38 protein-coding genes, 2 pseudogenes and 1 riboswitch are annotated in these 48930 nt (G+C 70.9%); of the genes and pseudogenes, 20 read left to right on the top strand and 20 right to left on the bottom strand.

Annotated elements, in window-relative coordinates:
* The 4 genes from cydD to hisC all read right to left on the bottom strand — a co-directional run.
* Positions 1–2310: thiol reductant ABC exporter subunit CydD (cydD, locus tag BGM09_RS07955; protein WP_188280736.1), on the bottom strand; the 2310-nt coding region annotated here is incomplete at its 3' end.
* 42 nt (positions 2311–2352) lie between these two features.
* The gene (gene cydB, locus BGM09_RS07950) at positions 2353–3375 is read right to left on the bottom strand and encodes a cytochrome d ubiquinol oxidase subunit II (protein ID WP_188280735.1); all 1023 of its coding nucleotides are present in this window, start codon (positions 3373–3375) and stop codon (positions 2353–2355) included.
* A gap of 32 nt (positions 3376–3407) precedes the next feature.
* Positions 3408–4910, bottom strand: a complete 1503-nt coding sequence (locus BGM09_RS07945; protein ID WP_223186491.1) for a cytochrome ubiquinol oxidase subunit I — start codon at positions 4908–4910, stop codon at positions 3408–3410.
* Between the two features lie 180 nt (positions 4911–5090).
* Entirely contained in the window at positions 5091–6176 is a 1086-nt protein-coding gene (gene hisC, locus BGM09_RS07940) for a histidinol-phosphate transaminase (RefSeq protein WP_188280733.1), read from the bottom strand.
* 392 nt (positions 6177–6568) lie between these two features.
* On the opposite strand from hisC, the gene BGM09_RS07935 reads away from it, so the two are divergent.
* From BGM09_RS07935 to BGM09_RS07925, 3 genes are all read left to right on the top strand, one after another.
* Entirely contained in the window at positions 6569–7669 is a 1101-nt protein-coding gene (locus BGM09_RS07935) for a LacI family DNA-binding transcriptional regulator (protein ID WP_188280732.1), read from the top strand.
* 606 nt (positions 7670–8275) lie between these two features.
* Positions 8276–9331 carry a metallophosphoesterase gene (locus BGM09_RS07930; protein WP_411158274.1) on the top strand — a complete coding sequence of 352 codons (1056 nt, stop codon included), beginning with the start codon at positions 8276–8278 and terminating at the stop codon, positions 9329–9331.
* Between the two features lie 345 nt (positions 9332–9676).
* A complete protein-coding gene (locus BGM09_RS07925) occupies positions 9677–10669 on the top strand; it encodes a DUF3054 domain-containing protein (protein WP_188280730.1) in 993 nt (330 codons plus the stop codon).
* Here BGM09_RS07925 and BGM09_RS07920 read toward each other — a convergent pair.
* On the bottom strand, positions 10609–11628 hold the full coding sequence (locus tag BGM09_RS07920) for a helix-turn-helix domain-containing protein (protein ID WP_188280729.1): 1020 nt from the start codon (positions 11626–11628) through the stop codon (positions 10609–10611). The two genes, BGM09_RS07925 and BGM09_RS07920, sit on opposite strands and share 61 nt — an antisense overlap.
* Positions 11629–11938: 310 nt before the next feature.
* Positions 11939–13006: a helix-turn-helix transcriptional regulator gene (locus tag BGM09_RS07915; RefSeq protein WP_188280728.1), complete on the bottom strand. Its 1068-nt coding sequence runs from the start codon at positions 13004–13006 to the stop codon at positions 11939–11941.
* Positions 13007–13155: 149 nt separating this feature from the next.
* Between BGM09_RS07915 and BGM09_RS07910 the strand changes: the two genes are divergently transcribed.
* Both BGM09_RS07910 and BGM09_RS07905 read left to right on the top strand, forming a co-directional pair.
* Positions 13156–13626: an NUDIX domain-containing protein gene (locus BGM09_RS07910; RefSeq protein ID WP_188280727.1), complete on the top strand. Its 471-nt coding sequence runs from the start codon at positions 13156–13158 to the stop codon at positions 13624–13626.
* A gap of 571 nt (positions 13627–14197) precedes the next feature.
* Complete coding sequence (locus tag BGM09_RS07905) at positions 14198–15451, top strand: helix-turn-helix domain-containing protein (RefSeq protein ID WP_188280726.1); 1254 nt, start codon at positions 14198–14200, stop codon at positions 15449–15451.
* Between the two features lie 63 nt (positions 15452–15514).
* Here BGM09_RS07905 and thiC read toward each other — a convergent pair whose 3' ends face one another.
* On the bottom strand, positions 15515–17443 hold the full coding sequence (gene thiC / locus BGM09_RS07900; RefSeq protein ID WP_223186482.1) for a phosphomethylpyrimidine synthase ThiC: 1929 nt from the start codon (positions 17441–17443) through the stop codon (positions 15515–15517).
* A riboswitch (TPP riboswitch) is annotated at positions 17436–17581 on the bottom strand. (Overlaps the previous gene by 8 nt.)
* 60 nt (positions 17582–17641) lie before the next feature.
* Between thiC and BGM09_RS07895 the strand changes: the two genes are divergently transcribed.
* A complete protein-coding gene (locus tag BGM09_RS07895; protein WP_317452587.1) occupies positions 17642–18982 on the top strand; it encodes a YibE/F family protein in 1341 nt (446 codons plus the stop codon).
* Here the strand turns inward: BGM09_RS07895 and BGM09_RS07890 are convergent.
* Together BGM09_RS07890 and BGM09_RS07885 are read right to left on the bottom strand one after the other, a co-directional pair.
* Positions 18939–19160: a DUF5326 family protein gene (locus tag BGM09_RS07890; protein WP_188280724.1), complete on the bottom strand. Its 222-nt coding sequence runs from the start codon at positions 19158–19160 to the stop codon at positions 18939–18941. The two genes, BGM09_RS07895 and BGM09_RS07890, sit on opposite strands and share 44 nt — an antisense overlap.
* A 121-nt stretch (positions 19161–19281) precedes the next feature.
* Positions 19282–19599, bottom strand: coding sequence for a cupin domain-containing protein (locus BGM09_RS07885; RefSeq protein WP_188280723.1), 318 nt, complete (start codon positions 19597–19599; stop codon positions 19282–19284).
* Positions 19600–19701: 102 nt separating this feature from the next.
* Here BGM09_RS07885 and BGM09_RS07880 point away from each other — a divergent pair, with 102 nt between their 5' ends.
* From BGM09_RS07880 to BGM09_RS07870, 3 genes and pseudogenes are all read left to right on the top strand, one after another.
* Complete coding sequence (locus BGM09_RS07880; RefSeq protein ID WP_188280722.1) at positions 19702–20079, top strand: phage holin family protein; 378 nt, start codon at positions 19702–19704, stop codon at positions 20077–20079.
* A gap of 137 nt (positions 20080–20216) precedes the next feature.
* A pseudogene (locus tag BGM09_RS07875) lies at positions 20217–21335 on the top strand (cystathionine gamma-lyase); the annotation flags it as partial.
* A 190-nt stretch (positions 21336–21525) separates the two neighbouring features.
* The gene (locus tag BGM09_RS07870; RefSeq protein WP_188280741.1) at positions 21526–22029 is read left to right on the top strand and encodes an NUDIX domain-containing protein; all 504 of its coding nucleotides are present in this window, start codon (positions 21526–21528) and stop codon (positions 22027–22029) included.
* Between the two features lie 27 nt (positions 22030–22056).
* Here the strand turns inward: BGM09_RS07870 and BGM09_RS07865 are convergent, their stop codons facing one another.
* Positions 22057–23502, bottom strand: coding sequence for a globin domain-containing protein (locus BGM09_RS07865; RefSeq protein WP_188280740.1), 1446 nt, complete (start codon positions 23500–23502; stop codon positions 22057–22059).
* Between the two features lie 254 nt (positions 23503–23756).
* Between BGM09_RS07865 and BGM09_RS07860 the strand changes: the two genes are divergently transcribed.
* Complete coding sequence (locus BGM09_RS07860) at positions 23757–24296, top strand: MarR family winged helix-turn-helix transcriptional regulator (protein ID WP_188280720.1); 540 nt, start codon at positions 23757–23759, stop codon at positions 24294–24296.
* Between the two features lie 163 nt (positions 24297–24459).
* A pseudogene (locus BGM09_RS07855) lies at positions 24460–25932 on the top strand (MFS transporter); the annotation flags it as partial.
* Positions 25933–26005: 73 nt separating this feature from the next.
* Here BGM09_RS07855 and BGM09_RS37505 read toward each other — a convergent pair.
* Positions 26006–27442: a serine hydrolase domain-containing protein gene (locus tag BGM09_RS37505; protein WP_223186489.1), complete on the bottom strand. Its 1437-nt coding sequence runs from the start codon at positions 27440–27442 to the stop codon at positions 26006–26008.
* Between the two features lie 208 nt (positions 27443–27650).
* Complete coding sequence (locus BGM09_RS07850; RefSeq protein ID WP_188280719.1) at positions 27651–28685, bottom strand: class I SAM-dependent methyltransferase; 1035 nt, start codon at positions 28683–28685, stop codon at positions 27651–27653.
* 678 nt (positions 28686–29363) lie between these two features.
* On the opposite strand from BGM09_RS07850, the gene BGM09_RS07845 reads away from it, so the two are divergent.
* From BGM09_RS07845 to BGM09_RS07835, 3 genes are read left to right on the top strand one after another with little or no spacing between them, the layout of a single operon-like run.
* Positions 29364–32582: a discoidin domain-containing protein gene (locus BGM09_RS07845; protein WP_223186488.1), complete on the top strand. Its 3219-nt coding sequence runs from the start codon at positions 29364–29366 to the stop codon at positions 32580–32582.
* Positions 32583–32634: 52 nt separating this feature from the next.
* Positions 32635–32919, top strand: a complete 285-nt coding sequence (locus tag BGM09_RS07840) for a hypothetical protein (protein ID WP_188280717.1) — start codon at positions 32635–32637, stop codon at positions 32917–32919.
* A gap of 55 nt (positions 32920–32974) precedes the next feature.
* A complete protein-coding gene (locus BGM09_RS07835; protein WP_188280716.1) occupies positions 32975–34159 on the top strand; it encodes an MFS transporter in 1185 nt (394 codons plus the stop codon).
* 77 nt (positions 34160–34236) lie between these two features.
* On the opposite strand, the gene BGM09_RS07830 is transcribed toward BGM09_RS07835, so the two are convergent.
* Positions 34237–34917, bottom strand: coding sequence for a TetR/AcrR family transcriptional regulator (locus BGM09_RS07830; RefSeq protein WP_188280715.1), 681 nt, complete (start codon positions 34915–34917; stop codon positions 34237–34239).
* Between the two features lie 87 nt (positions 34918–35004).
* Here BGM09_RS07830 and BGM09_RS07825 point away from each other — a divergent pair, with 87 nt between their 5' ends.
* Together BGM09_RS07825 and BGM09_RS39125 are read left to right on the top strand one after the other, a co-directional pair.
* Entirely contained in the window at positions 35005–36132 is a 1128-nt protein-coding gene (locus tag BGM09_RS07825; protein WP_188280714.1) for an FAD-dependent oxidoreductase, read from the top strand.
* Between the two features lie 91 nt (positions 36133–36223).
* A complete protein-coding gene (locus BGM09_RS39125; protein WP_411158273.1) occupies positions 36224–36391 on the top strand; it encodes a DUF6188 family protein in 168 nt (55 codons plus the stop codon).
* Between the two features lie 62 nt (positions 36392–36453).
* On the opposite strand, the gene dnaB is transcribed toward BGM09_RS39125, so the two are convergent.
* Positions 36454–37920, bottom strand: a complete 1467-nt coding sequence (dnaB, locus tag BGM09_RS07820; protein ID WP_188280713.1) for a replicative DNA helicase — start codon at positions 37918–37920, stop codon at positions 36454–36456.
* Between the two features lie 488 nt (positions 37921–38408).
* Here dnaB and BGM09_RS07815 point away from each other — a divergent pair, with 488 nt between their 5' ends.
* Positions 38409–39797, top strand: coding sequence for an MATE family efflux transporter (locus tag BGM09_RS07815; protein ID WP_188280738.1), 1389 nt, complete (start codon positions 38409–38411; stop codon positions 39795–39797).
* A gap of 156 nt (positions 39798–39953) precedes the next feature.
* Here BGM09_RS07815 and rplI read toward each other — a convergent pair whose 3' ends face one another.
* The 4 genes from rplI to rpsF all read right to left on the bottom strand — a co-directional run bounded on the left by rplI (position 39954) and on the right by rpsF (position 41716).
* Positions 39954–40403, bottom strand: a complete 450-nt coding sequence (rplI, locus tag BGM09_RS07810; RefSeq protein ID WP_188280712.1) for a 50S ribosomal protein L9 — start codon at positions 40401–40403, stop codon at positions 39954–39956.
* A gap of 19 nt (positions 40404–40422) precedes the next feature.
* Positions 40423–40659, bottom strand: coding sequence for a 30S ribosomal protein S18 (rpsR, locus tag BGM09_RS07805; protein WP_031512678.1), 237 nt, complete (start codon positions 40657–40659; stop codon positions 40423–40425).
* A 49-nt stretch (positions 40660–40708) separates the two neighbouring features.
* Entirely contained in the window at positions 40709–41326 is a 618-nt protein-coding gene (locus tag BGM09_RS07800; protein WP_188280711.1) for a single-stranded DNA-binding protein, read from the bottom strand.
* A gap of 99 nt (positions 41327–41425) precedes the next feature.
* Positions 41426–41716: a 30S ribosomal protein S6 gene (gene rpsF / locus BGM09_RS07795; RefSeq protein ID WP_093711983.1), complete on the bottom strand. Its 291-nt coding sequence runs from the start codon at positions 41714–41716 to the stop codon at positions 41426–41428.
* A 279-nt stretch (positions 41717–41995) separates the two neighbouring features.
* Between rpsF and BGM09_RS07790 the strand changes: the two genes are divergently transcribed.
* The 3 genes from BGM09_RS07790 (at position 41996) to BGM09_RS07780 (ending at position 44712) form a co-directional block, all read left to right on the top strand.
* Entirely contained in the window at positions 41996–42304 is a 309-nt protein-coding gene (locus BGM09_RS07790; protein ID WP_188280710.1) for a hypothetical protein, read from the top strand.
* Between the two features lie 164 nt (positions 42305–42468).
* Positions 42469–43590, top strand: coding sequence for a lipid II:glycine glycyltransferase FemX (locus BGM09_RS07785; protein ID WP_188280709.1), 1122 nt, complete (start codon positions 42469–42471; stop codon positions 43588–43590).
* Between the two features lie 81 nt (positions 43591–43671).
* Positions 43672–44712, top strand: a complete 1041-nt coding sequence (locus BGM09_RS07780; RefSeq protein ID WP_188280708.1) for an alanine racemase — start codon at positions 43672–43674, stop codon at positions 44710–44712.
* Between the two features lie 72 nt (positions 44713–44784).
* Here the strand turns inward: BGM09_RS07780 and BGM09_RS07775 are convergent, their stop codons facing one another.
* Together BGM09_RS07775 and BGM09_RS07770 are read right to left on the bottom strand one after the other, a co-directional pair.
* The gene (locus tag BGM09_RS07775) at positions 44785–46317 is read right to left on the bottom strand and encodes a glycosyltransferase family 87 protein (protein WP_188280707.1); all 1533 of its coding nucleotides are present in this window, start codon (positions 46315–46317) and stop codon (positions 44785–44787) included.
* A gap of 120 nt (positions 46318–46437) precedes the next feature.
* Positions 46438–48930 (bottom strand): transglycosylase domain-containing protein (locus BGM09_RS07770; protein ID WP_411158272.1); only part of this gene is annotated, 2493 nt, incomplete at its 5' end.

Genomic DNA, 48930 nt, shown 5'->3' with positions numbered 1-48930 from the left:
CCTGGCGGGCGCGAGGCGTGCCTCGGTACGGCGGGCGACGGCGGCCGACAGCGCGGGGACGGCCACGCCCGCGGCGAGCAGCCCGCAGGCCAGGATCAGCCCGGCGGCGGGCAGCAGCCAGCCGGTGAAGGCCGCGGTCGCCACGGACACGAGGCCGCCGGTCAGCGCGGGCAGCAGCCACCGCAGGTAGTGGTCCTGGACGGCGTCCACGTCCGCGACCAGCCGCGACAGCAGGTCACCGCGCCGCGTCCCGCCGAGTCCCGCGGGCGCCAGCCGCTCCAGCCGCCGGAACACCGCCACCCGTACCCCGGCCAGCGCCCGGAACACCGCGTCGTGCGCGACCAGCCGCTCGCCGTAACGGAACACGGCCCGCCCGATCCCGAACGCCCGCGTCGCCGTCACGGCCACCATCAGATACAGCACCGGCGGCTGCTGCGACGCCCGGCTGATCAGCCACCCCGACGTCGCCATGAGCCCCACAGCCGACAGCAACGCCGCCGCCCCCAGCGCGACGGCCCCCACGAACCGCCCCCGCGCCCCGCCGCCACGGACCCGAAGCACGTCCGGCCCCGACCGCGGCCCGGAGAGGGCGTTGCCGTCAGCCTCCGCCCGCTCCCGGACATCCGTCCGGTCGGCCGCGCGGGCCGCCGCCGCGACGGGTGTCGGCGCCGCGTCCGGCGGGGCGACGGGACCGGGTCGGAGGGGGAGGACTTTGGTGGCGAGGGGGAGGAGGGCGGGGCGGTGGGCGATGAGGAGGACGGTGCGGGCGGCGGTGAGACGGTGGAGGGTCGTGACGATCCCGGCCTCGGTGGCGCCGTCGAGGTTGGCGGTGGGCTCGTCGAGGAGGAGCAGGGGGCGGTCGGCGAGAAAGGCGCGGGCCAGGGCGATGCGCTGGCGCTGACCCGCGGAGAGGTTCGTGCCGTCCTCGGTGAGGACGGTGCCGGGGGAGACGAAGGAGAGCGCGTCGGCGTCGGCGAGCGCGGTACGTACGGCGGCGTCGTCGGCGTCGGGCCGGGCGAGCCGTACGTTCTCGGCGACGGTTCCGGCGAACAGGTGCGGGTGCTGGGGGACCCAGGCGATCTGGCGGTGCCAGTCGGCCGGGTCGATCGCGGCGAGGTCGGTGTCGCCGACCAGAATCCGCCCCTCGGCGGCGGGGACGAAGCCGAGCAGCGCGTTGAGCAGGGTCGTCTTGCCGACCCCGCTGGGCCCGGTGACGGCCACCGTCTCTCCGGGCGCGAGGGTGAAGGTCGTCGCGGCCAGCGACCCGCCGTCGCGTACGACGAGCCCCTCGACCGTGATCGTGGCGGACCGCGGATCGGGCGCGGGCGCGCCGCCGGGCGCGGGCGGCGCCGTCTCCAGCACCTCGAAGACCTGCTCCGCCGCCGCCAGCCCCTCGGCCGCCGCGTGGTACTGCGCGCCCACCTGCCGCAGCGGCAGATACGCCTCGGGCGCGAGGATCAGCACCAGCAGGCCCGTCCGCAGGGACAGTTCGCCGTGGACGAGCCGCATGCCGATCCCGACCGCGACCAGCGCGACGGAGATGGTGGCGAGCAGTTCGAGGACGAAGGAGGACAGGAACGCGATCCGCAGCGTCCTGAGCGTGGCCCGCCGGTACTCGCCGGTGATGGCGCGGATGTTGTCGGCCTGTGCCTTGGCCCGGCCGAAGACCTTGAGCGTGGGGAGCCCCGCGACGACGTCGAGGAAGTGCCCGGACAGCCGGGCCAGCAGCTTCCACTGCCGGTCCATCCGCTCGCGGGTCGCCCAGCCGACCAGCACCATGAACAGCGGGATGAGCGGCAGCGTCACCGCGATGGTCGCGGCCGAGATCCAGTCGGCGGTGACGATCCGGGCCAGCACGACCGCGGGCACGACCACCGCGAGGCCGAGCTGCGGCAGATACCGCGAGAAGTAGTCGTCCAGCGCGTCGATCCCGCGGGTGGCGAGCGTGGTCAGCTCGCCGCCGCGCCGCCCGGTCAGCCAGCCGGGGCCCAGCGCGGTGGCCCGCTCCAGCAGCCGCCCGCGCAACTGCGACTTCACCGCGGCCCCCGCCCGGTGCGCGCACAATTCGGTGAGCCAGCCGACCAGCGCCCGCCCGACGGCGACCGCCACCAGCCACGCGAGCGTCCCGCGCAGCTCCCCGACGCCCTCCCCGTCCCGGAATCCGCCGACCACCACATCGGCGATCAGCACCGCCTGGGCGATGATCAGCCCCGCCCCGGCCAGCCCGAGCAGCACCGCCCCGGCGAGGAAGACCCGGGTCGTACGCGCGTACCGCAGCAGTCGCGGATCGACAGGTTTCACGTGGAACATTCCTCTCCGGGTCGAATGCGGGCGTCAGTGCCCGGCGGGGCGTCAGTGCCCGGCGGGGGCGCCGGCGGGGGCGCCCGCGATGTGCTGGGTACCGATGCGCTTGCGGAAGACCCAGTACGTCCAGCCCTGGTAGAGCAGGACGAGCGGTGTGGCGATGCCCGCGCACCACGTCATGATCCGCAGCGTGTACGGCGTGGAGGAGGCGTTGGTGACGGTCAGGCTCCAGGCGTTGTTCAGCGAGGACGGCATGACGTCGGGGAAGAGCGTCAGGAAGAACATGGCGATGGTCGCCGCGACCGTGACGCCGGACAGGGCGAACGACCAGCCCTCGCGTCCCGCGAGATTGGCGCCGAGGGCCCCGACGAGGGCGACGACGGCGACGATCAGCGCGGGCAGGCTGCGGCCGTGGCCGTGGGCGGCCTGGGTCCAGATCAGGAAGGCCGCCGCGAGGAGCGCGGTGAGCACGCCGACGCGGGTGGCCAGCGCGCGGGCGCGGTCGCGGATGTCGCCGAGGGTCTTGAGCGAGGCGAAGACGGCGCCGTGGAAGGTGAAGAGGCTCAGGGTGACGAGTCCGCCGAGGATCGAGTACCCGTTGAGCAGGTCCCAGAAGTCGCCGACGTACTCCTTGTTCGCGTCGATCTTCACCCCCCGCACGATGTTCGCGAAGGCGACGCCCCAGAGCAGCGCCGGGACCAGGGACGTCCAGAAGATGGCGTTCTCCCAGTTGCGCTGCCAGCGCTCGTCGTCGCGCTTGGCGCGGTACTCGAAGGCGACGCCGCGCACGATCAGGCAGACCAGAATGATCAGCAGCGGCAGATAGAAGCCAGAGAAGAGGGTGGCGTACCAGTCGGGGAAGGCCGCGAAGGTCGCGCCGCCCGCGGTGAGCAGCCACACCTCGTTGCCGTCCCAGACCGGGCCGATGGTGTTGATCAGGACCCGCTTCTCGGTACGGTCGCGGGCCAGCAGCTTGGTCAGGACGCCGATCCCGAAGTCGAAGCCCTCCAGGAAGAAGTAGCCGGTCCACAGGACCGCGATGAGGACGAACCAGACGTCGTGCAGATGCATGTCGCACTCCTCTCAGTACGAGGGATGAGTTCTCAGTACGAGAAGGCCATCGGGCGGTCGGCGTCCGCGCCGTCGTCGTCGCCGCCGATCCGGGTGGGGGAGCGGCGGTCGTCGTCGGTGAGTTCCGGCGGTCCCGCCTTGGCGTACTTCAGGAGCAGCCGCACCTCGACGACGGCGAGGGCCGCGTAGAGGAGGGTGAAGACGATCAGGGAGGTGAAGACCTCGCCGGTGGAGACCGTGGGGGAGACCGCGTCGCGGGTGCGCAGGACGCCGTAGACCACCCAGGGCTGGCGGCCGGTCTCGGTGAAGATCCAGCCCCAGGAGTTGGCGATCAGCGGGAAGACCATGGTCCACAGGGCGATCCGCCAGTACCAGCGGCTGAGCCGGGGGCAGATCCCGCCGTTCTTGGTGAGCATCAGCTTCGGGACCTCGTCCTCGCCCGTGCGGTGCGCGGGCGCGAGCCAGAACTTGCGGCGGGTGAGCCACAGGCCCGCCGCGCCGACGCCGATCGAGACGACGCCGAAGCCGATCATCCAGCGGAAGCCCCAGTAGGCGACGGGGATGTTGGGCCGGTAGTCGCCTGGGCCGTACTTCGCCTGCTCTTCCTTGTTGACGTCGTTGATGCCGCCCACGTAGGCGTTGAAGTCGTCGGTGGCCAGGAAGGACAGCAGGTTCGGAATGTCTATGGCCACCTTGTTGTGACCCTTGCTGACGTCGCCGACCGCGAAGATCGAGAAGGGCGCGCCCTTCTGGCCGTCCCACAGTGCCTCGGCGGCGGCCATCTTCATCGGCTGCTGCTTGAACATGACCTTGCCGAGGGTGTCGCCGCTGATCGCGGTGAGCGCGCCCGCGACGACGGCGACGACCAGGGCCAGTCGCAGCGAGGAGCGCATCACGGAGATGTGCCGCTTACGAGCCAGGTGGTAGGCGGCGATCCCGATCATGAACGCGGCGCCGGTGAGGAAGGCGGCGGACATGGTGTGGAAGAACTGCGCCAGCGCGGTGTCCTGGGTGAGCACCGCCCAGAAGTCGGTGAGTTCGGCGCGCTTGGTCGTCGGGTTGTAGCGGTAGCCGACCGGGTGCTGCATCCAGGAGTTGGCGGCCAGGATGAAGTACGCGGACAGGATCGTCCCGATCGAGACCATCCAGATACAGGCGAGGTGGATCTTCCTCGGCAGCTTGTCCCAGCCGAAGATCCACAGGCCGATGAAGGTGGACTCGAAGAAGAAGGCGATCAGCGCCTCGAAGGCGAGCGGGGCGCCGAAGATGTCGCCGACGAAGCGCGAGTAGTCCGACCAGTTCATGCCGAACTGGAACTCCTGGACGATGCCCGTCACCACGCCCATGGCGATGTTGATCAGGAAGAGCTTGCCCCAGAACTTGGTGGCCTTCAGGTACTTCTCGTCGCCGCTGCGCACCCACGCGGTCTGGAGTCCGGCCGTGAGCGCGGACAGCGAGATCGTCAGCGGCACGAAGAGGAAGTGGTAGACGGTCGTGATGCCGAACTGCCATCGGGCGACGTCCAGTGGACCCATTGCGAGTTGCACGATCCGTCTCCTTTTCTCCTACAACCCGATCAGCTTGTGAACGTGAATACATTCACAAGCTCAGTATCACGCACAGCAGTTCGCCCCCTGCGACCGGGGGGTCGCAAGGGGCGAAAGTGCAGGTGGGAGTAGGTTTCGAGGGGTCGCGCCGACAGCCGCTCCGCCGCCTCACAGCTCCTTGCGGAAGCTCTCGGCCGTCCGCAACAGCAGATCGTTGGCCTCGGTCTCGCCGACGGTGATCCGTACGCCCTCGCCCGCGAAGGGGCGGACCGTGGTGCCGGCCCGCTCGGCCGCCGCCGCGAAGTCCGTCGTACGCTCCCCCAGCCGCAGCCATACGAAATTGGCCTGCGTCTCGGGCACCGTCCAGCCCTGCGCGGTCAGCGCCTCGACCACCCGGGTCCGCTCGGTGACCAGGCCCGCGACCCGCTCCAGCAGCGCGGGCTCCGCGCGCAGGCTGGCGACCGCCGCGTCCTGCGCGAGCTGGCTGACGCCGAAGGGCACCGCCGTCTTGCGCAGCGCCGCCGCCACCGGCTCGTGCGCCACCGCGAAGCCGATCCGCAGCCCCGCCAGGCCGTACGCCTTGGAGAAGGTCCGCAGCACCGCCACATTCGGACGGTCCCGGTACAGATCGATTCCATCGGGAACATCGGGGTCGGTGATGAACTCGCGGTACGCCTCGTCCAGCACCACCAGGATGTCGGACGGCACCCGGTCGAGGAATCGTTCCAGCTCGGCCCGGCGCACCACCGTGCCGGTCGGATTGTTGGGGTTGCAGACGAAGATCAGCCGCGTGCGGTCGGTGACCGCCGCCGCCATCGCGTCCAGGTCGTGCACCTCGTCCGCGTCAAGCGGCACCTGCACCGGCAGCGCGCCGCTGATCCGGGTGATGATCGGATACGCCTCGAAGGACCGCCAGGCGTAGATCACCTCGTCACCGGGGCCCGAGGTCGACTGGAGCAACTGCTGGGCCACGCCGACCGAGCCGGTGCCGGTCGCGACGTGCGCCTCGGGCACGCCGAAACGTCCCGCCAGCTCGGCGGTCAGCGCCGAGCAGGCCAGGTCGGGATAGCGGTTGAACGTGGCCGCGGCGGCGGTGGCCGCCTCCAGCACACCGGGCAGCGGAGGGTACGGGTTCTCGTTGGAGGACAGCTTGAAGGCGGGCCCGGCCTGGGCACCGCTCTCGTCCACGGCCGGGGGTCGTCCGGGCTTGTACGTGGGGATGCCGTCCAGTTCCGCGCGCAGCTTGGGGGTCATGGCCACACCCTACGAGTGCCCGCGGCCCCTGTGGAGGTGCGGTACCCCACAGCCCGGCCGCCGCACACGACGGTTCCCGGCGGAGCGCGGCTCCGCCGGGGGTGCACGCCGGATTCAAGCGGCCATGGGGGCACCCCCGGACGAAGTCTGGAGGAGAGAAGACGGCAAAAAAACCCACCCGCGTCCCTCGTAGGAGTGAGTTGACGTCACTCGTGTCGGTGGACCAATGGACGGGCATCGGCCGCACCCGCGCCGGTATCACCCACGAGGCACGCCCTGCCGCCTGCATATTCCACCTTGCATACGGGGTTCGATCTTGCAGAAACCTATCTTCTGGGGGGTAGAACCGGCAGGCGCCGTCCGGACCAGCGCCGTCCTAATATCGGCAGGCCATGACAGCAGCAGGGAACCACCAGGCGAGCCGGCCCATCGGACGCCGGCTCGAGCGGGCGGGCATCAGGGACGTCGCCGCCGCCGCCGGAGTCTCGATCACGACTGTCTCCGACGCACTCAACGGCAAGGGCCGACTGCCCGACGCCACCCGCCGCCATGTGCGCGAGGTCGCCGACCGGCTGGGCTACCGCCCGTCCGCCGCCGCCCGCACACTGCGCACCGGCAGATCGGGCCTGATCGGCCTGACGGTGACGACCTACGGCGAAGAACCGTTCACCTTCACCGAATTCGCGTACTTCGCGGAGATGGCCAGGGCCGCCACCTCCGCCGCGCTGGCCCGCGGCTACGCCCTGGTCATCCTGCCCGCGTCCTCCCGGCACGACGTGTGGGGGAACGTGGCGCTGGACGGCACCGTCGTCATCGATCCCTCCGACCACGACCCGCTGGTCACCGAACTGGTCCGGCAGGGCGTCCCGGTGGTCAGCGACGGCCGCCCGGCGGGCAGCCTGCCCGTGCACGCCTGGGTCGACAACGACCACGAGGCCGCCGTCCTCGGCATCCTCGACCACCTCGCCGCCGCCGGCGCCCGCCGGATCGGCCTGCTCACCGGCACCACCACCGACACGTACACCCGGCTGTCCACCACCGCGTATCTGGAGTGGTGCGAGCGGGTCGGCCAGGAGCCGGTCTACGAGTCGTATCCCGCGCACGACCCGCGGGCGGGCGCGGTCGCCGCCGACCGCTTACTGGCGCGGCCCGACCGGCCCGACGCCGTCTACGGGCTCTTCGACCCCAACGGCACCGATCTGCTGGCCGCCGCCCGCCGTTACGGCCTGCGCGTGCCCGACGACCTGCTGCTGGTCTGCTGTAGCGAGAGCACCGTCTACGCCAGCACGGAACCGCCGGTCACCACGCTGTCTCTGAAGCCGCGGCGGATCGGTACGGCGGTCGTGCAGTTGCTCATCGACGCCATCGAGGGCGGCGGCGGCGCGCATCCCGTACAGCAGGTGATGCCGACCGAGTTGATCGTCCGCACCTCTTCGCAGCGGCGCGCGCACCGCACGACGGTCAGTCATCCGCGGGGGCCCGCGGGCGGCTGAGGAACAGCGTTCGTCCGGCCGGTTGAGGAAGAGCGGCCCGTCCGGCCGGACGGCTCCGCCGGGCACCCCCGCGAGTGATCGGCCGAACGGGTGACCGAGCCCCCGTCGACGGCCGGAAGACGAATCGTGCGGGCGTACGAGGGAGCTAAGGGATGGTTTGTCTGCGCCCTGCGAAAACCAGGTGCCTGGGTATGTCACAACGCGACAGCGTCATTCCTATGATGGGCGGATGGCGGCGCGATCGTGGAGGGGTCGATGACTCAGGGGGCAGGTCAGGGACCCGAGCCCGGGACTTCGGAAGGCTGGCGTCCCGAGGCGCCCGCGTACATGTCCGGGCACGGTCACGGGCACGAGCCGACGGCCGGTTTCGGCACGGCTCCGGCGTTTGAGCCGACGGTCGGATTCGAGCCGCGCGGCGGCTACGGGGAGACGTCCGGCGGATACGGCGGGGCTGCGGCTCCGGTGCTCACGGAACCGGCTTCCGTGCTGGTCGGTTCGGCTCCCGTGCTGGTTGATCCGGGTCCGGGTCCGGGTCAGGCTCCGCGTCCGGGTCAGGCTCCGGCGGACTCGGCGTCAGCGGTCTCGGCCGTACCGCCCGTACCGCCCGTGCCGTCCGTGCTGTCGGCGACCACCGGCGGGGCGGGTGTGGCACCGGCGTACGAACCGGCCCGCGCCGCCGTACCACCGGTGCCGCCCGCGTACGACAGCGCGCCGCCCGCACAGCGGCCCGCCGCGTACGAGGCGACGCGACCCGACGCGACCCTGGTCCCCGCGGACTACACGCCGACCGCCCACGACCTGCCGGTGATCACCGCGGACGGCGCGGCGGGCGACCGGCCGGGACCGCTGTACGTGGTCGGCGATGTGCACGGCTATCTGGACGAGTTGCTGGCGGCGCTCGGCGAGTGCGGCCTGGTCGACGAGGAGGGCCACTGGGCGGCGGGCAGCGCCCGGCTGTGGTTCCTCGGCGACTTCACCGACCGCGGCCCCGACGGCATCGGCGTCATCGAACTGGTCATGCAGCTCTCGGCGGAGGCCGCGGCGGCGGGCGGCTACTGCCGTGCCCTGATGGGCAATCACGAACTGCTGCTGCTCGGCGCGCACCGCTTCGGCGACACGCCCGTCAACTCCACCGGCGGCACCGCCTCCTTCCTCGCCGCCTGGCGGCTCAACGGCGGCCAGCCGACCGACATGGACCGTCTTGAGGACCGCCATCTGACCTGGATGTCCCGGCTGGACGCGGCCCACGTCACCGACGGCCACCTGCTGGTGCACTCCGACACCACCGCGTATCTGGACTACGGCAGCAGCGTCGAGGAGATGAACGACACGGTCACCGGCGTACTCCAGCGCGGCGACGCCGACGAGTGCTGGGACCTGTTCCGCAAGCTCACCAAGCGGTTCGCCTTCCGCGGCGACGGCGGCCCGCAGGCCGCCCGCGAACTGCTCGGCACCTACGGCGGCAACCGCGTCGTGCACGGGCACAGCCCGATCCCGTACTTGCTCGGCGAGGTCGGCGGCGAATATCCGGCCGACGGCGAGGAGCGGGTGCACACCGTCAACGGACCGATGGTCTACGCGGAGAATCTGGCGGTGGCGATGGACGGCGGCGTCACGATGGACGGACGGCTGCTGGTCGCCCAACTGCCGCTGGTGGGCTGAGGACCTGTCCGGCGGCTCCTTCGCGCTCCGCGCGGCGGGCCAGGCGCTCCGCGCGGCGGGCCAGGCGTTTCGCTTGGCGGGTCAGGCACTTTCGCGGACCGGCCCGCTCCGGAAGGTACGGGCGGGGAGCGCGCAGGGGCTTCCCGCCCGGCGTCTTTGGGGTGACGTGTCGGTGTCCGGCACATTTCGCGCCGTCAGATTTCCTGGTTGCACCCTGTCACGGCCTCGCCTCCCCGCTCTACCATCGCTGTATCCGTAGGCACGCCGCTCTCCGCGTACTCGGCCGACCGGGCCGGTTCCCCTCGGGGAACACCGGCCGCGCTCGGGGAGTCGGAGCATCGGGGGATGCACATGACCAGCGCTCCACATCTGCTCACCGAAGACCGTCCGGACTTTGAACGCGCGCTGGACGAGGCGCTGCGCACGGTCCTGCGGGATCACGAACCCGACCGTGAGCGGGCCCTCGGGCCGGACGGCGGGGACGTGGAGGAGAGCCGCCCCGCGTCGCGGCGGGCGAACCACTCCAACGGTCACTCCGCCCTGAACAGCGAGCAGTTGCGCACCCTGGCGCTCGGCGCGGCCGAACTCATCGGCGACGCGGCGGCGGCCGAGTACGAGACGTACCGCGGCGTCCGGGAGGAGTCGCGGGAGGCCGCCCGCGAGTCGGCGCGCGCCCGCGACAACCGGTCCTTCGGCTACGCGGCGATGGGCGTCGCGGAGGGCGCGGGCTCCGGCGCGGGCCTGATCGCCGTGCTCGCCGTCCTGACGCCGCTGCTCGCGGGCGCCGCCGCCGTGATCTTCCTGCTGATCGGTTACGCGCTGCACGCGGTGGCCCCCGAGCCCGCCATCGCGTCGCCGCTGCGCACCGCGGGCTGGCTGTTCGCCGCCGTCACCGCCGCGTCGATACTGCTCGGCGCGGTCGGACTGCTGCTCACGGCGCTGCGCGACGGCTCCTCGGCCATACACGACTCGCCCGACGCGCTGCCGCCCGAGGTCGCCGACGCGCGCGACGCCTGGTACCGGGCGCTGCTGGAGCGCGGGATGCTGCCCTTCCTGGAGGACGCGGCGGCCGGCGCGGCGCTCGCCCCGACCACCGCCCACGAGCCGCCGCGCGGCCCGGCGGTGAGCCCGGGGCCCGGCACCGGCGTCAGCCCCGCCACCGGGCAGGACCTCAGCCGCATGCCGCGACTCGGCTACTCCCGCCCCGACTTCAGCAGCCCGGCGCCCGACCCGGCCGCGCCGCTGCCGCCCGCCGCCCCGCGCTTCTCCGGTCCGCGCTACAGCAGTCCGGACTTCACCAGCCCGGACTTCGGCGGCCCGGACAACACGCCCGAGTAGGGGCCGGTCCTGCGCAGCGCCGGGACGGCCGGGCCCGCGGCAGCGGATGCCGTCGCCGCGGATGCCGTTGTCACGGACGCCGTTGCCGCGGACGCCGTACTGGGTGCTGTCCCGGCGGACCCTGCCAGGCCGGGCGCTGTCACGGCGGGCATGAACATCAGCACTCTGCGCCTCGGATCGTGCGCCGGGGACGACACGAGCATGCGCACCCGCTGGACGTAACCGCCGGCCGGTGGCCGCAACAGCCGTACCTGGCCGTCGTGGTGCAGCGCGACCCGGGTGGACTCGCTCTCCGCCTGCCACAGCCGGGCCAGTTCGGGGTCCTCGCGCAGTTCGGCGATGACGCGGAGCAGCTCCTGGTCGGGGCCGGTCTGCGGCTGGTGGTGGGCGGTCTGCGCCTGGAGCCGGAGCTGGCGCAGGAACGCCGTCGCCCAGCCGGTCCGCCACTCGGCGCACAACTGCCGCGCGTACGGCGCGAAGAGCACGAACCGCAGCAGATTCGCGGGCGGCGGCTGGCCCGCGGGCTCGAAGAGCTGGCGCCACGCCTGGTTGGTCTCCAGAATCCGCCAGGCGCCGTCCACGGTGAGGGCGGGAACCTGGAGCGCGTGGAGGTACGACGTCCAGCCGGTGACGGCCTCGGGGTCGGGTTCCGCCGGGCCGCGCGGCGGGTAGCCGCCGGTGACGATGAACCACAGCTCGTCGCGCTTGCGCGAGTCCAGCCGCAGCGCGTTGGCGAGGCTGTCGAGGCGGTGGGCGGGGATGGGGCGCCCGCAGCCCTCCCAGTCCTGGTAGAGGCGCGGTGATATGCCCAGGCGCTGGGCCACCGCGTGCTGGCTCAGGCCCGGCGGGCGGTAACCGTTGTGGCCCGTGATGGGCTCGGGTTCGCCCGCGAAATTTCTGCGGGCCTCGCGCAGGAACTCCTGGATCAGCGGTGGGTCCTCGTCGGAACGACGGTCCATGGCTTGTCCCCCGGATCTTCTCGGCTGCCGCGTCCTTGGGGGTGAGGGGTCACCCCGGCGTCCGCGGCCTGCGATTTCGCGCCCCGCTCATGCTAAGCGGGGATGCTCGCGAGCCGCCGGAATCGCCTTGTCCACATCGGGCACTGTCCCAAGTGCGACACACTTCGGTAGTGGGGTGGTGGGGTGGCGTACTGGTTCACCAGTACGGTGGGGTGGTGGTCCGCGTGCGGTGGTCCGCGCGTGGTGGCGGACGCGGGCGGCCCGCGGGGTACGCGGTGTACGTGGGCTTACGGTGCGGCCCTTCGGCCGGTCAGAGGTTGTCCGGGTCGAGCAGCCGGGCCAGTTTCATGCCGACCTCGAAGCGGCTGGATACCTGGAGCCGTTCCATCAGCTTGGTCATCACGCGCTGCACGGTGCGCCGGGCCACGCCCAGCGTCCTGGCGATACGGTCGTCGCTGTAGCCGTTGGCCATCAGCCGGATGATGGTCCGCTCCTGGTCGGTGAAGTCCGGGGCGGCGCCGGTGTCGTCGTCGCTGTCGGGGGTGCCTTGGCCGCCGCGCCCCATGTGCGGCATGTGCGCCATGTGCGCCATGTGCGCCATGTGCGGCATCGGCTTCGCGCGCAGCCAGTAGTCCTCGTAGACCGAGACGTACGAGCGGGCCAGCACCGCGCCGCGCACCAGCGTCATCGACGACCGTACGTGCGGGACGCCCGGCAGGACGACGGTGTGCCGGTCCACCACCAGCAGATCGTGCGGGCCGTGGTCGATCAGCCGGACGCCGACGCCCACGTCGGTCAGGTCGTTCAGATACTTGTTGTACTTCGGGATCTGGAGCAGCGAGCGCGGGTACAGCGCGCGGACCCGCACCCCGCGCCGTACCAACGCCGCGTCCCCGGCCAGGGAGTGCTCCAGCACCGCCATGTCCTGCGGCATCGGCCCCGGGTGCAGCGAGTCCACGGACTCCCGCGCGGTGGCGTCGATGTCGGCCAGCGCGCTCAGCCGGGTCTCCAGGTCCTCGAAGTTCCGGACGACCACCTGCTCCTGGAGCCGCGCCGCCGCCGGCCGGAACACCGTCAGCAGCGCCTGCGTCGTCTCGCTGAGTTCCGCCGCGTTCCGCAACTGCGCCGCGGCCGTGCCCAGATACGCGTCCATCGCCACCGCCAGCGCGGCGTCCGGGTCGACGGTCTCGACCCGCCCCTCCACCAGCCGGACCAGCCCCATGTCCCGCAAGGTCCGCAGCCCCGACTCCAGCCGCCCCTCGTCCAGCCCCACCAGCTCCGCCAGCCCCGCGTACGGAGCCCCACCGCCGTTCGCCACCGCCGTATAGATCACGACGGCGGACTCGATATCCCGCCCCTCACCCCTCGCCTGCCCCATCCCCTGCCCTCTTCCCCACCCACCACCCGACCCGCCCGATTCTCCCCCACCCCTCCCTTCCCCCCGAAAACCCGTCCGCCCGGCCTTCCCCGAGGCGTCCCCCAGGGTGTTTGCCGAGCAGCGCCAGCGGGCCGCCGCACACTGACGCCATGGCCCGTACCGAGTTCTACGACGATCCGGACGCCCCCGCGCCGAACAGCCTCGTCGTCGCCGCGTCCGCCGTCGTCACCGACGAGCAGGGTCGCGTCCTGCTCCAGCGCCGCCGTGACAACGACCTGTGGGCGCTGCCCGGCGGCGGGATGGAGATGACCGATTCCCTTCCGGGCACGGCGGTGCGGGAGGTCAAGGAGGAGACCGGCCTGGACGTGGAGATCACCGGCCTCGTCGGCACGTACACCGACCCGCGCCACGTGATCGCGTACACGGACGGTGAGGTGCGCCGCCAGTTCAACGTCTGCTTCACCGCCCGCGTCACCGGCGGGGAGTTGGCCGTCTCCGACGAGTCCACGGAGCTGCGCTTCGTCGCGGCCGAGGAGCTGGACGACCTGCCGATGCACCACACGCAGCGGCTCAGGGTCGATCACTTCCTGGAGGGCCGGGAGCGGCCGTATCTGGGGTGAGGACCCCGGCAACCGGGATGCCGGGGCCGCCCGGCATGCCAGAGCGGCCCCATGGACGTGATGGCTTATCGGCACTCTTCCCGCCGCGATGGCCGGGGCTCCGGGGCTGGGGGCGGACGGCCTACGGGTCTCGAGCCAGCAGACCCGCCTCAGGATGCGCCCGGACCTGCCGGACTTCTCGCAAGCTCACCGGGCCACTTCACCAGCAGCATCGTCGGCGCACACGGCCCAGAGGAGTTTCCCGACGCCTAAGCGCGCACTCACTCCCCAGCGTCCGCCGGTCAGTACGTCGACCAGCGCCAGGCCGCGCCCTGGCCACATTGCGGGGGTCGCGGCGCCACCGATGCACCGCGACCGGAGGACGCCCCTCCCGCATCCCTGCGGTCACCGTTCAACCCTCGTGCGTCCGTAATGGCGGTGGATGAACTCGCGCATGTCAGCCTGCTCTCCTCAGGTCGGCCACGCCCCCGGATCGTTCACCCGGTCGCGCGGATCTCACCCTCAAAACCCTTGCGGCGAGAGCCTGCTGAACCCATCCCATGTGCCTATGAGGTCGTCCTATATTTGAGGTATGGGGGATACTCCCGGGATCTTGTGGTCCCACCCGCAATTGGCGGCAGCGGTCGCCGGTGAGGACTGGGGCGCCGTCTTCCGTGCGTACCGAAAGCTCACCGGCCTGAGCCAGACCAAGCTCGGCGAACGCGTCGGACTCGTCCAACCCGATGTCTCCGACATCGAGCGCGGCAATCGCCGCGTGACCTCGACCGAAGTACGCCAGCGCATCGTGGACGGCTTGGGTGTTCCCGCCGCCCTCAACTCCCATATGAGACAACGGCATTCGCCCGAGGCGCCCGTATCGGGCCTGGCCCTGCCCGGGATAGCACCGGACGAAGACCTGTTGGTACGGGTCACCAGTGTTGTCGACACCTCGCGCCGGGTGGACGCGCCCACGCTCGACTGGCTCGACCGGCTGCTGGCCGAACACCGCAGGGCCGAGGACGAGATCGGATCACGCCCGCTCGTCGAGGTGATGCGTCAGCAACTCCGGACCGTCGTTGACCTGTACGCGGGCGCCCGTGGCCCGCTGGCCGACCGTGTCGTACGGCTCGCTGCCGAACACGCCCAGTTCCTCGCGTGGATGGCACAGGACCAGGACGACGCGGCCACGGCGCTGGCCTGGTACGACCGTTCACACGAATGGGCGCTGGAAGCCGGGGACGCCAACATGGCGGCCACGACCCTCAACATGAAGGCCCACATGGCCTGGTCGAGGGGCCGTGGCACGCGATGCGTCAAGCTCGCCGAGGCTTCGCGCTGGTCGGCCCCCGGCACCTCGCTCGGCGTCCAGGGCATGGCCACACAGATGGCGGCGCGCGGGCACGCCCTCAACGGCGAAGCCGACGACGCCCACCGACTGCTGGACGAAGCCCAGGACATCATCACCCGAGCCTCCGCCCACCCGGAGGACGAGCCGGTCTGGATGTACTTCTACGGCGAGACCTGGTTCACCCTGCAACGCGGCATGGCGGCCATGCACCTGCACGACTGGCAATCGGCCGTTGACCACCTGACAGCCGGACTCGACGCCCTCCCGGACGACTACCGCCGCGACAAGACCTGGTATCGCACGTGCCTCGCCCACGCCCTCGCCGCATCGGGCGAATCAGCCCGCGCTGCCGCTGTGGCCATGGCGAGCGTCCCGGACGCCTCCGACATCGGCCGCCCCCACTCCTGGAACGAACTCCACACCACCGCCGCCGTCCTCATGCGGCGAGGAGCGAAGGAGGGCCGTCAGTTGGCGACCCTCCTCAAAGACCATGACTGATCAACACCACATCCACCCGGTGAGGGCCCCGGCATATCGCACCGGGGCCTTCACCGGTCGAGGTCAGTCGGTCAGGGGGAGGTAGACGCGGTTGCCCGCGGCGGCGAATTCGCGGGATTTCCGGGCCATGCCCAGCTCGGCCTCGGCCTCGGCGGCCGGGTCGGGGTCGGGGGCGGGGGCGGCGGCGGGGCCGCCGTGGTCGCGGCGGATGTCGTGGGAGATCTTCATCGAGCAGAATTTCGGGCCGCACATGGAGCAGAAGTGGGCGGTTTTGGCCGGCTCGGCGGGGAGCGTCTCGTCGTGGAAGGCGCGGGCGGTGACGGGGTCGAGGGCGAGGTTGAACTGGTCTTCCCAGCGGAATTCGAAGCGCGCGTCGGAGAGGGCGTCGTCCCACGCCTGGGCGCCCTCGTGGCCCTTGGCGAGGTCGGCGGCGTGGGCGGCGATCTTGTAGGTGATCACACCGGTCTTGACGTCGTCGCGGTCGGGCAGCCCGAGGTGTTCCTTGGGGGTGACGTAGCAAAGCATCGCGGTGCCCCACCAGGCGATCATCGCGGCGCCGATGCCGGAGGTGATGTGGTCGTAGGCGGGGGCGATGTCGGTGGTGAGCGGGCCGAGCGTGTAGAACGGGGCCTCTTCGCAGATCTCCTGCTGGAGGTCGATGTTCTCCTTGATCTTGTGCATGGGCACGTGCCCTGGGCCCTCGATCATCGTCTGCACCTGGTGCCGCTTGGCGATGGTGTTCAGCTCGCCGAGGGTGCGCAGCTCGGCGAACTGCGCCTCGTCGTTGGCGTCCGCGATCGAGCCGGGGCGCAGGCCGTCACCGAGCGAGTACGTGACGTCGTACGCGGCCAGGATCTCGCACAGCTCCTCGAAGTGCGTGTAGAGGAAGCTCTCCTGGTGGTGCGCCAGGCACCACGCGGCCATGATCGAACCGCCGCGCGAGACGATGCCGGTCTTGCGGCGGGCGGTCAGGGGCACGTAGCGGAGCAGCACGCCCGCGTGCACCGTCATGTAGTCGACGCCCTGCTCGGCCTGTTCGATGACGGTGTCGCGGTAGACGTCCCAACTCAGCTTCTCCGCGCGGCCGTCGACCTTCTCCAGCGCCTGGTAGAGCGGGACGGTGCCGATGGGGACGGGGGAGTTGCGCAGCACCCACTCGCGGGTGGTGTGGATGTTGCGGCCGGTGGACAGGTCCATGACCGTGTCGGCGCCCCAGCGGGTGGCCCAGGTCATCTTGTCGACCTCCTCCTCGATGGAGGAAGTGACCGCCGAATTGCCGATGTTGGCGTTGACCTTCACCAGGAACCGCTTGCCGATGATCATCGGCTCGATCTCCGGGTGGTTGACGTTGGCGGGCAGTACGGCCCTCCCGGCGGCGATCTCGTCCCGGACGGTCTCGGACGGGACGTTCTCGCGCAGCGCGACGTACTCCATCTCCGGCGTGATCTCGCCCCGCCTGGCGTAGGCGAGTTGGGTGACGGGTGACCCGGTACGGCCCCTGCGGGGGAGCCGGGGGCGGCCGGGGAAGACCGCGTCGAGATTGCGGAGTCCGCCGCGCGGCGAGGTGTGCTTGAGGCCGTCGTCCTCGGGGCGGACCGGCCGTCCCGGGTACTCCTCGGTGTCGCCGCGCGCGATGATCCAGTGCTCCCGGAGCGGGGCGAGCCCGCGCCGGACGTCCGTCTCCACGGACGGATCGGTGTACGGGCCCGACGTGTCGTACAGCGTCACGTCGTTCCCATTGGTGAGGTGCACCTGCCGGACCGGCACCCGCAGGTCCGGCCGCGATCCGACGACGTACGACTTGTGCCAGCCGATGTCCCGTACGGGACCGTCCACTTCGGTACGGTTCGAGCCGTCCAACTCCGTACGGTTCGAGGCGTCCGACTCCGTACGGTTCGAGCCGTCCGCTTCCGTACGGTTCGAGGCGGCCGACTCCGTACGGGCGGATTCGTCCCCGTCGGATCCAGGCGTGTGTGCATCCTGCATGGTCATGAGACCCACTCCCTACGCCGGCATTACCCGGTAACAGGTTCAGCGGTCGGCGCAGCGTTCGTCCCGGCGGTCATGCCGTGCCGGCAACAGGTTCAGCGCCCTCTCAGCCCGGTGCTCCGAGCTCCCGCGTTTGCAAAGGTGCCCCCACGGTAGCGGTTCGGCGAGGACAGGCACCAGGGATCTTGCGATGATCAGCCCGTGGAAGAGCCCCCGCAGAGCCCAAGTCCCGGCCACGGACACAGCCACAGTCATGGCCACGGTCACGGCCCCGTGCCGCCGGTCTCCCAGCACCTGCGCAAAGTCATCGCCGCGATCCTGGTCCCCTTCGCCGCCGCCGTCGTCGTCGGCCTGATCGTGCTGTGGCCGGGCGGCGCGCCCGAACACGCCCGCAGCGGCGTCGGCTTCGACCAGCAGACCCGGCAGGGCAAGGTGGTGCGGCTGGTCGACGTGTCCTGCAAGGCGGAGAACGCGGGGCAGTCGTCGTCGGCCGCGAGCGACAGCTGCCAGAAGGCCACCATCGAGGTCGAGTCGGGACCCGACAAGGGGACGACCTTCACCGAGGTCGTGCACCCCGACCAGTCCCGCCGCTACACCAAGGGCGAGGGCGTGGTCCTCGCGTACGCGCCCAACGCCCCCGCCGGGCTGCGCTATTCGGTCACCGACGTGGACCGCGGCTTCCCGCTCGCGCTGCTCGCCGGGATCTTCGCGGTCGCGGTGATCGTCGTCGGACGGCTGCGCGGTCTGATGGCCCTGATCGCACTGATCGTCTCGTTCGGGATCTTGACCCTCTTCATCCTTCCGGCCATCCTCCGCGGCGACAATCCGCTGCTGGTCGCGGTGGTCGGCGGCAGCGCGATCATGCTCATCGCGCTGTACATGTGCCACGGCGTCAACGCCCGCACCTCGGTGGCCGTCCTCGGCACGCTCTGCTCACTGCTGCTGATCGGCGTCCTGGGCTCGGTCTTCATCGACTGGGCGCGGCTGACCGGCAACACCTCGGACGAGACGGGCGTGATCCACAGCCTCTATCCCGGCATCGAGATCAAGGGCGTCCTGCTCGCGGGCGTCATCATCGGCTCGCTCGGCGTGCTCGACGACGTCACCGTCACCCAGACCTCGGCGGTGTGGGAGCTGAAGGACGCCGATCCCGGCGCGAACTGGCGCAAACTCTACGGCGCCGGAATGCGGATCGGCCGCGACCACATCGCCTCGGTGGTCAACACCTTGGTGATGGCGTACGCGGGCGCCGCGCTGCCGCTGCTGCTGCTCTTCTCGATCGCGCGCAGCGGCGTCCTGCGGGTGGCCAGCAGCGAACTGGTGGCGGAGGAGATCGTCCGCACCCTGGTGGGCAGCATCGGCCTGGTCGCCTCGGTGCCGCTGACCACGGCCCTGGCGGCGCTGGTGGTCAGCGCCGACCGGCACGAAAGGAGCGGTGACAAGAACGGTGCCAGGAACGGCGGCAAGAACGGCGATACGGGCACGCGCCCGGCCGGACCTACCAGTCCCGCCCCGACCCGGAGGAGCCACCGCCGCCGGTGACCCGCTTGACGACCAGTACCAGCGCTCCGACCAGGACCACGAACACGATCACCTTGAAGAGCAGTCCGAAGACGATGCTCACCAGGCTGGCGATCAGCGAGCCGAAGATGATCAGCGCGATGACCGGGATGGCCACCCACTTCACCCACCACGGCAGGCCCTTCAGCAGCTTCTCCATGATGTCCTCGGTCTCCTTCTCCTTCTCGGGTCCTGGCGGTGTTCCGCCGATACTTCGACTGTAGGGCCACCGATGCCTCCGGCGGAGGGCCAGGAGGCCGGATACGACCCTGAACGCACCCTTAGGGCTCCGGGGGCGAGAAGACCACCATGACCCTGAGGTCCTCGGTGATGTGGTGGAAGCGGTGCGGGGTCCCGGCCGGTACGAAGACGACGCTGCCGCGACCCACGGTGGTCGTCTCCTCCCCCACGGTGATCGCCGCCCGGCCGCTGACCACCAGGTAGATCTCGTCCTGGGCGTGCGGCTGCTGGGTGTCGTTCTCCCCGGCCTTGAGCGCGTAGAGCCCGGCCGACATGGTGCGTTCGCGCAGGAAACGGAGATACGCCCCCTCGTTGGCGGCCCGCTCCGCGTCCAGGTCGTCCAGCCGGAACACCTTCATCGCGTACTCCCCTTGTCCCGAGCCTGTCCGGACCCGGTCCGGTACTCGTCCGGTACTTGTCCGGTCTCTTGCTTGCGTGATCAGTTCTGCGACGATCACACCATGAAGAATTTCATCGTCAAGACCTTGGCGAACGCCGGTGCCCTCGCGGTCGCTGTCTGGCTGCTCAAGGACATCACGCTCACCGGTGACAGCACCTGGCACAAGGTCCTCACCCTCATCCTCGTCGCCCTGGTCTTCGGCGTCGTCAACTGGTTCGTGAAACCGGTCGTGAAGGTTCTGTCCTTCCCGCTGTTCATCCTCACCCTCGGGCTGATCACCCTGGTGGTGAACGCCCTGATGCTGCTCCTGACCTCCTGGCTGGCCGACAAACTCAGCCTCGACTTCCACGTCCACGGCTTCTGGACCGCGGTGCTCGGCGGTCTGATCATCAGCATCGTCTCCTGGGCGCTGAACGTCGTCCTTCCGGACGACGAGTGACCGGTCACCACCCTGAGAAGGGGACCGGGCAGGGGGCAGCACAGGGAACTGGGCGGGGGACTGACCAGGGGGCCGCGGGACACGAAGCCGCACGGCGGGCAGCCGAACGGCATCAGGCCGCCCGGCCGGAGGCCGACGGCGACAGCACCCGCAGCGTGCACGCGGGACGGCCACCGGCGACCGCGTACGAACCGTCGCTCCCCGGCCCGGTCTTCGTCTCGCACTACCACCTGCCGGGCGAGGCGAGCGGCCCGTACACGTACGGCCGGGACGAGAATCCGACCTGGGAGCGGCTGGAGGCGGCCGTCTCGGAGCTGGAGTGCCCTGGCGACCCGGCCGCCGCAACGCTCGCCTTCGCCTCCGGCATGGGCGCGGTCGCCGCGGTGCTGTTCTCCCAGGTGAGGGCGGGCGACACCGTGGTCCTGCCGTCCGACAGCTACCAGGCGACGCGCTCGCTGCGGGAGCGCCTGGAGTCGTACGGCGTGACGGTACGGCTCGCGCCGACCGTCGGCGACGGGCAGCTCGCGGCGCTGGAGGGCGCGCGGCTGGTGTGGCTGGAGACGCCGTCGAATCCGGGTCTGGACGTGTGCGACATCCGCCGGCTGTCGGACGCCGCGCACGCGGCGGGCGCGCTGGTCGCCGTCGACAACACCCTCGCGGGACCGCTCGGGCAGCGCCCGCTCGCCCTGGGCGCGGACTTCTCCGTGGCCAGCGGCACGAAGGCGCTCAACGGGCACGGTGACCTGCTGATGGGCTACGTCACCACGCGCGACGCCGGGCTGAACGCGAGCGTGAGGCAGTGGCGCAAGACCGTCGGCGCCATTCCGGGACCGATGGAGGCGTGGCTCGCCCACCGTTCGCTGGCGACGCTCGCCCTGCGCGTGGACCGGCAGTCCGCGAACGCGCTCACCCTCGCGAGTGAGCTGCTGAACCGCGCCGAGGTGACGGACGTACGCCACCCGGGCCTGCCGTCCGACCCCGCGCACGCGGTGGCCGCCGCCCAGATGCGCCGCTTCGGCAGCGTCGTCTCCTTCACCCTCCCCGACCGCGCCCACGCCGAACGCTTCCTGGCCGCGCTGCGCCTCACCTCCGAGGCCACCAGCTTCGGCAGCGTCCAGAGCACCGCGGAACGCCGGGGACGCTGGGGCGGCGACGCCGTGCCGCCCGGCTTCGTCCGCTTCTCGGTGGGCGTCGAGGACCCGGAGGACATCCTGGCCGATGTGCTGCGCGCGCTGGACGAAGCGGCGTCTTCGTAAGGGTGAGCGCGTGGACGCTGGGGCGGAAGCGTGTCTTCGTACGGGTGAGGGAGCGCGGGCGCATAGCGGCACGGCAGTAGCACGGCGGTGGCACGGCCGCGGAGGGGTGCGCTCCGATTCGCCGGGGCGGCGCCGGGAATTGTGCCGTGCGGCGAGTTTGCCGCCGCGCGCACTGCGGCAGATGTCCACCATGCCCCCGGACACGCATGACGGCCCCACCACCCGGCCGGTGGTGAAGCGCACGGCCCGCGCCATCGTTCTCGACGGCGACCGGCTCGTGCTGATCAAGCGCACCAAGCCCGGCCTCGCCCCGTACTGGCTCACGCCGGGCGGCGGGGTCGAGAACGACGACGCGAGCGTGGTCGCGGCCATGCACCGCGAGGTCGACGAGGAACTGGGCGCCAAGGTCACCGATGTGGTGCCCGCCTTCGTCGACACCGTCGAGCACATCGCGGACGACGGCTCGCACGGCGTGAAGGTGCAGTACTTCTTCGCCTGCCGCCTGGAGTCGATGGACCTCGACCAGCGGCACGGCCCGGAGATCGACGAGCCCTGCGGTGAGTACGAGATCGTGCGCGTGCCCTTCAGCCGCATGGGCCTGGCCTCGGTCGACATCGTGCCGCTGACCCTGCGGCACTACCTGGACGCGAACATCGAAGGGGTGCTGGGCCTGCTCGGCCCCGACCTCGGCTGAGACCCGCACGGGAGACGGCGGCGGGCGTCAGTCGCCCGCCGCGACCAGCTCCTGCACGAGGTCGTGCCGTATCCGGTGCGACGGCATCCCGATCCGCACCAGGGTGTCCACGCTGCTGCGGATCATCCCCGGCGGCCCCGACAGATACGCGTCGTACGCCTCCCACGGCCCGTGCGCGCGTACGGCGTCCGGCAGCGGACCGCTCAAGGCGTCACTAGGGGTGTCGGCCACGACTGTACGAACCGACAACCAGGAGGAGTGCTCGCGCTGCATGCGCAGCATCGTGTCGAGGTCGTAGAGGTCGCTGGTGCGGCGCGCGCCGTAGAAGACCTCGACCGGGCGCCGCCGCCCGTGCCGGGCGACGTCCTCCACCAGCGCCTTGATCGGCGCTATGCCGGTGCCGCCGCCGAGGCAGAGCATCCCGTCGTCCGAGGCGTGGTCGGCCACCATCGAACCGGAGGGCGGCCCGAGCCGCACGACGTCACCGGGGCGGGCCCTGCCGACCAGCGCGTTGCTGACCCAGCCCGCCGGTACCGCGCGTATGTGGAAGGTCAGCAGGCCGTCGTCGCCGGGCGCGGCGGCGAAGGAGTAGTTCCGCCAGATCCGCGGCCACCACGGGGTCTCCACCATCGTGTACTGCCCGGCGAGGAACGCGTACGGCTGGTCGGGCCGTACGGTGACCACCGCGACGTCGGAGGTGCGCAGCTCGTGGCTGACGATCTCGGCCTGCCACCAGGGCGGCGCGTGCCGCTCGTCCTCGGCCGCCGCGTCGATCATCGTCCGTGAGATCGCGGCGTACGCGCGGACCCACGCGGCCTCGGTCTCCGGGCCCCACACCGCCGACGCGTACCGGGCGAGCGCGCCGAGCAGTGCCTCGCCGACCGCCGGGTAGTGCTCGGCGCGGGTGCCGTACTTGCGGTGCCCCCGGCCCAGGTGCGACAGGTAGTCGCCGAGCGCCGCCGGGTCGTCGATGTGCTCGGCCGCCGTCAGCAGCGACTTGACCAGCCGGTCGCGCTGCGCGTCCATCGCGGCGGGGAACAGGTCGCGCAGCTCAGGGTGGTGGATGAAGAGCAGCGCGTAGAAGTACGAGACCGTCCTGTCCGCGACCGGCCCGATCTCCTCCATCGTGCGGCGGATGAGGAGCGCGTCGGGCGACGGGGACCCGGCCGGGGCCGCGGGCGTCTGCGGTACGAGCGCGGGTGCCGGTGCGGGTGCCGGTGCGGGTGCCGGTGCGGCCGTGAACGCCGATGTCGGTATCGACGCCGGTGTGTACGCGGACGGCTCGGTCGTCGCCGAATCGCGCGGCTCCGGCTCGGGTTCCGGCTCCGGCCCCGGCCCCGGTTCCTGCCGCTGCCCGGCGGCGGGCCGCGTCATGGGTACGGCGGGCTCCTGCCGGGGCTGCGCGATCTTGCGCCGCCGCCCCCGGGGCTGCGCAGACGCCGGTGAGGCCGGGTCGGTGGTCTTGGCATCCATGATCACGTGGCCCCGAACTCCCGGTGGTCGATCCTTCGCTCAGCTCGCCTGTGGTGCCGTGTGAGCGTGCCACGCTGCGTGAGGGCACCGGACGAATAGCGCGAAGCGTCACCACTGAAGAAACGGTTTCGCGTACTATCCGCCGCGCCGTCCCCGGAGTCCGCGTCTGCGGAGTCTCACCCGCCGTCCGCCGCCCCGCGATAGGTCCACTACGGGATCGTCCCGTAGCAGACCTATTTTGCTAGTCTCGACGCATGACCGCAGAGACAGCAGCGACCGCAGAGGCCGTGACCACCGCAGCGCACGTCCCCCCGTCGGCGAGGACCGCCGACATGTCGTACCTGCTCCAGCACACCGCCCACGTCCTGACCACCCAGATGTCGGCGGCGCTCGCGGAGATCGGCATGTCGCCGCGCGCCCACTGCGTGCTGGCGCACGCGCTGGAGGCCGAGCGGACCCAGGCGCAGCTCGCCGAGCTGTCCGACCTGGACAAGACCACGATGGTGGTCACCGTCGACCAGTTGGAGCGGGCGGGGCTGGCCGAGCGGGTGCCGTCGGCGACCGACCGGCGCGCACGCATCATCAAGGTGACCCCGGCGGGCGAGAAGGTCGCGGCCGAGGGCCAGGAGATCGTCGACCACGTGCACGAGGACGTGCTCGGCGCGCTGCCGGAGAGCGAGCGCACCGCCTTTGTCTCCGCGCTGAACCGGCTGGTCAACGGCCATCTCGCGACCCCCGCGGGCGCACCGGACGGCGGCCAGGGAGTGCGCCGCCCGCGCCAGTCCCGCAAGTAGCCCGCCCCGCGGCGACCCGCCCCCGACCCCGCGCCGCACCCCAGCGCACCGCACCGCACCACCGCCGGGCACGTACGCACAAGGTAAGCCCGTAAGAGATAGTCTTCAACAAAACGATCTGCTACGGTCGCTCCTGGTATCCCTTTCGCCAGGAGGCGACCTCATGCCACTCCGTCCCCATGCCGCCGGATCGTCGCGCGGCGCGGCACTCGCGGTGCTCAGCACGGGCACCCTGATGATCATCCTCGACGGCACGATCGTGAATGTGGCGCTGCCGTCCATCCGCCGTGACCTGGGCTTTTCGGAGTCGAGCCTCGCCTGGGTGGTCAACGCGTACCTCATCGCCTTCGCCGGGCTGCTGCTGCTCGCCGGCCGCCTCGGCGACCTGTTCGGCCGCCGCAGAATCCTGGTCACCGGCCTGGCGGCGTTCACCGTCGCCTCGCTGCTGTGCGGGTTCGCGGACTCCGCGGGGCTGCTGATCACGGCCCGCTTCGTCCAGGGCGCGGCCGGTGCGATGGTCTCGGCCGTCAGCCTCGGCATGGTCATCGCGCTCTACCCCGACGCCCGCGGCCGGGCCCGCGCCATGGGCGTCTACAGCTTCGTGCAGTCCGCGGGCGGCGTCCTCGGTCTGCTCGTGGGCGGCATCCTCACCCAGGCCCTCAACTGGCACTGGATCTTCTTCGTCAACCTCCCCATCGGCTCGGCCGCCGCCCTGCTCAGCCTGCGCCTGCTGCCCGACGACCGCCCGGCCGCCGTACGCGAGCCCCGCGAATCCCGTGAATCCCGCAAGCCCAGTGAGCCCCGCGCCGGGAGCGCGCGTTCCGGGGTCGACGCGCCGGGAGCCGCCCTGGTCACCGCCGCCCTGATGCTGGGCGTCTACACCATCGTCGGGACCACCGACCGGGGCTGGACGTCCCCCGCCACCGCCGGACTCGCGGCGCTGTCCGCCCTGTTGCTGGCCGGCTTCCTGATCCGTCAGACCAAGGCGGCCGAGCCGTTGATGCCGTTGCGGATCTTCCGCTCCCGGATCGTCTCGGGCGCGAACGTGGTGCTGGCGCTGATGGTCGCGGGCGGTTTCGGCTTCCAGTTCATGACCAGCCTCTATCTCCAGCAGGTGCTCGGCTACGACCCGGTGCGGATCGGGCTCGCGCTGGTGCCCACCGGTGCGATGATCGGCGTGATGTCCCTGCTGCTGTCCGCCCGGCTTGGCGCCCGCTTCGGCCAGCGCGCCGTACTGCTGCCCAGCCTGCTGCTCTTCGCGGGCGGCTTCCTCATCCTGGCGAAGGCCCCCTCCGCGCACGCCTCGTACCCCGCCGACATCCTCCCGGCGATCCTGGTCTTCGGCGTCGGCTTCGGCCTGGCCATGCCCTCCCTGATGACGCTGGGCATGTCGGAGGCGACCCCCTCCGACTCCGGGCTGCTGTCCGGCGTCTTCAACACCGCCCAGCAGATCGGCGGCGCGCTCGGCCTCTCCGTACTCGCCGCCCTGGCCGCCGCCCGCACCGACCGGAAGCTCGATGCGGGCCACTCCGTACCGGCCGCCCTGACCAGCGGCTACCACCTGGCCTTCGTGGTCGCCGCCGACCTGCTGGTCCTCGGCGCCGCGGTCGCCGCCGTCCTGCTCAGGCCCCCGGCCCCGGACGGCTCGAAGGGCAGCACGCATGGAGGCACGCAAGACGGCGCCGACAGGACTCCCGAGGACAACAGCCTCAGCGCACCGGCCAGTTCTCCTGCCCGGAACCGGAGCCAGGACCGGGACCAGGGCCAGGGCCAAGACCAAGGCCAGGGCCAGGACCGCCCGGCAGCGGCGCCGACGGGTCGTACGGCACGCGTGTGAACACGAAGGACCCCAGGTCGAGATGGCCGACCGCGCCGTCCGCGCGGCGCACCGGCCGCAGCGTCTCGCCCGCGTAGTACCCCTCAAGACCGGTCCAGGTGCCGTCGGACTCCGCGCGGAAGCGCGCGCCGCGGCCCTGGCCGGTCAGCGGTGCGAGCGCGAGGTCGCCGGAGGCGTGGACGCGCAGGCTGTAGCCGGACGTGCCCCAGTACCAGGGGCCCGCCAGGTCGAGCAGCGCCGGGTCGAGCGCGTCGGCGGGCCGCCAGGGCGCGGGCAGGCCGGGCTCGGCGTCGGCGGTGATCGCCAGCAGGTCGGCGGCGATGGTGCCGATCGCGGGCCCCGAGGTGGAGTTGGCCATCGCGAGCGCGCCCACGCCGTCCGCGACGCTCACCCACACGGTGGCCAGGAAGCCCGGCATCGAGCCCGTATGACCGGCGAGCGGGCGGTCGCCGTGCCGGGTGAGCTGGAGGCCGAGGCCGTAACCCGAGTCGGGGTCGGCCGCGTCCGGCGGCGGCGCGGCGGGCGCGCGCATCTCGGCCAGAGTCGCCGCGGCCAGCACGTCCGGGTGCCCGGCCGCGAGGAAGCCCGCCCAGCGCGCCAGGTCCAGGGCCGTCGACCACAGTTGACCCGCGGGCGCCATCAGTCCGGTGTCCTGTACGACCTCGGGCCGCATCACGTCCGCCCACGGGTGGACGGCGAAGCCTCCCGCGGCCGGGGCCTGCGGCAGCGCCGTCGTACGCGGCATGCCCAACGGGTCGAGCACTTCGGCCTTCAGCGCTTCGGCCCACGGCACGCCGCGTTTGGCCTCCACCAGGGCGCCGAGCAGCGCGAATCCGGGGTTGGAGTAGTGGTAGCGCCGACCGGCCGGGTGTGTGAGGGGGGCCGGACCGAGAACGTCGGCCAGCTCGGGCCGCAGGTCGCCGGGGGTCCGCTCCCACCAGGGGCCCGGCGTCTCGGAGGCCAGCCCTGAGGTGTGGGTGATGAGTTGGCCGACCGTCAGACCGGCCACGCCCTGCCCGATCTCCGGCAGATCCGTCAGGTCCGGCAGGTGCCGCGCCAGCGGATCGGTCAGCTCCAGCAGCCCCTCGTCGCGCAGCCGCATCACCAGCACCGCCGTGAACGTCTTCGTGATCGAGCCGATCCGGTACTGGGTGTCGGCGTCCGGCGCGTGCCCGTCGATCATGCTGCGCGAGCCGAACCAGACCATCCGCCCGTCCCGTACGACCGCGCCGACGATCGACGGCGTACGGCCCTCGGCCTGGCCGACCGCGATCCGGCGCAGCAGGGCGCGGCGGGTGGCGGGCAACAGCTCGCCGTCCGGCGCGGCGGGCGCGGGGCCGGGCGTCGGCAGCGCGTACGGGGCGGGGGCCGCGGGCCGGGGCTGGTCGGGGGACTGCGGTGGGTGCTGGGACTCGGTCGTCACTCGGCGCGCGCCTCTTCTCTCGATACGGGGGGGCGGGGGCGTCCGGGGCGGGCCGGGTGGCCCGGACCCGTGCGTCCGGCTCGCCCGGACTCCGCTACCTACGGTCGCCGTCACGGTAATCGGCGGCGCCGAAGCGGAGCGACACAATTGACATCCGCATCCCGCGCAGCAGCGGGATCAGATGCGAGACGGGCGCGATGGCGTAAGGACCGCGACCGCGCGGCAGGCGCAGGCTGCGGACCTCGGCGATGCGCGGCGAGGCGGTCGCGACCCTGCGGTACTCCTTGCCGTCCATGCCCCACAGCCAGCGCGGCGCGCGGTAGCCGGGGCGCGCGGTCCCGGCCGCGTCCGTCCCCGTCCCGGCCGCCGCCGGCCCCGTCCCACCCGCGTCCGTCCCGCCCGCGTCCGTCTCCATGTGCGCCTCCGCCCGCGCCTGGGCGTCCGCGCGGGCCCGGTCGTCCGCCTGGGCCTGGCTGCGGGCGACCATCCCCCGGGGGAGGGCGTCGAAGAGCATCCAACCGCCGGGGAAACGTTCCGCGCAGGCGGCGATCAGCCGTTTCACGTCGGACGGCGGCAGATACATCAACAGGCCCTGGGCAGTGACCAGTACGCCCTCGGAGTCGTCGACCTCGTCCATCCAGCCCAGGTCCAGCGCCGAACGGGCCAGCGAACGGCGCCGTGGCGGATCGTCCGGAAGCAGAACGTCTCGGACCTCGACCGTCTCCGGCAGATCCACCGTCAGCCAGCGCACCCGGCCGTTGTCCACCCGCCAGAACTGCGTCTCCAGGCCCTCGCCGAGCGCCACCACAGTGCCGTCGGGGTGTTCGGCGACGAACCGCCGTACCTCGTCGTCCAGGCACCGCACCCGCAGCGCGTGCCACTGCGCCATGCCCGAGCCGCCGAACCGCTCGAAGGGGTAGTCGATACGGTCGACCAGCTCCACCGCGAGCGGGTCGTCCAGCAACCGCGCCCCCGGCCGCCGGGCCTCGGCGGCCCGGTTGTACAGATTCCACAGCAGCGTTTCCGGTACGCCCTCCAGCTCGACCGTGAACCGGCCGCCGTCGCCGCCGCCGGCCTCGCCCTCGCCCTCGTCCTCGCCGCCACCATTGACGTCGTCGTTGTCGTCCATCCCCTTACGATCCCACTCGCCGCCGCGCCCGGCCGTGCCCGCCACGGCGGTTCTTCGCAACCCCCTTGCCCCCGGCCCGCGTTGGGCCCGGTTGAAGAAAGCGGCGCTGTCCGGTCACGGCTGCGCGGAACCTTGACAGCGGTTTTCGCCAGGCGTAGATATCACGTCGGCCAGAGAGCGCTCTCACAGCCGTCCGGCGAGGCGGCGGGACAGCGCCCTCGGGCCGGCCGCACATCCGCATGCGCACGACCGCACCGCCGCACACGTACGACCGCACCTCCGTACGACCGCACCTCCGCACAGCCGCACCGCGCACGAACGCCGATCGTGGCCGCGAGACCGGGGTCGGTGCCGCACACCGCAGCAGGGCACCACCGACGTCCACCCCCCAACCGGAGGCTCGCGCGTACGCGGCGCGCGGCGCACATCGCCGCACGCGTGCCGCACGCTCGCCGCGTGCTCGCCGCGCGCGGATCTCCGCAAGGACGGCGGTACGCGCCCTCGTTGTCGGTTCCTCACCCTCTCGCGCCCGTGCTCGCGGAGCCCCGCGAGCCGTCATCCGACACATAGACACATAGACACATAGGAGCACACATGAGGGTCACCCCACGAGGGCTCTCCGCGCACCGTAAACGTTTCCGGTTCCCTCTCGCACGGTCACCGCAGGGCGTCCTGCTGATGGCACTGGTGCTGATCGCCTCGGCGTATCTGTCCCTGGCGCCCACCTCCTCGCACGCGGCGACGCCGACCCTGCTCTCGCAGGGCAAGCCGGCGACCGCGTCATCCGTCCAGGACGCGTTCGCCGCGAGCGCCGCCGTGGACGGTGACACCGGTACCCGCTGGTCCAGCGCCGCCTCCGATCCGCAGTGGCTCCAGGTCGACCTCGGCTCGTCGCAGCCGATCACGCAGGTCGTCCTCAACTGGGAGACGGCGTACGGCAAAGCCTTCAAGATCCAGGTCTCGGACAACGCGACCGCCTGGACCGACGTCTACTCCACCACCACCGGCACCGGCGGTATCCAGACGCTCAGCGTCACCGGCACCGGCCGCTACGTGCGGATGTACGGCACCCAGCGCGCCACCCAATGGGGTTACTCGCTCTGGGAGTTCCAGGTCTACGGCGGTTCCGGCGGCGGTACGCCCCCGGCGACCTGCGGCACCACGACCGCCGCGCTCGGCAAACCCGCCACCGCGTCCTCGACCGAGAACGCCGGGACCCCCGCCTCCGCCGCCTTCGACGGCAACGCGGGCACCCGCTGGTCCAGCGCCGCCTCCGACCCACAGTGGGTCCAGGTCGACCTCGGCTCGTCGCAGACGCTGTGCGGCGCGCAGTTGACGTGGGAGACGGCGTACGCGAAGGCGTATCAGATCCAGGTCTCGACCGATGGTTCCACGTGGAACAACGCGTACTCCACGACGACCGGGGCCGGCGGCACCGAGAATCTGTCGTTCAACGCGACCGGCCGCTATGTGCGGATGTACGGCACGCAGCGGGCGACGCAGTACGGATACTCGCTGTGGGAGTTCACGATCCTGACGCCCGGCGGCAGTACGACCTCCCCGCCGCCGAGCGGTGGCAACGGCACCTGCCCCTGGGTCGGTTCCACGGCTCCGGTGGCCACCCGCGTCCAGCAGGTCATGGCGCAGATGACCAACGCGCAGAAGGTCTCGATCCTGCACGGCAACAACAACGCGACGCCGTACATCGGCAACATCACCGGCGTGCCGTCCCTGTGCATCCCGAACATCGGCCTCCAGGACGGGCCGCACGGTGTCGGTGACGGCCTCGGCGGCGTCACGCAGATGCCGTCGGCGAACGCGTCCGCGGCGACCTGGGACGACGCGCTGGAGCAGCAGTACGGCGCGGCGATCGGCGCGGAGTTCGCGGGCAAGGGTGTGCAGGTGGCGCTCGGCCCGACGCTGAACATCGTGCGCGACCCGCGCTGGGGCCGGGCCTTCGAGACGTTCAGCGAGGACCCGTACCTCAACGGGCGGCTGGCGGCGGCCGACATCCGGGGCATCCAGAGCCAGGGTGTGATGGCCGAGATGAAGCACGTGGCCGTCTACAACATCGAGAATCCGGCGGGGACGGTCGTCGTCGACAACCGGACCATGCAGGAGCTGTATCTGCCTGCCTTCCAGGCGGCGGTGCAGCAGGGCTCGCCGGCGGCGGCGATGTGCGCGTACAGCGTCGTCAACTCGATACCGGCCTGCCAGAATCCGGCGCTGATGAACGTCGGGCTCTACCAGCAGGCGGGTTTCGGCGGCTTCATCACCAGCGACTGGGGCGGCGCGCACTCGACGGTCGAGTCCGCCAACGCCGGTCTGACGGTGGAGATGCCGAACGGCTACTTCTACGCGGACTTCCTCGCGCAGGCGGTCGCCAACGGGACGGTCAGCCAGGCCACGCTGGACACGATGGTGAGCAGGCTGCTGACGCAGTTCTTCGCCTTCGGTCTCTTCGACAAGGCGCCCAGCGGTTCGCGGGACGCCGTCGTCACCACCCCGGCGCATGTGGCGACCGCGCTCCAGGGCGCGCAGGAGGGCACCGTCCTGCTCAAGAACAACGGCATCCTGCCGTTGTCCACCGCCACCACCCACTCGATCGCGGTGATCGGCTGGGACGGCGGCGCGGGCGTGCAGTCCATCGGCGGCGGCAGTGCGACGGTGACCAGTTCGGGCACGGTCTGGCCGATCACCGGCATCCAGAACCGGGTCGCGGGCACCGGCACCACCGTGCAGTACAACGACGCGTCGAATCTCGCGTCGGCGGTCACGCTGGCCCGCTCCTCCGATGTCGCGATCGTCTTCGCCAGCGACAACTACGGCAACGAGGAGCACGACACCACCACGCTCGACCTGCCGCCGGTCGGCAACGCCCAGACCAACCAGAACGACATGATCGCCCAGGTGGCGGCGGCCAATCCGCACACCGTCGTGGTGCTCAACAACAGTTCGGCGATCAACATGCCGTGGCTGAACCAGGTCGCGGGCGTCTTCGAGGGCTTCTATCCGGGCCAGCAGATCGGCACGGCGATGGCGGCGCTGATCTTCGGAGACGTCAACCCGTCGGGCAAGCTGCCCGTCACCTTCCCGAAGTCGCTCGCGGACGTGCCCGCGCACACCCCGGCGCAGTGGCCGGGGACCAACGGCACGGTGCAGTACAGCGAGGGGCTGAAGGTCGGCTACAAGTGGTACGACGCGCAGAACATCGAGCCGCTGTATCCGTTCGGCTTCGGCCTGTCGTACACCACCTTCGCCTTCTCCGGGCTCCAGGTCGGCGCGCTGTCCGGCGGGAACGCCACCGTGCGCGCGACGGTGACCAACACCGGGGCGCGGGCGGGTACCGAGGTCGCGCAGCTCTACGTGGGCGATCCGGCCGCCACCGGTGAGCCGGTCCACCAGCTCCGCGGCTATCAGCGGGTCACGCTCAATCCGGGCCAGTCGCAGACGCTGACCTTCACGGTGTCCACGCACGACCTGGCGTACTGGAACACCGGCGCCAACGGGTGGACGACGGCGGCGGGCACCTACCAGATCCTGGTGGGGGACTCGTCGCGGAATCTCCCGCTGAGCGGCACGCTCACCGTGCCGACACAGGTGAACGCCGCCGCGGCGCGGGTGGGGGGCGGCGACGCCTCGTACGCCGTGCCCAATCCGCACGGCATGAGCAGCCCGCTGCACACGGCGGTGGACTGGGCGCTGGACCAGAAGGCCCCGAGCGGCACGGCCTTCTCGGCGACCGGTCTCCCGCCGGGGATCTCGCTCAGCTCGGCGGGGCGGTTCACGGGCGCGGCCACTGAGCGGGGTACGTACACGGTGACGGTCACCGCCCGTACGTCCTCGTCCTCGGCTTCGGCGTCCGCACCGGTGACGTTCGTCTGGACGGCCACCTAGCCGGTTCCGCCCCGACCCCGGTGCCCGCTCGCGGGGCGCCGGGGCCGGGGCGGTGAGCCGCTTGCGCCCGGTGCCCGCCCCGGTGAGCATCGCGGTCGAGGGCGACCACGCCTACGTCCGCAGCTTCGAGACCGCGCTCAAGACGCGGCGCCTGCGCAACTACCCCGCCGCCCAGGTCCTCGCCGCCAAATACCGCACCCTCCACGGCCTCCTGGTCCCCCTCGCCCACCGCCTCGCCCACCGCAAAACCGGCAAGACCGTCCACTTCGAACTGACCCCGCCCTCGGAGAAACCCGCCACCGACGGGGCCCCCTTGCGGGCCGAAGAGCAGGGCTGATAGTCCTCCTCGTTAGCACTCTCACCACGAGAGTGCTAACGATACGGGGGCGGCGGTGCTCGGAGTCCTGCGGATTCGCGACTACCGACTGGTGGCGGCGGGGCAACTGCTGTCCAGCCTCGGCGACTGGCTGCTGCTGGTCGCCGCACCGTTCTACGTACTCCGCCTGACCGGATCGACGCTGGCCACCGGCGCGGCCCTCGCGGCCGAGACCGTGCCCGCTCTCCTCATCGGCCCGTTCGCCGGGGTCTTCGCCGACCGCTGGGACCGGCGCCGCACGATGGTGGTCACCGATCTGCTGCGGGCCGGAGCGGTCGCCACGATGCTCCTCGTCCACCGTCCGGGACAGGTCTGGCTCATCTACGTCGCGCTGATCGTCGAGGCGGGCTTCAGCCAGTTCTTCACCCCCGCCCGCAAGGCCCTCGTCCCGGTGCTGGTCGGACGCGGTCCGCGACTGGGCGCCGCGAACTCCTTCGCCGCCCTCGTTTCCGGCACCGTCCAGCTCGTCGGCGGGCCCCTCGGCGGCGCCCTTTACGTCGCGTTCGGCTTCACGGCGGTCGTGGCCGTCGACACCGCCACCTACCTCGTCTCCGCGGTCCTCATCACCGCGATCGCACACCGCCCGGCCGCCGCCGAATCCCCGCCCCCGCGCCGCTTCACCGCCGAACTGCGCGCCGGCGCCGCCCACGTCCGGTCAACTCCCGGTCTGCCGCCCCTCTTCGCTGTCGCGGGCGTCTTCTTCCTCGGCAACGCGGCCCTGACCGCTCTCCTCGTGCCCTACATCGGCACCGTCCTGCGCGCCACCGCCGGCACTCTCGGCCTGCTCTTCTCCGCGCTGGGCGTCGGCTATCTGCTCGGAGCACCCGTCAGCCGCGTCGTCACCGCCCGTCTCTCCCCCCGGACCACGACCATCGCCAGCCTCGCCGCCTTGGGCGCGGTGTTCGCCGTCACCTTCAACGTTCACCACACCTCGTGGGACCTCGCTCTGTTCACCCTCATCGGCCCCCCGGCGGTCTGCTTCCTCGTCACCATCGACACCTACCTCGCCCGCCACACCCCCGACCAGCTCCTCGGCCGCGCCACCTCCGCCTACACCGTCGTCCAGGCCGCCGCCACCCTCACCGGAATGCTCACCGGCTCGGCCCTCGGCCAGCACATCGGAATCACCCTCACCATGACCCTCGCCGCCGCCACCATCGCCGCCTCAGCCGCCACGGCCTTCCTGATCCCCCGCGGTTGACGCGTACGGGACTCATCAACGCGTCCGGGCTCCGCGCGCGCCCGGATGTCGGGTAGGCCGGAACCGACCGGCGCGCGTCATCGCGAGATGTGGGTCGCGATGCCGTCGAGGAGGTAGTCGAGGCCGAGGCGGAAGGTGTGGTCGGCGTCGAGGTGGGCGGCGTCGTGGATCACGGTGGACAGGGCGGGGAAGCGGCCGGTGGCGAAGGTGCGCTCCAGGTAGGGGCCCAGTGAGACCTGCCAGCGCTTCTCGTCCAGGCCGGTGGTCCGCTCGGCGCGGCGGGCGGCGATCTCACGGCGGACGGCGCCGGTCACGTAGGCGTCGACCGCGGTGACCACGGGCATGACGGCGTCCACGTGGACGCCGTCCAGTGCGGCGACCACGGCTTCCCCCCTGGCCAGCGCGTGCGGGCCGAGCTGCGGCCGGCCGCCGAGCAGGTCGGCGAGCCATTCGTGGTCGTGGGCGGCCTGCCGGGTGGTCTCGGCGAGAGAGCGCAGGACCTCCCGCCAGGTGTCCCCGACCGGCCGGATCTCGGCGTGGATCGCGTCGACCATCAGGTCGAGCAGTTCGTCCTTGCTCTCGATGTAGCCGTACAGCCGCATCGGTCCGACGCCCAGCGCGGTGGCGACCTTGCGCAGCGACACCGCGTCCAGGCCGTCCGCGTCGGCCAGCTCGATCGCCGCTCGTACGATCCGCTCCCGGTCCAGGGGAGCCGGTACGGGTCGATTCGGCGGCTCCGGCCGCTCCCACACCAACATGCGGGATACGGTACATCGCATCGTAGCGATACAGTGTATTGACCAGTACGGTGTATCGGCGGACCGAAGGAACCGAAAGGGACACCCATGCCCACCATCACCACCGCGGCCGTCGCCGTCGTCGGGGCCGGCCTCGGCGGCCTGGCCCTCGCCCGCGTACTGCACATCCACGGCATCGACGCCGTCGTCTACGAACGCGAGGCGTCACGCGACGCCCGCGGTCAGGGCGGCATGCTCGACATCCACTCCGGACAGCGGGCGCTGCGCGAGGCCGGACTCATCGACCGGTTCCACGCGATAGCCCGCGGCGAAGGCCAGGACATGCGCCTCCTCGAACCGGACGGCACCCTGCTGCTCCAGGAGGACACCCCCGAGGACGCCCCGCTCGACCGCCCCGAGGTCGACCGCGCCGACCTGCGCGACCTGCTGCTGGACTCCCTCCCCGACGGCACGGTGCGCTGGGGGCACGCGTTCACCTCCGCCGCCGACGGCCTGCTGCACTTCGCCGACGGCGCCAGTACGACGTACGACCTGCTGGTCGGCGCGGACGGCGCGCAGTCCCGGGTCCGCCCCCTGCTCACCGACGCCCGCCCGGCGCACATCGGCCAGAACATCGTCGAGCTCGGCATTCCCGACATCGACCGCACGCACCCCGACCTCGCGGCCATGGTCGGGCGCGGCAACTACTGGGTGCTCGGCGACGGCCTGTCGCTGGCCGCGCAGCGCAACGGCGACGGCCGCGTCCGTATCGGCCTCAGCTTCTACAACACCGGCGAGGACTGGTTCGCCACCAGCCGGATCCCCTTCGACGATCCCGCCGCCGCCCGGACGCGCCTGATCGGCCTGCTCCCCGGCTGGCACCCACGGTTCACCGCGCTGATCGCGGCCTGCGACGACACGGTCGTACCACGGGCGATCACCACCCTCCCGGTCGGCCTGACCTGGCCGTCGACACCGGACGTCACCCTCATCGGCGACGCCGCCCACCTGATGCCACCGGTCGGCGAGGGCGCCAACATGGCCCTTCTCGACGGCACCCTCCTCGGCCTCGCCCTCGCCGCGCACCCGCAGGACATTCCCCGCGCCGTCGCGGAGTACGAACGCGAGATGTTCGCCCGTACCGGCTCCGCCGCCCGCGAGTCCGCCCGCATCCACACCATTCTGACGTCGCCCGACGCCAGCCGGAGAATGCTCGCGTTCTTCCAACCGGCCTGACCGGTCGGAAGGGCTCGGCCCACCAGCCAGGCGAGGGCCAGCGCGTGCGCACGGTCCAGGACGTCGGCGGCGGCGTAGGTTCTCACTGCTCGTGTCCATCAACGATGCCGTGAACTGCGGCTCTTCACGGTTTCTCAGACTGTGTCCAACCGATGCGGCGTTCGAGGCGTGGCAGATCACAGAACCTGGAGGATGGCGGTTCGTGTCCCTGCCGGGAGGCGCCCTCGGCGTCTGGTCCGCCTCCGCGGTGAATGTGTAGGTTGCACCAGCGGCTCATGTCATCGCGCGGGCACGGGACCTGAGAACCTACACAACACCCGGTCAGGTCTGGGCCATGTCCACGAAGCGGGAGTAGTGGCCCTGGAAGGCGACCGTGATGGTGGCGGTGGGGCCGTTACGGTGCTTGGCGACGATCAGGTCGGCCTCGCCCGCGCGGGGGGACTCCTTTTCGTAGGCGTCCTCGCGGTGGAGGAGGATCACCATGTCGGCGTCCTGCTCGATGGAGCCGGATTCGCGCAGGTCGGAGACCATGGGCTTCTTGTCGGTGCGCTGTTCGGGGCCACGGTTGAGCTGGGAGAGCGCGATGACCGGGACTTCGAGCTCCTTGGCCAGGAGCTTGAGGTTACGGGACATGTCCGAGACCTCCTGCTGACGGCTCTCGGGGCGGCGCGAGCCGCCCGACTGCATGAGCTGGAGGTAGTCGATGACGACCAGGCGCAGGTCGTTGCGCTGCTTGAGGCGACGGCACTTGGCGCGGATCTCCATCATCGACAGGTTCGGCGAGTCGTCGATGTAGAGCGGCGCCTCGGTGACGTCCGACATCCGCCGGGCCACCTTCGTCCAGTCGTCGTCCGTCATGGTCCCCGACCGCATGTGGTGCAGCGCCACCCGCGCCTCGGCGGACAGCAGCCGCATCGCGATCTCGTTGCGCCCCATTTCGAGCGAGAAGATGACGCTGGGCATCTTGTGGGCAATGGAACACGTCCGCGCGAAGTCCAGCGCGAGCGTGGACTTGCCCATCGCCGGGCGGGCGGCGATGACGATCATCTGGCCGGGGTGGAGGCCGTTGGTGAGGGAGTCGAGGTCGGTGAAGCCGGTGGGGACGCCGGACATCTGGCCGCTGCGGGAGCCGATGGCCTCGATCTCGTCGAGGGCGCCCTCCATGATGTCGCCGAGGGGGAGGTAGTCCTCGGAGGTGCGCTGTTCTGTGACGGCGTAGATCTCGGCCTGGGCGTTGTTGACGATCTCGTCGACGTCGCCGTCGGCGGCGTATCCCATCTGGGTGATGCGGGTGCCGGCTTCGACCAGGCGGCGCAGGACGGCGCGCTCGTGGACGATCTCGGCGTAGTACTCGGCGTTGGCCGCGGTGGGGACGGCGTTGACGAGGGTGTGGAGGTAGGGGGCGCCGCCGACGCGGGCGATCTCGCCGCGCTTGGTGAGTTCGGCGGCGGTGGTGATGGGGTCGGCGGGCTCGCCGCGGGCGTAGAGGTCGAGGATCGCCGCGTAGATCGTCTCGTGGGCAGGGCGGTAGAAGTCGGCGCCCTTGAGGACTTCGACGACGTCGGCGATGGCGTCCTTGGAGAGCAGCATGCCGCCGAGGACGGACTGTTCGGCGTCGAGGTCCTGCGGCGGGACGCGCTCGAAGCCGCCGCCCTCGGACCAGCGGTTGCTGTCGCCGTCGTCGGAGCCGTTCTTCTTGCGGAAGCGGGTGACGGGGGGCCGGTCGCTCGGACCGGCTTCGGGGGGTGCTTCCCCCCAGTGCTCGTCCGCGGGTTCGGGCTGGCTCATCCGCGCCACCTCCTCCCGTCCCTGCGGACCGTTCGACCGCGTTCGACCGCACCCCGTTACGTGCCACGCGTTCGTGGGGCACGGCTCTTTCTTACGGCACGGCGCCGACATTTGAGTCACCCGGGGCCGCTCGCGGCGCGTCGGGGGACGGTCCACGGTAGGGCTCTCGGCGGCCCTGACCAACCCGGTTATCCACAGGGGGTGTGGACGGCGGCGGCATACCTGTGGAGAAGTGGCCCCAACCTGTGTACAGCCCTTGGGACGACGCTGTGGACAAGCTGACAATCTACTCAGGGGAACGGCTCTGACCTGGCCTTTCTCCGTCCATAGCCTGTGCAGGAGAAAAAAATTCACGGTCGGCCCAAGATCGCCACAAACAACGCGGAGGAGATCACTCTACGCAGTCACCCGTAATAGCCGAGGCAGGTCTTTACCTCTTACTTGTGGACGATTACCCTGTGCATGTGAATCCGGTCGCCAAGCCCGCGGTGGAGAAGGATCCGGCCTCGTCCCCCCGCAAGCCCGCCCGGGGCCGCCACGACCGGGAGATCCTCGCCCTCGCGATCCCCGCCTTCGGCGCGCTGGTCGCCGAACCCCTCTTCGTCATGGCCGACAGCGCGGTTGTCGGCCATCTCGGCACCGCCCAGCTCGCGGGCCTCGGCGTCGCCGCGGCGCTCCTCACCACCGCCGTCAACATCTTCGTCTTCCTGGCGTACGCGACCACCGCCGCCGTCGCCCGCCGGGTCGGCGCGGGCGACCTGCCCGCCGCGATCCGCCAGGGCGTGGACGGCATCTGGCTCGCGCTGCTGCTGGGCGCGCTGGTGATCGCCGTCGTGCTCCCGGCCGCCCCGGCCGTGGTCGGCCTGTTCGGCGCGTCGCCGACCGCCGCCCCGTACGCGACCGCGTATCTGCGGATCAGCTCGCTCGGCATCCCCGCGATGCTGATGGTGCTGGCGGCGACCGGCGTCCTGCGCGGCCTCCAGGACACCCGCACCCCGCTGTACGTGGCGGTCGGCGGATTCGCCGCCAACGCGGGGCTCAACGCGGGTCTGGTGTACGGCGCGGGACTCGGCATCGCGGGCTCCGCGTGGGGCACGGTCATCGCCCAGAACGGCATGGCGGCCGTCTATGTGTGGGTGGTGATCCGCGGCGCCAAGCGGCACGCCCAGGACGACGGGCCCCCCGGTACGGGTGAACGCTCCGCCCTGTGGGCGCTGTTGCGGCCCGACCCCGCCGGAATCCGCGCCTGCGCCAGGGCCGGCGTCCCCCTCCTCGTCCGCACGCTCAGCCTGCGGGCCGTCCTGCTCATCGCCACCGCCGTCGCCGCGGGGCTCGGTGACGCCGAGATCGCCGCCCACCAGATCACCCTCACCGTCTGGTCCCTGCTCGCCTTCGCCCTGGACGCCATCGCCATCGCGGGACAGGCGATCATCGGCCGCTACCTGGGCGCGGACGACCCCGAGGGCGCCCGCGCCGCCTGCCGCCGCATGATCGCGTGGGGAGTGGTCTGCGGGGTCGTCCTGGGGCTGCTGGTGGCGCTGGCCCGGCCGCTGGTCGGGCCGCTGTTCACCTCGGACCCGGCCGTACGGGACGCGTTGACGTCCGCGCTGCTGGTGGTCGCGCTGGCGCAGCCGGTCTGCGGCATCGTCTTCGTCCTGGACGGCGTGCTGATGGGCGCGGGCGACGGGCCGTATCTCGCATGGTCGATGCTGGCGACGCTGGCCGTCTTCGCGCCCGCCGCGCTGGCCGTGCCCGCCCTCGGCTGGGGGCTGACCGCGCTCTGGTGGGCGATGACCCTGATGATGCTGACCCGGCTCGCCGCCCTGTGGCTACGGGCCCGCTCCGGCCGCTGGATCGTCACGGGCGCCGCCCGCTGAGAGCGCGGGGCGCCCGCCCGGAGAGCCAAAGCGAGCAGCCAAAGCGAGCAGCCAGACCGCACAGCGCTCACCGGACCAGGAAGGACGAAGGGCCGGGCACCCCCGAAATCGGGGTGCCCGGCCCTCGCTGTTCCACGTGGAACACAGCGGTCGCGATTACGCGGCCACGACCTCCAGGTCGAGAACGGCCTCGACCTCGGGGTGCAGCCGCACCGTGACCTTGTGCGCGCCCAGCGTCTTGATCGGCGAACCGACCTCGAGACGACGCTTGTCGACGGCCGGACCACCGGCGGTCTTGATCGCCGCGGCGATGTCGGCCGGGGTGATCGAGCCGAACAGCCGGCCGGTGTCACCGGCGCGGGTGCTGAGCTTGACCTTGACGCCCTGGAGCTGCGCCTTGACCGCGTTCGCGTCGTCCAGCGAGTGGATCTCGCGGATACGGCGGGCGCGGCGGATCTGCTCGACGTCCTTCTCGCCACCCTTGGTCCACGCGATGGCGAAGCCACGCGGGATCAGGTAGTTGCGGGCGTAGCCCGGCTTGACGTCGACGATGTCGCCCGCGGCACCCAGGCCGCTGACCTCGTTGGTAAGGATGATCTTCGACATGCTTCAGGTCACCCTTTCCTTATCGAGCGGTCGACGTGTAGGGCAGCAGCGCCATCTCACGGCTGTTCTTCACGGCCGTGGCGACGTCACGCTGGTGCTGCGTGCAGTTGCCGGTGACGCGGCGGGCACGGATCTTGCCGCGGTCGGAAATGAACTTCCGCAGCATGTTCGTGTCCTTGTAGTCCACGTACACGGTCTTGTCCTTGCAGAACGCGCAGACCTTCTTCTTCGGCTTGCGCGGGGGCGGCTTCGCCATGGTGATTCTCCTAATGCGATCTTGCGATCAAGAAGTGAGGATGCCCGCCCTAGAAGGGCGGCTCGTCCGAGTAGCCGCCGCCGGAAGAAGCGGCACCGGAGCCGCCGCCCCAGTTACCACCACCGCCACCGCCGCCGCCCTGGCCGCCGCCGGCCGGCGCGCTGGTCGCCCACGGGTCGTCGGCGGGAGCACCGCCGCCGCCCTGGGGCTGGCCGCCACCGGAGCTCCCGCCCCAGTTGCCGCCGCCGCCCTGGCCGCCGCCTCCGCCGAACCCGCCGCCCTGCTGACCGCCACGACCGCCACCGCTGGTCTTGGTGACCTTGGCCGTCGCGCTCTTCAGGCTGGCGCCGACTTCTTCGACGTCCAGTTCGTAGACCGTCCGCTTGACGCCCTCACGGTCCTCGTACGACCGCTGCTTCAGCCGGCCCTGCACGATGACGCGCATGCCTCGCTGGAGCGACTCGGCAACGTTCTCGGCCGCCTGCCGCCAGACCGAGCAGGTGAGGAACAGGCTCTCGCCGTCCTTCCACTCGTTGGTCTGCCGGTCGAAGGTGCGAGGAGTGGACGCGACTCGGAACTTCGCGACCGCCGCACCCGACGGGGTGAAGCGCAGCTCGGGGTCGTCGACAAGATTGCCGACAACCGTGATGACGGTCTCGCCTGCCATGGGATGACCTCTCGGCGGTGTACTGACTGCTTCTGGCTGCTGCTACTGACTACTGCTGGCTACTACTCGGTTACTGCCCCGGTGCGCTGAGCGGAGAGCTCAGTGCAGTTCGGGGCGGAGGACCTTGGTCCGCAGAACCGACTCGTTCAGGTTGAGCTGACGGTCGAGCTCCTTGACGACCTCAGGCGTGGCCTTGAGGTCGACGACCGAGTAGATGCCCTCGGGCTTCTTGTTGATCTCGTAGGAGAGGCGACGACGGCCCCAGGTGTCGACCTTCTCCACGCTGCCGCCGCCATTGCGGACGACGGCGAGGAAGGACTCGATCAGCGGGGAGACAGCGCGCTCCTCAAGATCGGGGTCGAGAATGAGCATGAGCTCGTAGTGACGCATAGGGGAACCCACCTCCTTTGGACTCAGGCGGCCACGGCGTTTCCGTGGCAGGAGGGTTTGTATCTGCGTCGCAACGGTAGCGCGGGGCACTGACAGTCGAGTGACGGACAGTCGAGCGACGGATCGGTCTGATGACCATTCCGCCGAGTCGGGCGAGGCCCGGCCCACGCACAGACACCGGTGCAGACCGTTCAGACTACCCGCACAGGTCCCCCGGGTTGAAATCCGCCCCCTTTTGCCCCCAATCTGGACACATCTACTCCGTCACGGAGGTGCCCCATGGCACAGCACGCGGAACGGACCCACCACCTCACCTTCAACACCGACGGCCGGCCGCACCCGCTGGAGAACACGCTGGTCGCGGTGACCGTCCTCCTCGGCGCGATCGCGATCATCTCCTCGGCCTTCAACAGCCTGCATCTGCTCAGTTCCTGGACCGGTCTGGTCGGCATCCTCACCGGCGGCTACGGCCAGTTCATCTCGGCGACCACGGCGGAGCGGTTCGCTCTCGTCATCGGCCTCGGCATGGCGGCGGTCGGCTTCTACCTCGGTGTCGCGCACGGCGGACTGTTCGGCGGGCTCTGGTAGCGGCGGCGAGCAGTCGCCGACAGCACCGGCGAGCAGTAGCGAGGGCGCTTCCCCCGCGCAGTAGGCTTCGGGCCAGAAAACAGCACCGGAAACCCACCGCAAGCAAGTAGTGAGCATTCCAGCCCGCAGTCGTGAGTTCGTCGTGAGTTTGGGGAGCGCCCCGCATGAGCCTGACCCTGAGGACCATCAGCCGCGAGCAGCATCTGGCGTACATCCAGAGCCTGCCCTCGGCAAGCCACTGCCAGGTCCCGGCATGGGCTGATGTGAAGTCGGAGTGGCGGTCGGAGAATCTCGGCTGGATCGACGACAGGACCGGCCAGATCGTCGGCGCCGGTCTGGTGCTCTACCGGCAGATCCCCAAGGTCAAGCGGTACCTGGCGTATCTGCCCGAGGGCCCGGTCATCAACTGGTACGCGCCCAACCTGGACGAGTGGCTCAAGCCGATGCTCGCCCACCTCAAGCAGCAGGGCGCCTTCACCGTGAAGATGGGCCCGCCGGTGATCATCCGCCGGTGGGAGGCGAGCACCATCAAGACCGGCATCGCCGACCAGGACGTCAAGCGGCTGCGCGACGTGGAGGCCGACTTCATCGAGCCGCGCGCCTTCGAGGTCGCGGACAAGCTGCGCCGGATGGGCTGGCAGCAGGGCGAGGACGGCGGCGCGGGCTTCGGCGACGTACAGCCGCGGTACGTGTACCAGGTCCCGCTGGAGAACCGTTCGCTGGACGACATCCTCAAGGGCTTCAACCAGCTCTGGCGGCGCAACATCAAGAAGGCCGAGAAGGCCGGTGTCGAGGTGGTCCAGGCCGGCTACGACGACCTGCCGACCTGGCAGAAGCTCTACGAGGTGACCGCCGAGCGCGACCACTTCAGGCCGCGCCCGCTGTCGTACTTCCAGCGGATGTGGAACTCGCTGAACGCCGAGGACCCCAACCGCATGCGGCTCTACCTGGCGGTGCACGAGGGCGAGGCGGTCGCCGCGGCGACGATGCTGACCGTCGGCCGGCACGTCTGGTACTCCTACGGCGCCTCGGCGAACCACAAGCGCGAGGTGCGGCCGTCCAACGCGATGCAGTGGCGGATGCTGCGGGACGCGTACGCGATGGGCGCCAGCGTCTACGATCTGCGCGGAATCAGCGATTCCCTGGACGAGAACGACCATTTGTTCGGTCTGATTCAGTTCAAGGTGGGCACAGGCGGGCAGGCTGCCGAATACTTGGGCGAGTGGGATTTCCCGCTCAACAAGCTGCTCCACAAGGCGCTCGACATCTACATGTCGCGTCGCTGACCCCGGGCCCGCGCATGGGCCACGACAAGGCCCGCACGCGGCCCGCTGAAGGCTCGCTCAAGGAAAGGTCCCGACCAGGCCATGGCCCTCACCCTGTACGTCGACACCGCACGCTGGCGTGCACACCACCAGTCCGTGGTGGACCAGTTCCCCGGCATCGTGCCGGTATGCAAGGGGAACGGGTACGGCTTCGGCCATGAGCGCCTCGCCGACGAGGCGACCCGGCTGCGCGCCGACATGCTCGCCGTCGGCACGACGTACGAGGCCGCCCGGATCAAGGACTACTTCAGCGGCGACCTGCTGGTGCTGACCCCGTACCGGCTGGGCGAGGAGCCGGTGCCGCTGCCGGACCGGGCGATCCGCTCGGTGTCCTCGGTGGAGGGCGTGCGCGGTCTGGTCGGCGCGCGGGTGGTCATCGAGGTGATGAGCAGCATGCGGCGGCACGGCGTGGCCGAGGACGACCTGGTCAAGCTGCACACGGCGATAGACGACGTACGCCTGGAGGGTTTCGCGATCCACCTGCCGCTGGACCGCACCGACGGCACGGACGCGGTCGAGGAGGTCTTCGGCTGGATGGAGCGGCTGCGGGCGGCCCGGCTGCCGCTGCACACGATGTTCGTCAGCCACCTCAAGGCGACCGAACTGGCGCAGCTCAGGCAGCAGTTCCCGCAGACCAGGTTCCGGGCGCGGATCGGCACCCTGATGTGGCTCGGCGACCACGACGCGACGGAGTACCGCGGCGCGGTGCTCGACGTCACGCGGATCGTCAAGGGCGACCGGTACGGCTACCGGCAGGAGAAGTCGGCCGCCGACGGCCATCTGGTGGTCGTGGCGGGCGGCACCTCGCACGGTGTGGGCCTGGAGGCGCCGAAGGCGCTGCACGGTCTGATGCCGCGCGCCAAGGGCGTGGCGCGGGCGGGCCTGGCGACCGTCAACCGCAATCTGTCGCCGTTCGTGTGGGCGGGCAAGCAGCGCTGGTTCGCGGAGCCGCCGCACATGCAGGTGTCGATCCTGTTCCTGCCGGGTGACGTGGCGCCGCCCGCGGTCGGCGACGAGCTGGTGGCGCACCTGCGGCACACCACGACCCAGTTCGACCGGGTCGTGGACCGCCACCCGTCGTAGGACGTCTCTCGTCCTTCTCGTCAGTCCTTCTCGTCAGTCCTTCTCGTCAGTCCTTCCCGTCAGTCCTTCCCGTCAGTCCTTCTCGTCCGCGGCGGCGTCCGCGGCGGACGTCGGCATCGTGGTGCCCCACTCGACCCGCGGTCCGGCGAACGGCGCCGCGTGCCGCGGCTCGTGGTGGACGGCGCCGAGCACGAACACGTCCTCCGCGCCGTCCAGGACCCCGCCCGAGGGGTCGTCGTCGCCGTCCTGCCGCAGTACGTCGTGCTGCGGCAGGAGGATGTCGCGGATGACCATGCCGCACAGGTAGAGCGTGCCGAGCAGGTGCACGGCGATGGCGAGGTGGTAGCCGTCGGCGGACAGACCGTGGTGCTTGGTGCCGCCGGTGACATACGCGAGCTGCATCCAGATGCCGATGAAGTACAGCACCTCGGCGCCCTGCCAGATCAGCAGGTCGCGCCAGCGCGGGCGGGCGAGCACGGCGAGCGGCAGCAGCCACAGTACGTACTGCGGTGAGTAGACCTTGTTGCTGATCACCAGCGCGGCCACCAGCAGGAAGGCGAGCTGCGCGAAGCGCGGGCGGCGCGGGGCGTACAGCGCGAGGGCGGCGATCCCGGCGCACAGCAGCAGCATCAGGGCGGCCACGTACGCGCTCACGCCGGTCAGCGGGTTGCCGCTGCGCTGCATGATGATCAGCCACAGCGAGCCGTAGTCGACGCCGCGGGTGCGGCTGAAGCTGTAGAACTCCGACCAGCCGTGCCTGGCGAGCAGGATCACCGGGCCGTTGACCACCAGCCAGGACAGTACGGCGCCGCCGAGCGCCGTGCCGAAGGCCCGTAGCCGCCCGGCGCGCAGGCACAGCAGGAACAGCGCGAGCAGCAGCAGGACGGGGTAGAGCTTGGCCGCGGTGGCCAGGCCGATCAGGATGCCCGCGGCCAGCGGGCGGCTGCGGGCCCACAGCAGCATGCCGACGGCGGTCAGGGCGACGGCGAACAGGTCCCAGTTGATGGTCGCGGTGAGCGCGAGCGCGGGGGACAGGGCGATGAGCAGGCCGTCCCAGGGGCGCCGCCGCTGGGTGCGCGCCACGCACGTGACGAGCACGACCGCGCAGATCATCAGCATCGCGGAGTTCACGATCCAGTAGATCTGCGCGCGGTGCTGGAGGTCGCCGCCGTGCGGGGTCAGCCAGGAGGCGACCTCCATGAACAGGCCGGTGAGCACCGGGTACTCGAGGTAGTGGAAGCCGCTGCCGGAGACCGAGTCCGGGATCCGGTCGAAGTACGGGACCAGGTCGGTGGCGAAACCGCGCTGCGAGTACAGGTGCGGGATGTCGGAATAGCAGGCGTGGATGTACTGCGGGGAGCCGCCCTGGAACCAGCCGCCGGAGTAGCAGGAGGCTTTCTGCGCCATGCCGAGGGCGAACATCCCGATGACGACGAGCACCATCACGCGGACCGGGTTCCACCAGCGGTAACCGCCGGAGCGGGCCCACCGTCCGGTGGGCCCGCCCAGGAACTCACTGCCAGCCGCGGCGACCGGGTCCTCGTCGGAGGGTCGCACGGGGAGCTCTCGCCGGTCGGCCTCTTCGCGGTCGCGCACGCTCGTCATGGCGAACATCCTGCCGTACCGGTCTGTGTGAGCGAGAGTCCCCGGGGACACCAACCGTCGCTGTCCGCTGTCAGCGACGGCCGCCGTCCCCCGTCAGCCGCCGTCCGTCTGTCGCGTCCGTCATCCTCCGTCGCCGGGTTTGCGGGTGGATGTCCCGCCGGTGTTGCCTCCGCCTCCCGGTCCCCCGGTGCTGCCCGACGTGGTCGGGGTGTCGCTCGGCGTCGGCGTGTTGCAGGTCTGGTCCCACGGCAGGCACGGGCTGCTCGGCGTGGTCGGCGGCGTGGTGGGCGGCGTCGTCGACGGGGTGGTCGGCGGCGTCGTCATGGACGGCGTCGGGGTGGTCGGGGTGTCGGTCGGGGTCGGCGGCGGCGTCGTCATGGACGGCGTCGGCGACGGGGCGCCGGGCTCGTTCTGCGGGTCACCGATCTTGCTGGCGTCCGGGAAGCCGGGGTCCTCGGAGTTGCCGAGGGCGGCCTTCATGTAGTCGGTCCAGATGGTGGCCGGGAGATCACCACCGTGGATGGAGGAGTTGCCGCCGGTGCCGGACATCGGCAGCAGCTTCTTGGCCTTGGTGTCCTGGCGGAACATCACCACGGACGTGGAGAGCTGTTGGGTGTAGCCGACGAACCACGCGGACCGGGTGCCGCCGGGGCTGTCGGTGGTACCGGTCTTGCCCGCCGCGGTACGGCCCAGCTCCTTGGCCTTGGTGCCGGTACCGTTCTGGACCACGTTCTCCAGGACCTTGGTGACGTTGTTGGCGATGTTGTCCGGCAGCGCCTGCTTGGGCTTGGGCCGGGTGAAGCCGTTGACCTGGTCACCGTTGTGGATCACCTTGGTGACCGAGTACGGGTCCACCTGCACGCCGGATTTGGCGAAGGTGGCGTACGCGTCGGCCATCCGGATCGCGCTGGGCCCGGACGTACCGATGGAGAACGAGGCGACCAGGTCGGCCATGCTCTCGTGGAGCAGGCCCACGCTCTCCGCGGTGGACCGCACCTTCTCCAGGCCGACGTCCTCACCGAGCTGTACGAACGGGGTGTTGATCGAGTTCTGCATGGCCTTGGTGAGCGTCACATAGCCGCGCTTGATCGAGTCCTCGTTCTTCTGCTTGAAGACCGAGCCGTCCTTGTTCCTGACCAGGTTGCCGTCGTGGTCCTTGATCTCCAACAGGTCGTTGGCGTTGTACTTGCTGTCCGGCGTGATGGGTGCGCCGTCGCTGTGGTTGGTGCCGTACATCATGGCCGCGGAGAGCACGAACGGCTTGAACGTCGAACCGACCGGCACACCGGCGGTGTTGGCGTTGTTGTTGAACTCGTTGTGCTCGTAGCCCTCGCCGCCGTAGATGGCCACGATCTTGCCGTCGCCGGGCACCACGGAGGCGGCGCCGAACTGCACGTTGCTGTCCGCGTCCGTGCCCTTGTAGTCGGGGTCGTCCCCCAGGTACTTGTGCGAGCCGCCGGGCTTGATGTTCTTCTTCCTGACCGCTTCGACGGACTTCTTCAGCGCGTTGACCTTGGCCTTGTCGAAGGTCGTGTAGATCTGGTAACCGCCGAGGTCGAGGTCCTTCTGGGTGATCTTCGGCGAGGAGTGCGTGGTGACGTAGTTGTTCACCGTGTCGACCAGGTAGCTGATCTGACCGCTCATGCCCGCCTGCACCTTCAGCCCCTGGGGCATCGGGTACTTGGTGTACAGGGCGCGCTGGGTCGTCGTCATGTGGCCGAACTTGACCTCCTGGTCGAGGATCCAGGCCCACCGGTACGTCGAGCGCTTGGTGTTGGCCTCGGCGGTGGCCGACGTGTCGATGTTGGTGGCGCCTATCGGGTCGTAGTACGTCGGACCCTTGAGCAACGCCGCCAGGAACGCGCACTGGCTGGGGTTGAGCTTGACCGCGTCCACGCCGTAGTACGTCTGCGAGGCGGCCTGGAGACCGTAGGCGCCGCGGCCAAAGTACGAGGTGTTCAGGTAGCCGGTGATGATGTCGTTCTTGCTGACCTTCGCGCCGACCTTTATGGAGATGAACAGCTCTTTGAACTTCCGGCTGACCGTCTGCGACTGGTCGAGCATCGAGTTCTTCACGTACTGCTGGGTGATGGTCGAGCCGCCCTGCGTCTCGCCGCCCTTGGCCATGTTGAACAGCGCGCGGGTGATGCCCATCGGGTCGACACCGGAGTCGGTCTCGAAGGTCTTGTTCTCGGCCGAGATCACCGCGTAGCGCATGGCCTTGGGGATCTGGTCGTACGTGATGTTCTGCCGGTTGAAGTCACCGCCGGTGGCGACCATGCGGGTGCCGTCGGCCCAGTAGTAGACGTTGTTCTGGGCGACGGCCGCCTTGTTCTCGTCGGGGATGTCGACCATGGCGTACGCGATGCCCGCGATGCCGACCAGGGTGCCGACGAAGCCGATGCACAGCGCGGTGACCTGGCGCCAGGAGGGCACCCAGTGCCGCCAGCCGACCTTGCCGAAGCGCGGGTAGTCGATGAACCGCTTCTTGGTGGGCCTGCGGCCTCCCCGGCCCGCGGGGCCGCCGGGTTCACCGGGGCCGCCGGGGCCGCCGGTGCCTCTGCGGCGACCGCCGCCGTTGCCGTTGCCGCCACCGCCGCGCCCCTGGGCGGC

Origin of the sequence: Streptomyces sp. CBMA29, assembly GCF_014596445.1 — a bacterium.
Taxonomy (GTDB): Bacteria; Actinomycetota; Actinomycetes; order Streptomycetales; family Streptomycetaceae; genus Actinacidiphila.
Note: the sequence above shows the minus strand (reverse complement) of the source record. Positions and strands in the feature narration are given on the sequence as shown.

Excerpts from the sequence above, each read along its gene's own strand:
- BGM09_RS07945 (WP_223186491.1), bottom strand. The coding sequence starts at position 4,910 with ATGGGTCCACTGGACGTCGCCCGATGGCAGTTCGGCATCACGACCGTC.
- dnaB (WP_188280713.1), bottom strand. The coding sequence starts at position 37,920 with ATGAGCCAGCCCGAACCCGCGGACGAGCACTGGGGGGAAGCACCCCCC.
- BGM09_RS07905 (WP_188280726.1), top strand. The coding sequence starts at position 14,198 with ATGGGGGATACTCCCGGGATCTTGTGGTCCCACCCGCAATTGGCGGCA.
- BGM09_RS07775 (WP_188280707.1), bottom strand. The coding sequence starts at position 46,317 with ATGACGAGCGTGCGCGACCGCGAAGAGGCCGACCGGCGAGAGCTCCCC.
- BGM09_RS07860 (WP_188280720.1), top strand. The coding sequence starts at position 23,757 with ATGACCGCAGAGACAGCAGCGACCGCAGAGGCCGTGACCACCGCAGCG.
- BGM09_RS07800 (WP_188280711.1), bottom strand. The coding sequence starts at position 41,326 with ATGGCAGGCGAGACCGTCATCACGGTTGTCGGCAATCTTGTCGACGAC.
- rpsF (WP_093711983.1), bottom strand. The coding sequence starts at position 41,716 with ATGCGTCACTACGAGCTCATGCTCATTCTCGACCCCGATCTTGAGGAG.
- BGM09_RS07935 (WP_188280732.1), top strand. The coding sequence starts at position 6,569 with ATGACAGCAGCAGGGAACCACCAGGCGAGCCGGCCCATCGGACGCCGG.
- hisC (WP_188280733.1), bottom strand. The coding sequence starts at position 6,176 with ATGACCCCCAAGCTGCGCGCGGAACTGGACGGCATCCCCACGTACAAG.
- BGM09_RS07890 (WP_188280724.1), bottom strand. The coding sequence starts at position 19,160 with ATGGAGAAGCTGCTGAAGGGCCTGCCGTGGTGGGTGAAGTGGGTGGCC.
- rpsR (WP_031512678.1), bottom strand. The coding sequence starts at position 40,659 with ATGGCGAAGCCGCCCCCGCGCAAGCCGAAGAAGAAGGTCTGCGCGTTC.
- BGM09_RS07785 (WP_188280709.1), top strand. The coding sequence starts at position 42,469 with ATGAGCCTGACCCTGAGGACCATCAGCCGCGAGCAGCATCTGGCGTAC.
- BGM09_RS07920 (WP_188280729.1), bottom strand. The coding sequence starts at position 11,628 with ATGGACCGTCGTTCCGACGAGGACCCACCGCTGATCCAGGAGTTCCTG.
- BGM09_RS07790 (WP_188280710.1), top strand. The coding sequence starts at position 41,996 with ATGGCACAGCACGCGGAACGGACCCACCACCTCACCTTCAACACCGAC.
- BGM09_RS07825 (WP_188280714.1), top strand. The coding sequence starts at position 35,005 with ATGCCCACCATCACCACCGCGGCCGTCGCCGTCGTCGGGGCCGGCCTC.
- BGM09_RS07780 (WP_188280708.1), top strand. The coding sequence starts at position 43,672 with ATGGCCCTCACCCTGTACGTCGACACCGCACGCTGGCGTGCACACCAC.
- BGM09_RS07910 (WP_188280727.1), top strand. The coding sequence starts at position 13,156 with ATGGCCCGTACCGAGTTCTACGACGATCCGGACGCCCCCGCGCCGAAC.
- BGM09_RS07870 (WP_188280741.1), top strand. The coding sequence starts at position 21,526 with ATGCCCCCGGACACGCATGACGGCCCCACCACCCGGCCGGTGGTGAAG.
- BGM09_RS07915 (WP_188280728.1), bottom strand. The coding sequence starts at position 13,006 with ATGGGGCAGGCGAGGGGTGAGGGGCGGGATATCGAGTCCGCCGTCGTG.
- BGM09_RS07850 (WP_188280719.1), bottom strand. The coding sequence starts at position 28,685 with ATGGACGACAACGACGACGTCAATGGTGGCGGCGAGGACGAGGGCGAG.
- BGM09_RS07865 (WP_188280740.1), bottom strand. The coding sequence starts at position 23,502 with ATGGATGCCAAGACCACCGACCCGGCCTCACCGGCGTCTGCGCAGCCC.
- thiC (WP_223186482.1), bottom strand. The coding sequence starts at position 17,443 with ATGACCATGCAGGATGCACACACGCCTGGATCCGACGGGGACGAATCC.
- cydB (WP_188280735.1), bottom strand. The coding sequence starts at position 3,375 with ATGCATCTGCACGACGTCTGGTTCGTCCTCATCGCGGTCCTGTGGACC.
- rplI (WP_188280712.1), bottom strand. The coding sequence starts at position 40,403 with ATGTCGAAGATCATCCTTACCAACGAGGTCAGCGGCCTGGGTGCCGCG.
- BGM09_RS07885 (WP_188280723.1), bottom strand. The coding sequence starts at position 19,599 with ATGAAGGTGTTCCGGCTGGACGACCTGGACGCGGAGCGGGCCGCCAAC.
- BGM09_RS07925 (WP_188280730.1), top strand. The coding sequence starts at position 9,677 with ATGCACATGACCAGCGCTCCACATCTGCTCACCGAAGACCGTCCGGAC.
- BGM09_RS07880 (WP_188280722.1), top strand. The coding sequence starts at position 19,702 with ATGAAGAATTTCATCGTCAAGACCTTGGCGAACGCCGGTGCCCTCGCG.
- BGM09_RS07845 (WP_223186488.1), top strand. The coding sequence starts at position 29,364 with ATGGCACTGGTGCTGATCGCCTCGGCGTATCTGTCCCTGGCGCCCACC.
- BGM09_RS07830 (WP_188280715.1), bottom strand. The coding sequence starts at position 34,917 with ATGTTGGTGTGGGAGCGGCCGGAGCCGCCGAATCGACCCGTACCGGCT.